38 protein-coding genes and 2 pseudogenes (1 of these 40 only partly in view) are annotated in these 46,154 nt (G+C 42.5%); 10 read left to right on the top strand and 30 right to left on the bottom strand.

Going from position 1 to position 46,154, the window contains the following annotated elements; all coding sequences use genetic code 11:
* Together KO537_RS21125 and KO537_RS21120 are read right to left on the bottom strand one after the other, a co-directional pair.
* Nucleotides 1-427: fibronectin type III domain-containing protein (locus tag KO537_RS21125; RefSeq protein ID WP_219235704.1), on the bottom strand; the 427-nt coding region annotated here is incomplete at its 3' end.
* Nucleotides 428-1,896: 1,469 nt separating this feature from the next.
* Nucleotides 1,897-5,175, bottom strand: coding sequence for a hypothetical protein (locus tag KO537_RS21120; RefSeq protein ID WP_219235702.1), 3,279 nt, complete (start codon nucleotides 5,173-5,175; stop codon nucleotides 1,897-1,899).
* Between the two features lie 516 nt (nucleotides 5,176-5,691).
* Here KO537_RS21120 and KO537_RS21115 point away from each other — a divergent pair.
* Nucleotides 5,692-6,321: a recombinase family protein gene (locus KO537_RS21115; RefSeq protein ID WP_219235700.1), complete on the top strand. Its 630-nt coding sequence runs from the start codon at nucleotides 5,692-5,694 to the stop codon at nucleotides 6,319-6,321.
* Between the two features lie 227 nt (nucleotides 6,322-6,548).
* Nucleotides 6,549-6,742: pseudogene (locus tag KO537_RS21110) on the top strand (IS4 family transposase); the annotation flags it as partial.
* Nucleotides 6,743-8,921: 2,179 nt separating this feature from the next.
* Here KO537_RS21110 and KO537_RS21105 read toward each other — a convergent pair.
* A complete protein-coding gene (locus KO537_RS21105; protein ID WP_219235699.1) occupies nucleotides 8,922-9,086 on the bottom strand; it encodes a hypothetical protein in 165 nt (54 codons plus the stop codon).
* Nucleotides 9,087-9,126: 40 nt separating this feature from the next.
* Between KO537_RS21105 and KO537_RS21100 the strand changes: the two genes are divergently transcribed.
* Nucleotides 9,127-9,624 carry a hypothetical protein gene (locus KO537_RS21100; RefSeq protein WP_219235697.1) on the top strand — a complete coding sequence of 166 codons (498 nt, stop codon included), beginning with the start codon at nucleotides 9,127-9,129 and terminating at the stop codon, nucleotides 9,622-9,624.
* Here KO537_RS21100 and KO537_RS21095 read toward each other — a convergent pair.
* From KO537_RS21095 to KO537_RS20975, 25 genes and pseudogenes are all read right to left on the bottom strand, one after another.
* The gene (locus KO537_RS21095) at nucleotides 9,605-10,486 is read right to left on the bottom strand and encodes a LysR family transcriptional regulator (protein WP_219235695.1); all 882 of its coding nucleotides are present in this window, start codon (nucleotides 10,484-10,486) and stop codon (nucleotides 9,605-9,607) included. The two genes, KO537_RS21100 and KO537_RS21095, sit on opposite strands and share 20 nt — an antisense overlap.
* A 204-nt stretch (nucleotides 10,487-10,690) precedes the next feature.
* The gene (locus tag KO537_RS21090; protein WP_219235693.1) at nucleotides 10,691-11,695 is read right to left on the bottom strand and encodes a hypothetical protein; all 1,005 of its coding nucleotides are present in this window, start codon (nucleotides 11,693-11,695) and stop codon (nucleotides 10,691-10,693) included.
* Nucleotides 11,696-11,759: 64 nt separating this feature from the next.
* Nucleotides 11,760-13,547 (bottom strand): aryl-sulfate sulfotransferase, encoded by a 1,788-nt coding sequence (locus KO537_RS21085; RefSeq protein WP_219235692.1) that lies wholly within the window; start codon nucleotides 13,545-13,547, stop codon nucleotides 11,760-11,762.
* 24 nt (nucleotides 13,548-13,571) lie between these two features.
* Nucleotides 13,572-14,198 (bottom strand): disulfide bond formation protein B, encoded by a 627-nt coding sequence (locus KO537_RS21080; protein WP_219235689.1) that lies wholly within the window; start codon nucleotides 14,196-14,198, stop codon nucleotides 13,572-13,574.
* A gap of 27 nt (nucleotides 14,199-14,225) precedes the next feature.
* Nucleotides 14,226-14,840: a thioredoxin domain-containing protein gene (locus KO537_RS21075; RefSeq protein WP_219235688.1), complete on the bottom strand. Its 615-nt coding sequence runs from the start codon at nucleotides 14,838-14,840 to the stop codon at nucleotides 14,226-14,228.
* Between the two features lie 404 nt (nucleotides 14,841-15,244).
* Nucleotides 15,245-16,804 (bottom strand): annotated as a pseudogene (locus KO537_RS21070) (Tn3 family transposase); the annotation flags it as partial.
* 273 nt (nucleotides 16,805-17,077) lie between these two features.
* On the bottom strand, nucleotides 17,078-18,487 hold the full coding sequence (locus tag KO537_RS21065; protein WP_219235686.1) for a TolC family protein: 1,410 nt from the start codon (nucleotides 18,485-18,487) through the stop codon (nucleotides 17,078-17,080).
* 7 nt (nucleotides 18,488-18,494) lie between these two features.
* A complete protein-coding gene (locus KO537_RS21060) occupies nucleotides 18,495-20,435 on the bottom strand; it encodes a MacB family efflux pump subunit (protein ID WP_219235684.1) in 1,941 nt (646 codons plus the stop codon).
* Between the two features lie 2 nt (nucleotides 20,436-20,437).
* Complete coding sequence (locus KO537_RS21055) at nucleotides 20,438-21,649, bottom strand: efflux RND transporter periplasmic adaptor subunit (RefSeq protein ID WP_219235682.1); 1,212 nt, start codon at nucleotides 21,647-21,649, stop codon at nucleotides 20,438-20,440.
* 111 nt (nucleotides 21,650-21,760) lie between these two features.
* Nucleotides 21,761-22,804, bottom strand: coding sequence for a 2Fe-2S iron-sulfur cluster-binding protein (locus KO537_RS21050; RefSeq protein ID WP_219235679.1), 1,044 nt, complete (start codon nucleotides 22,802-22,804; stop codon nucleotides 21,761-21,763).
* The gene (locus KO537_RS21045) at nucleotides 22,797-23,471 is read right to left on the bottom strand and encodes a PepSY-associated TM helix domain-containing protein (RefSeq protein ID WP_219235677.1); all 675 of its coding nucleotides are present in this window, start codon (nucleotides 23,469-23,471) and stop codon (nucleotides 22,797-22,799) included. The genes KO537_RS21050 and KO537_RS21045 overlap by 8 nt, the downstream gene beginning before the upstream one ends.
* Nucleotides 23,472-23,486: 15 nt before the next feature.
* Nucleotides 23,487-25,589, bottom strand: a complete 2,103-nt coding sequence (locus tag KO537_RS21040; RefSeq protein WP_219235675.1) for a TonB-dependent receptor — start codon at nucleotides 25,587-25,589, stop codon at nucleotides 23,487-23,489.
* A gap of 4 nt (nucleotides 25,590-25,593) precedes the next feature.
* A complete protein-coding gene (locus tag KO537_RS21035) occupies nucleotides 25,594-25,986 on the bottom strand; it encodes a biopolymer transporter ExbD (protein WP_219235673.1) in 393 nt (130 codons plus the stop codon).
* Complete coding sequence (locus KO537_RS21030) at nucleotides 25,983-26,555, bottom strand: MotA/TolQ/ExbB proton channel family protein (protein WP_219235671.1); 573 nt, start codon at nucleotides 26,553-26,555, stop codon at nucleotides 25,983-25,985. The genes KO537_RS21035 and KO537_RS21030 overlap by 4 nt, the downstream gene beginning before the upstream one ends.
* Before the next feature lie 6 nt (nucleotides 26,556-26,561).
* Nucleotides 26,562-27,269: an energy transducer TonB gene (locus KO537_RS21025; protein WP_219235669.1), complete on the bottom strand. Its 708-nt coding sequence runs from the start codon at nucleotides 27,267-27,269 to the stop codon at nucleotides 26,562-26,564.
* Between the two features lie 536 nt (nucleotides 27,270-27,805).
* On the bottom strand, nucleotides 27,806-28,606 hold the full coding sequence (locus KO537_RS21020) for an energy transducer TonB (RefSeq protein ID WP_219235667.1): 801 nt from the start codon (nucleotides 28,604-28,606) through the stop codon (nucleotides 27,806-27,808).
* On the bottom strand, nucleotides 28,603-29,007 hold the full coding sequence (locus KO537_RS21015) for a biopolymer transporter ExbD (RefSeq protein WP_219235665.1): 405 nt from the start codon (nucleotides 29,005-29,007) through the stop codon (nucleotides 28,603-28,605). Before KO537_RS21015 ends, KO537_RS21020 begins: the two co-directional genes overlap by 4 nt.
* Nucleotides 29,007-29,477: a biopolymer transporter ExbD gene (locus KO537_RS21010; protein ID WP_219235664.1), complete on the bottom strand. Its 471-nt coding sequence runs from the start codon at nucleotides 29,475-29,477 to the stop codon at nucleotides 29,007-29,009. Before KO537_RS21010 ends, KO537_RS21015 begins: the two co-directional genes overlap by 1 nt.
* Nucleotides 29,461-30,387: a MotA/TolQ/ExbB proton channel family protein gene (locus KO537_RS21005; protein WP_219235662.1), complete on the bottom strand. Its 927-nt coding sequence runs from the start codon at nucleotides 30,385-30,387 to the stop codon at nucleotides 29,461-29,463. Before KO537_RS21005 ends, KO537_RS21010 begins: the two co-directional genes overlap by 17 nt.
* Before the next feature lie 14 nt (nucleotides 30,388-30,401).
* Complete coding sequence (locus KO537_RS21000) at nucleotides 30,402-30,764, bottom strand: DUF3325 domain-containing protein (RefSeq protein ID WP_219235660.1); 363 nt, start codon at nucleotides 30,762-30,764, stop codon at nucleotides 30,402-30,404.
* Between the two features lie 20 nt (nucleotides 30,765-30,784).
* Nucleotides 30,785-32,464 (bottom strand): PepSY-associated TM helix domain-containing protein, encoded by a 1,680-nt coding sequence (locus tag KO537_RS20995; RefSeq protein WP_219235657.1) that lies wholly within the window; start codon nucleotides 32,462-32,464, stop codon nucleotides 30,785-30,787.
* Nucleotides 32,461-32,823, bottom strand: coding sequence for a hypothetical protein (locus KO537_RS20990; RefSeq protein ID WP_251071178.1), 363 nt, complete (start codon nucleotides 32,821-32,823; stop codon nucleotides 32,461-32,463). Before KO537_RS20990 ends, KO537_RS20995 begins: the two co-directional genes overlap by 4 nt.
* A gap of 2 nt (nucleotides 32,824-32,825) precedes the next feature.
* Complete coding sequence (locus KO537_RS20985; protein ID WP_219235655.1) at nucleotides 32,826-35,225, bottom strand: TonB-dependent receptor; 2,400 nt, start codon at nucleotides 35,223-35,225, stop codon at nucleotides 32,826-32,828.
* A 101-nt stretch (nucleotides 35,226-35,326) separates the two neighbouring features.
* Nucleotides 35,327-36,316 carry a FecR domain-containing protein gene (locus KO537_RS20980; RefSeq protein ID WP_219235653.1) on the bottom strand — a complete coding sequence of 330 codons (990 nt, stop codon included), beginning with the start codon at nucleotides 36,314-36,316 and terminating at the stop codon, nucleotides 35,327-35,329.
* A gap of 2 nt (nucleotides 36,317-36,318) precedes the next feature.
* On the bottom strand, nucleotides 36,319-36,825 hold the full coding sequence (locus KO537_RS20975) for a sigma-70 family RNA polymerase sigma factor (protein WP_012090589.1): 507 nt from the start codon (nucleotides 36,823-36,825) through the stop codon (nucleotides 36,319-36,321).
* Between the two features lie 359 nt (nucleotides 36,826-37,184).
* On the opposite strand from KO537_RS20975, the gene KO537_RS20970 reads away from it, so the two are divergent.
* Together KO537_RS20970 and KO537_RS20965 are read left to right on the top strand one after the other, a co-directional pair.
* A complete protein-coding gene (locus KO537_RS20970; RefSeq protein ID WP_219235651.1) occupies nucleotides 37,185-37,928 on the top strand; it encodes a transporter substrate-binding domain-containing protein in 744 nt (247 codons plus the stop codon).
* 324 nt (nucleotides 37,929-38,252) lie between these two features.
* A complete protein-coding gene (locus KO537_RS20965) occupies nucleotides 38,253-38,906 on the top strand; it encodes a CatB-related O-acetyltransferase (protein WP_219235649.1) in 654 nt (217 codons plus the stop codon).
* A 39-nt stretch (nucleotides 38,907-38,945) separates the two neighbouring features.
* On the opposite strand, the gene KO537_RS20960 is transcribed toward KO537_RS20965, so the two are convergent.
* Nucleotides 38,946-39,866: a LysR family transcriptional regulator gene (locus tag KO537_RS20960; protein ID WP_219235646.1), complete on the bottom strand. Its 921-nt coding sequence runs from the start codon at nucleotides 39,864-39,866 to the stop codon at nucleotides 38,946-38,948.
* A gap of 185 nt (nucleotides 39,867-40,051) precedes the next feature.
* Between KO537_RS20960 and KO537_RS20955 the strand changes: the two genes are divergently transcribed.
* The 5 genes from KO537_RS20955 (at nucleotide 40,052) to KO537_RS20935 (ending at nucleotide 45,750) form a co-directional block, all read left to right on the top strand.
* Nucleotides 40,052-40,801, top strand: coding sequence for a 3-oxoacyl-ACP reductase family protein (locus KO537_RS20955; RefSeq protein WP_219235644.1), 750 nt, complete (start codon nucleotides 40,052-40,054; stop codon nucleotides 40,799-40,801).
* A gap of 414 nt (nucleotides 40,802-41,215) precedes the next feature.
* Nucleotides 41,216-41,644 (top strand): hypothetical protein, encoded by a 429-nt coding sequence (locus KO537_RS20950; RefSeq protein WP_173248345.1) that lies wholly within the window; start codon nucleotides 41,216-41,218, stop codon nucleotides 41,642-41,644.
* Between the two features lie 399 nt (nucleotides 41,645-42,043).
* Nucleotides 42,044-44,155: a protein-disulfide reductase DsbD domain-containing protein gene (locus KO537_RS20945; protein WP_219235642.1), complete on the top strand. Its 2,112-nt coding sequence runs from the start codon at nucleotides 42,044-42,046 to the stop codon at nucleotides 44,153-44,155.
* Between the two features lie 136 nt (nucleotides 44,156-44,291).
* Entirely contained in the window at nucleotides 44,292-45,200 is a 909-nt protein-coding gene (locus KO537_RS20940; RefSeq protein WP_219235640.1) for a thioredoxin domain-containing protein, read from the top strand.
* 25 nt (nucleotides 45,201-45,225) lie between these two features.
* Nucleotides 45,226-45,750 carry a protein disulfide oxidoreductase gene (locus KO537_RS20935; RefSeq protein WP_219235706.1) on the top strand — a complete coding sequence of 175 codons (525 nt, stop codon included), beginning with the start codon at nucleotides 45,226-45,228 and terminating at the stop codon, nucleotides 45,748-45,750.
* Nucleotides 45,751-45,861: 111 nt separating this feature from the next.
* Here the strand turns inward: KO537_RS20935 and cyoE are convergent, their stop codons facing one another.
* On the bottom strand, nucleotides 45,862-46,154 hold the 3' portion of the coding sequence (gene cyoE, locus KO537_RS20930) for a heme o synthase (RefSeq protein WP_219235637.1). It continues 640 nt past the right edge of the window; the window shows 293 of its 933 coding nt (coding positions 641-933); its start codon lies beyond the right edge, outside the window; the stop codon is at nucleotides 45,862-45,864.

The following is a 46,154-nucleotide window of genomic DNA, read 5'->3' as shown; positions in this document are numbered from 1 at the left end:
TGCAACCAGATGCATTGCAGGCCTGCACTTGGTATTTGTAGCTGCCATTTTGACGCCCAGTAACCGTGTAACTCGGGGTGGTCGCTGATGTGATCGTTGTCCACGCCCCATCACTCACGCTTTCTTGCAACGTGTAACTTGTGGCCGTCGACGCCGCGGCCCAGCTTATCGCAATACTGCCGTTCGTCACCGTCGCACTGGGGACATTGATGCTCGCGGGCACCGGAGGTGGCAATAACACACTGACTGTCGTTGAAGTTTTTTCACTTCCCCATCCTGCCTCATTTAGCGCTTTTACTTTGTAATAATAAGTGCCATCTGATAATCCATTTCTAGTATATTGGGTTGAAGTCAGATCATTAGAAAGAAGTACCCAATCTTCATTATTCTTTTTTTCATATATTGCATATCGAATTGCACCAGACACTGCACTCCAAGAAATATTATATGTGCCATCTATATCATTAGATGGCACATATATTGATGAGGGAGCTGGCGGGTAACCAATGGGCCAAGTTTCGACCCATTCACTAGAGCCATAACTATTATGAGCTTTAATTCTTAGTGTAACCAAACTACTCGTGTTCAGTAGATAGCTAGTTTTAGTAGAGTCTATAGTAGCAACTGTTACCCAATTCGGAGTTTGAAACTGTGATATATAATAACCCGTTAAGCCATCGGGGCTATTAGGTCTAGTCCAAGTTATATTTATTCCACTAGTTTGTTGTATGGCTTTGACATTTGTTGGTACGCTTGGGGCAACTCCAGGAGGAGGGATTAAAACTGATAAGTTCTGTACATTAGAATATGAGTCTTGTTGCACATTGACAGGATAGGTTATACACAATCTATTTCTTAGTCGGACGTTGTATTGGCCATTTTCAGAAAAACTAACATTCTGATTATTCCGTATTACCCCCCCTTGCGTCCAGGTAGTGACATTTGAGAGTTTATACTCATATGCTACGTAACCACAGGATCCTACATTAGAGTCTGCGAATGAAATGTTAACACTTCCAGTCGAAGTACTATTTGTTGATAGAGATAAGCTGATTGCCAACACGTAAGTTGGAAACCAACAAATTAAAATAAGCCAGAAATATTTTATAAACTTCATCAATAACATCTCTCATCCATGCATCAGATTGTGAATATGTCAACACAGTCAGTGACAACGTTGTTATTATTTCACAATGTAATGAGCATGAAAATATAAAACCCCGCCTTGTTTCAAATTTAATTATAAAAAGTTAACCACAACCTTGACTGAATACATTTCCATAACCTTCTCCATTTTCATGAACCTATACCCACCACAAGAAAATGATAATGCATGCCCATAAATTGACATGTTATCTAAATCTGCGAGACTTTTCTGGTATTGGGTTGCTCAGCGAGTCAACGGGAAAAATTACAAGACATACTTAATTCAGATAACTTTAAGTAAAGCAATTTCACATCAACCCGAATTAAACTCAGAGTGAAAATGGGACGTTTTTGATTTAAAAATGGCAGCGTACCTATGTGATCGCTGCTATTTCAGTATGATACTTTAATACCTGATATGAATCTTTATTACTTAGTATGAGACTTTATTACTCTCCCACAGCGGTTGTGGGAGAGGAATAAAGTTTCATACTAAACAGCCAAGTAACCCTGATGGTACCGTTTGAGATTAAACGTTATCAAAAATAAAGATTCATACTACTTGCTTCTACCCATTTAGAATCGAGCAACAACGGAGTATTAAAGTATCATACTCGTTGTACCTCACTTCTGGACAGAAATACGCTAGAGTCTTTGCTCTTGTTCACCAAGTTGAGATTAATAAAAGTAGGTCAAAACACCACAAGAAAAATGCAAGGCAGCCTCTTACTCTACTGTGATTTTGCAACATTAACATTCTTCTTCCATGCTTTTTACTTCTGTTTTAATACAAGGCTGCTCTTCTGCTAAAGCAACTTGCATCCAATAATTTATTGATAGTTCACCAATGTTTTCGATTTCAGATGGTTCATAATTAACTTTAACAAACTGTCTTTTCATAAGCTTACCAATTTCGATAGATTCGAATAAACCCTTAGTTGTCAGTAAGCTGAAGTTAACATCCGAAAAATTAATGCTATATACAATAATATTGCCAATATGACAGATATAATTTCGTCCACAACCATCGACAAACGAAATGTCAAATTTATCTGCTAAATCTTGTTTATACTTTGCTTGTCGAAGTAATTGTTTTAACTCCGAGTTTCCTGAGAACAAAACAGGATTTAAAATATTTTTGCTTAACTCTGAAATATCAATGATATTATCTTCTACATTGGCATAGAGTTTTGAATCAGAAGTTTTGTACCGCAGTAGCTTCCTTAATATATTGAGCTTAAGGTTTTTCCCTGTTGATTCTTTTAGCCAATCTTCCTCGTTAATAGCTCTATTGGTATCAATGCTTTTAGCAATTTTCTCTTTTAAATACCCCTGTATGTTTAATTTGCATAAATTATCCTCCACGGGTGTACCATTAAAACTAATAGATTTAAATAGGTTCATAGGGAATTCCAAGTTATGGCCTTCTCCTGTAAAAGCCTCGGAACAAATTAACCCAAACTTTGTTAGAATATCTTCATCAATTTCAGCATCTTTAACTATGTCATTCTGTTGTTTGTCTATTTGCTCAATAATCTGCTGAACTGAAACTTTAAAGTTATCAAGGTTGCTATCAAACTCTTCTCTAGAGATAAGGAATGGCTCTTTGATTTCGTCAGACAATTTAAGCCATTCTTGTAAGTCACGAACAAGGGATTTTTGATCTTGATGGCGAAACGCATCCGAAAAAATGATATCGAACCATTTATGTTCAAGTTGCCATTGGTTATTTGAAAATGAAACGGCAATTTCAACATAAGCACTATTCATACTAAGAGGATCGTTGCGTCCCCAGCCTGAATAGATACGTCCTGATACTCTTCGCTTTTCATTAACTCGCCCAAAGGACTCAAGAACTTTTGAAAGCCATGAGCCGTAGCTACTGCCACCATAATTAGGGTAATCTCTATGCCTAATATATGCTCCAAGGATGTCGCTAGCATTAGATACAGACTTCGTTCTACCACCAATTGAGCCTGTTGAATGGATTGAATCACTAGAAATTAGCGCTCTAATATATTGTCTTATTCTATCGTCATCGTTTAAGTTAGGCTTAAGCAGAATGTAGCAAGCTGTAATAATTCTCAGGTCAAACGCAGCATTCATTAGTGCAATATTAAAAGCAGGTTTAAGCTTAAATTCATTACCATTCAAAGCAGTAATCCATGAAGGCTCATCGAAGCTTTTAAGCAACATGTCATGGGTCACCAATTCTGAATGCCATGCATATTCTTCAAATCCATTACCATAATCTTCTGCAGAAAGCTTGTCGAACCAGTTATTTAACATGTCTACTCCCCAACCAGCAGCTTCAACATTGTTATACCTCAATGCTGATACTGCGGTATGAGCTGTAAATTCTAAGTGTGCAAGGTACAATGGTACTGAATCAGTAAAATTTTCAAGCCGCTTACTTCTTGGTTCAATGTAATCCAGCCAAGACTCCCATGAACCGACAAAATCATAAAGTACGTCTTCATATTTGTTAGCTACACGCATATCTGGTGAAGAAGAGTTATATGAACGCCATTCCATCAATAATGACCAAGTAAAGTAACTACCTTGGATCAATGAAAAACCCTCATGCTTAACTAACTTTTCTCGACCTGAAAATATTCGCTTATGCAAATAAATGATTTCGTCAAAGTATTCAATGTTGTCAGAGATTAATTCAACAGCAGCTTTAGCAATTTGATAATATTCTGTCAAAATCTCATCAAGATAGCTTCTACTGAAAAAGCTGGCCGTTGGCAACAATAACCAGTTGTCGTCTTCTCCATTATCATTTAGGAAGCTTAAAGCTGAAGCTATCTCAATGTGCCATTTCACGATATTTTCTAAAGCATATTTGAATTCTACAGTGTTCTTTTCTCGAATCGAGTCTTTAGCTGAGCCAACCAAGCCTAGCATCATGGATGTCAAGCTCTTATCATGTCCACCTTCGTTTTTCTTAGTTGTAAAACTATTTTTAATCAGTGTTTTAGATAACCAACCTAGTTCAAAATCAGTATATCTAACAACTACGAGACCTTTTTCATTTTCTCTAGTCCAAATAGGTTGTAGTACTAATTCTGGCTTAGCATTAGAATCTAAACGGAGCCTGCTAAAACCTTTTTTCGAAACTAGCCACTTGCCGAAACTCCGGCAATTGAACCAACTTACTACTTTTAACTTCTTAACTTGGTAACGAATTACCGCATTGATGATTGCGAAGTAGACATTAGTAACGTGAATTGGAGAAGCAGACGGAACTATAATTTCGTTGTACTTATCATTAGAGAACTTATAAGTGTTAACTTTTAGCACGTTTTCATCTGGGCTAGCCAGAATATTATTCTGCACAGAGTTTCGTAATAATAGCTCATGAATTCTTTTCCTAATATCGGTCTCACACAGTTGATGAATAGTGAATCGAACAACTAACCCGTCACGTTTCGTTTCATCTAGCATTAAAAATGTGGTAGTAAAAAACCAACTAGTTAATAGAATATTAAGGATCAACCATAGAGCTGTAGTTATACAAATAGCTAAATAAGTTGACTGTTCCATACTTGCACTGAGGAAATAACCTGCAACTATAAAAATAGACAAAAATAAACCACTCAGACCAGCAAACATAAAGCCAGAGTACATCTGATAAATAGGGAACAGTGTTTTCTTGCCTGACTTATTCTGAAAAATCACACCAATCAAACCAATAACAAGGGGATACACAACGCCGACAATGGTTAGCTGTCCTGCAAGAAAACCTCCTTGCCAGTCAATTAATTTTTTCCAGTGAGGGAAATACTCAATAGCAAATGGAGTTAATTCTTCTTTCCAGAGCAATAAATTTGTAACAAGTAAAATAGCTAAGGCGCAGGTGAGAAAAATGTAATAACTATGTCTTTGAGACCAGCGTAATATGTTGTGTTCTAAAAAATTCCACTTGCTAGATAAAAACGCCTTGTTTTGGTAAAGAGTTTCATCAATGTTTTTATTTACATAATACTGAAGTGACTTCAATATTTTCTCAATCTTAACAAACATTTAAGTATCTCAAATAGCTGAAAGGACCATTTCTAAGTACAACCACTTTACTAGAAAACGAATATTAATCAATGGCATACGTACTTTAAAAGATAAATGAGCCACCCATTTAAAATCAACAACATAATGCACTTTCAGTTTGCCTACAACCTGCTCTGGCTAATTCGGCTTGAATGAGAGTCATCAAAAGCCGTATGGGCAGCTTCTGAGGCAAAAAATAGCACTAATTCATTTAAAAATGGTGTATTTCAGACGAGTTATATTGTCCCTTACTGCTTGGGAGATGTTCTGGAAGGGGGGCTTTTGAAGTGATATAAGTAGCAGTCACTTGCAGTTAATACGCCACCCTTAACTAAGTCTGCATTGGTCCAATATGATAATAAGATCGATTTATTTAGGGTATACCCCAAGCAAACTAACCACATCTCATTGCTAATTGGTTCGCTATATATTGATTTTAAACCCTACTCGCACTAGCATCGTAAACCACATCCTAAAAACACCAAATGAGGCAAAATGTTTATTCGGGCCTACCTGCGCGCATCAACAGATGAACAAGATGCCAATCGAGCTAGAAATGAGTTGGTTCAGTTTTCAGAAAGTAAAAATGTTCGCATAGCCAGTTTTTATACTGAGACGCAATCAGGGGCGAAAATTGAACGGCCTGAACTTGGTCGCTTGATCATGGACTCACATCCTGGTGATGTTTTACTCATTGAAAAAGTCGATAGATTATCTCGCCTCCCCTTCGAGCAATGGAAGGTGCTAAAAAGTAAGTTGGTAAAAGCCAATATTCATATTGTTGTCGTTGACCAGCCAATGACACATGGGATCTTAAGTGGCACAGAAGAACATACCATGATCGCAAAGGTACTGACTGAGTTCATGATTGATTTAGCCGCGGCAATGGCCAGAGATGATTACGAGACAAGAAGAAAGCGACAAGCGCAAGGCATCGAAAAAGCCAAAACCTTAGGTAAATACCTAGGGCGTCAACCAGACCATGGATTAAGGCAAAATATTCGTTTACTACTCGATGAAGGGAAAAGCTGGTCACAAGTGCAGAGTCTGCTTAAATGCAGTCGTTCCACCATTGCCAAAGCGGCTAAGTTGAATGAGCTAAAAACCGATGAATCAGTTCTCTAGCGATTTGATTCATTTTAAGGCAAAAAAACCATTGGAAGGTACGGGGCGAATGGGTCTGTTTTATGGCCGGCGTGAATCAGTCTGGTGTAGAGTGATTCACGGACACAATTTATGTTTTGCAAAAAAACAAAGTATCCATTGATATGTTACAAGTTATATTCTGTATTATCTGAAGTTCAATAAATCTGTACCCAATGCCGACCCGCTGTACTTGTAGGAGGTGCAATTTCATGGTCTCTGATAGTGCAATATCGACCATATTAGTGGATTGGGCAGAAATGCGTGAAGGGCGTGAGCTTATTGCGCTACTGGCCTCTATGGCTATCAAAGGTCACTCTATCAAGCTCTACGAACATTTCCGTTAGTGCTACAAGGCACTCAAACTGCCCATAATCAGTTTCTAAATGAACTCCATTATCTTTAAACAATCCCATATCTTCAATCGCCTGTTCTTGGCCGATTTTGCAAGATAAACTACAAAAACGGGAGAAAATACAACTAAAATGATACCAACGTTGTACCCATAATTTATCGCGCTCTTATCTACTAGGTTATTAATCCCTTCTGAGCGATGATTTATAAAACTAATTTGGTAAGAATAACAGATTGCCAATGTTTGCTTCAGATGAGAAGAGAGCATTACTGAAACTATCACTCACTATTAAAAGCAATGTCTAAGCCACTACTACCGCATAAAGCCTCGACTTTATATCTGGTTCCCATATAAGTGTTTGAATTAGAAGACCCTCCAAGACCATTTAACTTAGTTTTCTCAATTACTTTTTTACTACCTAAATTAATCATTATATTTAGATCTACTACATTTGCATTTACACCATTGCATTTTTATGAATGGATTTAGAACGTTCTTACTCCATCATCTGTGTGCGTTATTCCAGATACAACTATATAATTAATGGATTGAGAGTTTTTAAAATGTTTATAATTGGTTTTAAAAAGGTGTATCCACATTTTGACGGATGTATGACTGTAAATGAAAAGTAGCTAAAATAGATAAGTTTCTATTGATTCAAATGATTAACACTGTATATATGTAAATCAAGATAAACAACGTGAAGCATGAAAACTAAGACGTTAGCAGCACAAATCTCAGAGGACATATGAAAGAATATTGGCGATTGTATCTAATAATAGTTATCATTATTTTGATTAATGTGGCATTTGCCTATATTGCTCACTACATATTTAACGGAAAGTTTTTTGGTGATACTTAATATCTAATGTAAATGCTTTATTCACATCGAGATTTTCGCTATTCGTGAAAACTCGCCATCCAATACGCACTATATTATTGGTTAGTGCTACAATGGTATTTTACCTTTCGTTGGTTTAAAGCGCTCGCAATAAATAATTTCCTCAGTCCATCACCCCATTTATTATCTGCACTGTAGATAGGTCAACCTCGAATTTCAAAGCTACAAATTATCGTTATTGGCCCTTGGCGAACCTTTTCACCTAGATTAGCACTAAGCCATACACGTTAATTCTGGACTTTGGCTAACCGCGCAACCGATGGCACACCGAATTGCTTGCAACGGTGACTTTTATAATACTCAGCTTCTGCTTAACATTGTTCCAGCTTCGACCAATCAGCAGAATTTTACCCAAAAAAAGGATATGACTAAATGCCCAAAGAAGAATAAATAAGTGTCGCGTCTTTAATGAACAACCACAAACACTATTTTGTCGGAGCAAGGCATACCAAAAAACTAAAGTGGCAGCAAGGCATCTGAAATGTTCATCATTCACCATGCTGTAAAAGCTCATGTTATATTACAGTTCCAAAACAGTTCAATCATTTATAAGAGGTATAAGTCCTAGCTCAAGAACGAAATCAAATATAGGCTATTATCACAGTCAGTATACACACTATGGGTTAATAGAAATTTTCAATTATGCTTGTAGGAATTGATATGCGGAAATGAATTGGCAAGGCATGCATTTTAAGGAAGTAGCTTCCACACATCCTAGTTATGACCTTACTACTGCAACAATGTAGCAGTATTCATATTAGTGATTTAGCATTACTGCACCAAACTAAAAATCGTCTGAATACGTTTCACTAATATTTAATTCAAAGTTATTATTTAGTTGAAAAGACATCTTTCAAGTACACGCATTAAGCCAATGCGGTAACATATATTTAAATTAATGACTTAGATCACATTGTGGTTAGTTAAAAAATGCTACAATAAACATTTGCACTCTCAATCATAAACTTCCCACAAAGTGTGAAATTTTAAAATGATATTCAAATCAGACTGTATTAATCTTTTTAAAATAATGGCGACATCCATTATTTTTTTAATCTGTGTGATTTATGATTGTCAATATGAATATTCCAACGAAGATTCTCATAACTTTCATAACTTTCATAACTTTTTAGGGAAAATTGCACCGCTAGTATTTTTATTTTGTTTTTTAATAAGCATTTTTCATTATTATATAGACCTGAACGTTGATAGAATTTCTATATTTAGAAACCTTAAACTTGACATTAAAATATTAGGCTTAACTTTGTGCCTTGGGTGTTCAAATTTTTATCTATTTATTAAGAGCGAGAGGATCGAACTAGCTATTCATGAACGGTATATAGCTTGCATTTTAAGTCTCGCATCAGCAGGCGGAATAAGTTGTTTATCATTATCTGGTTTGGGAATTCCGATATCTGAAATTTTTCTAGCTAGTATTTTTCTTCCATTTATATTTTTTTCCGCTTTTAGAGCTTTAAATATCGGAGGCATACTATACCATAATAAATACTCATTTACGTCTAGATTTTCTGTGAAAATAGGTTTTCAAAATTTAGTCATTAATTATTTATTTGCTGCGAGTAAGATGATTATCAATAAGTCAGTAATAATAGTTTTATATGATTTTTTTAAAAACATGTTAAGCGGAATGAATTATGTGTGGGATAGACTAACATATCTACCATTATTTGTATTGAAAAATGCTGGCTTTACTGCAACTCAATCAGAAGCTATTGCTACTGCTTGGGTTACGAAGGTATTTGTTAACAGAGAAGTTGCCCTTATAGATTTGGTTAACAATGGCATATATAACGATATTGAACTTTTCGAAAGGATTTTGGTTTTGACTTTATTTCTTAATATTGCTAGTTTCCCTGCAATTATTATAATTGGGTTAAATATTTTTTCCTTTTTCGGAAAGAATGGCTGGAAGTACATTTCTGCATTACCTTTTGCCTTTGCAATTGTAAACCTTATATCATTACTTCCGTTAATTATCATTTTTTTAATTAAATATAGTTTTTATTGAAATTATCAACAATGCAATCCATTAAGCTTAATGCTTCATCACTTAGACGCTGATGTTGTTTAACTGCTATCTGCACTAAACTTTTACTCTGTATCGTACCGTTAAAAAGGATTTTTAAATTTTTAAATTTATCTGTAGCTAACGTTTTGCTCGGAATTAATCCAATACCATCACCTTTCAATACAAACTCATTAGATACGATCTTTGAATCCACTTCTAAACGGCTATTTATTTTAAAATGACATTTTTTATTATCAAATGTCTCGCAGTATAAAAAATCATCATCTACTGCTTCTAATGGTGTTATTATAACATTGTGATGTGTTAACTCATCCAATGTTTTTGGTTCGCCATATTCATTTAAATAATCTAAACTAGCAACAAAATAACAAATGGTTTCGTTTACAGCATGATAGACGAATTTTGGATTGCACCTAAAGCTTGTTGTGATTGCGAAATCACCGTTAAATCGTTCTATATTTTCCGGAGTTGTAATGGTCGATATTTTCAAGGATAAACGTGGATTCTGATTATAATAATCAGAAATGATTTCTCTAACTAGTCTTACTGCAATACCTTGATTCATGGCAATATGAATTTTTTTATAAGAGAATGGTTCATGAGCTATTAGGGAATTATTGATATCACCAATCTTTTTTATGCCATGAAGTAATGCCTCGCCTTCTGTTGTTAATATTAAACGATTATCAATTTTTTCAAAAAATGAAACTTTATAATATTCTTCAATTTTTCTTAATCGCTTATAGATTGTTGATGGTGACAATTCTAGCATTTCAGCTGTTCTAGTTAGACAGCCTACAGTCGCTATTATCGGTATCATTGATAAATAATCTATATGCATAAATGCGTTCCTTTTTTATTTTTACTCATAATGTTGTGTAAGAAAGTTAAAAGCGCTAGCTTAGACCACTTGAGTATTAATCACTTACAATATTTAGACTTCTCATTGGCACTAGCGCAATTTTAATCAACCAAAAATAGCATAAAATAACTCTACGCAATCACTTTTTTTGAAAATAAATTTTACAATGTGATATTGATAGCGTTATAAATTTACACGAAACCCAACACTGAGCGAGTCCCCTGAATAATTATCATTATAATTAATTGGCTTTTCATTATACAGTGCTCCCTCTATGAAGAAGGATAGAGCATCACTGTATTTATAATTTATGCTACCAACAATTAATGATTGTGACTCCCCCCCCCAGTTACCTTCATAAGTTTTATATTGATATGAAGCACCGAATTTTATATCATTTAACTGATATTTTAGTGCTCCAACATAGGTTTTATTGGCTGCACTTTGAAAGCCATTTTTTACATAAAACGGGTTATCAGTTAATTCGGCTAGTATTGCTATGGTTAAGTTTTCAAGTTTAGTATCAGCACCGAACGAATATCTGCTATAATTTTCAGTTGCATAAGCTTTTTCGGGAGCCATTTCCTTATCAATGACTGTGATGCCGGCACTTAAATTTAACAATTCAGATGTGTATACAATACGCCCTGTTGTGACGTCATTGTCGACCCCGTTATTTTCATTAGGGGTAGTGATTGATGTAATAAGCCGTAGTGTACCACTCCCTAAATCTAATCGAGGGGTTCCGTAGGCAAAGACATTTTTAGCGTATGTCGCTTGCTCCCATAACATGTTATTACTACTAGCAAGTTCTCCATTATTTGACGGATGAATATCTACACGACGATATATATCGTCGTAAATTCCAGAGTATGAACGCCCCAGAACAAAGGAACCATAATCGGAACTTAGAATTATACGACCATGAGTAACTTCTATCTCATCTAAGTCACGTTGGCGGAAATTATCTGAAAATTGAGCTTGGACCTCATACTTAACTTTAAAGTTACTAGCAGTATAAAAACCATATGAGCCTAGACGGATCAATTGCGTTTTTGCTTGAAAATCTTTATCTGATTGTGAAATCAGTTCTCCTTGCCCCTCAGCATAAAATTTAGGCTCAAAAGTGCTCGCATCCGAAATTAAAGGAGTTATTAATAAAATAAATGATAGTGCTATTTTTTTCATCTTGATTCTTCCTTAAAATAATACCATCTGACTGGTTGCAGATGGTATTTATAGATCAAAGAACTTACTGATTAAATGGAGGGGTAACAATTGTTGCTCTGTATCCTGGTGCGCCAGGAGCCATACCATGAACCCAAATTTCAACAGATGGCTTATCTTTTCCATGCTCAAATTCAAGAATCTTACCAATCGTCTTACCTGCATAAAGACCTGTACTCATTGATGCTACAAGGTTTGAATCTTTATCTGGATAATATTCAGTAATAGAGGTGACTGGTGAATAAAACTCATAGCCGCGCTCTTTGCCGTATTGCCATATTTGTTTTACGGTCATATTTTGCTGGTCAATAACATATTCAACTGCACGAGTATATTTGTCTTCTGGCATAATCGGTTGTTCATTAAAACGACCATCACCATTATCTAGTACAAATAGGTTGAAATTGTGTTTTCCAGAACCTTTACCTATGTAAGCAGTGTGTTGTGTCCAAGTGAAGTCAAACTCGTCAGGATTTGGACATTTACCTTTTGCAGTACATTCAATCTTACGGCCCTTATTATCAATAGGCTGTAGCACCTTCTTAGCTAGATCACCTTTCCAACCTTCTCTAGCGCTTAAAATCCATTTAACTTCATTATCTTTTCCAATCTTAATATTGGCTGATTGATGACGTAATGAAAGAATAATTGAATTATCATTTTCATCGTATGTTACTGAATTGACATGTGCCCAGTTACGCCCAGCACCTACACCAGGTAAATCACCATATGGAGAATTTTTTAATTGTTCTAAGGAGGCTGTTTGATTCGCATGGTCAGCATCAACGTTAAGACAAACAGCCCCCATATCTAAGCCTAGTAAGGTTACGTCACGAGTGTTATCTAATATCTTGTTAAGATTCCACTCATGTACCACTTTACCTTGAGGATCAACTTCGATTATATGATCACGAACAGTGGTTACACGATCACCAACTTCATTGATGTAGTCTTTCTTCGCAACACGAATAATCATATTGCCATTAGGACGGTGATGAATATCATGTGAAAAGTCAGCATATTGACCAGGAAGGTCGCGAGAATATACGTGTTCACCCATTAAGCTCATTCTGTGATAAGCTTGACCAGCTCCCCAAACAAGATCTTTACCTACTTGTTTTAATCCCATAACGTAACCTGTTTTACGATAATGGTTAGCATCACGGAATGCTTGATAATCCATATACCAACGTAAATCACCATTTGTATCGTAAATACTTAAGGTTGGAGATCGATCCCATAAACCGGCACCAGAAGCCTGAGGGTTGTTATGACTAACAATCGAACGTTGTGCTCCATCACCAAAACCGTCAACTAGATATAGGCGATCTTTAAATTTCTTAGAAGCTTCCACTTTTACTTCGCCAAGCATGTAAGAAGTTCTAGCTTCTGCTTCCGGGGTAAACTTTACGCCCCCCGTTCTCATATTAAATGTATGACTTCTGTTTTTACCATCTTCTTTCCAGTCAATTTTCACTTTGTTTTGAAAGTCAGCATATAAACCAAATACTGGGATTCCGGAGTGGTGCAATAATTCTGAATTCGCAACATCATAGCTAATATCAATGCCCTTTTCATCTTTGCCTAAAACTGTCACTTTCACATTACTTAAGTGACGATTACTTGGGATATCAATTACTGCTGTTAATGGAGAGTAACCATATTTATTCATAAAAACGGTACCGATTACCTCTGAACCATTTGAATGTACAGCCATACCACGAGCTGATTTTAAAGAGTTTGCTTCGACAACCGTTGTCATTCCAATGCAACTTACCGCAGCAACTAATAACGCTATATTAGTTAATTTCATAATAACTCCTAAATATTTAATGTGTTAAACTAAGTTTTTACTTTTTAAAAACTTATATATCCAACCGATTGTCGCAGCACCTAAACCTATAATAAAAAATACGTAAGCGATGATGCAGTATTCAGCCATATTTAAACCAAGTAGTGACCAATCGTCTTCACCACAAATACCTGATGGCTGAAATTCAAATGGGAGCCAAACATGTAATGGCAATCCTAGAGGAAAGGTGGGTTCTGTAGAACAAGCCGCTGCACCACCTCCAACCGCAAATAGATCGCCACCTGATAACATCACATCGTCAAGAGCATGTGCAGTATGATGCAATTCAGCTAAATCAATTGACCAAGCCATTCCTTGAAGAACTCCATACCAAGCTATATACATACCAATAATCTTGAACCATATATTAGTTGGTTTAATTGCAATAATGAGACCTGCAAATAAAATACAGAACTGACTGTATCTGATATATACGCAGATTTCACATGGGTCCATAGCCAAGAATAATTGAAAATAGCCTATAGCAGATAATATAAGGAATGCCGCAGCACTGCTCATTAAAAACCAAACCCAACGTTGATTTTGCCATTCGCTTAACGTTTGGAACGGTGATGTTTTAAATTCACTCAAAGCTTTTGAAAAAAAACTCATATTCTGTCTATCCGTATTTAGCTAAAGTTATTTTGTTGAGAGTTCTTTAACAAGATCATCAAGCATAGTCATGGAGCTAATCTTTGAAGTTTTAATAAGATATTTTCCATTGACGACCAATGCCGGAATCCCTTGGATTTTCGCTATTTCAACACCAGCATTATCCCACTTATTTAAAAGTGCCTTTACTTCTGGCGTGTCGGCTTTCTGCATGAAATCATCTATACTCATATTCAAAGCTTTCGCGCCGAAGATATAAACTTCATCAGAATTCGCGAATTTTTTTTGTTCATCGTGATAAAGGCTATAAAGTGACATTTTAATTTTTTTGTATTCAGCAGGGCCAATTATTTTTGCAATAGCAATTACAGTTGCTTTTTCTTTTCCAAATGGGGGTTTAGTTGAAATATGGTAAGCGTCGAAAGTCATGCCATTTTGCAAGTTTTTTTCTAGGTTTGGAATTACTGCACTTTCATATTTATAACAAAAAGGACAGTTTGCAGAATAAATTTTTACAACTTGATTATCAGCTTTAAATGAATTTTCTTTTAAATCAATATAATGAACACCCTCAGTATAATCTCCAGCGGTTACTGTTAGTGATAAAAGTAAACCACTTAACGTAAGTATTTTTTTTAGCATGATATTTTTCCTGCTTCCTGTTTTTGATGAACATTACTTTATTGAATTATTCGACATTAGATAACAATGACAAGGAAATGTAATTCGCACCAAATGGAAATAAAAAGCGTGATATTTATCATCTATTCTTGTTTTTTGAGAAGGAAAGCCGGATGTATTAAGGATATATGGTGACATACTTCGCAAATGAGCTTTTATGAATAATTAATTTTGTGAAGATTGTCGCACTTTTAAGGGGCTTTGTTTCCTAATAATGAAACCCAATGTTTGTCGGGTTTAAATCAAAATAATATTCTGATTACAGATAAACGACTGACGATGAAACAAGGGTTTTAAGCGCCATACTGGCGATCAGGAAGCACTCTGTAGTTGGGGTCGTCTCAGAAAACGGAAAATAAAGCACGTTAAGGCGGTAGCAGCGGTTGTAATGACCTGAACTTACCCATACCAATCTTGGCGCCGCTGCGCCAGAGGTAATCGCCGGTCAGATCGATGTGCTCCCAGCCCAGCGGCGACAGGTATTGCAACAGCGCGTCATCGACACCCTTGCCGTGATTGCGCAATACGTTCGCCGCCCTTTCCAGATAGACGGTGTTCCAGAGCACGATGGCCGCCGTCACTAGATTTAGGCCACTGCTCCTATACCGCTGCTGCTCGTGCGGTACTCTTCACCCTTGTTCAATCCAGCGTGGACATGGTGGCGTTGTTCGACGCTTTGTTGCCAGTCGAGGATGAACAACGTGCGCTCGATACGGCCTAACTCGCGCAACGCCACAGCTAGGCCGTTCTGGCGTGGGTAGCGGCTTCCTGAGCATCAGCGAGGCAGTCACCGTGCCCAGCTTGATCGAAGTGGCCAGTCGTAGAATTTCATCCCAATGGGCGCAAATAGCTTTGATGTTCAGCCTGTCGCTGCTAATCATCGGTTTGAGTGCGTCATAGGTGGCATCACCTTTGGGAATGAATAGTTTAGTATCACCCAAGTCACGAATACGCGGCGCGAAACGAAATCCCAGCAAATGCATCAAGCCAAATACGTGATCGCTGAAGCCAGCAGTATCGGTGTAGTACTCCTCGATGCGCAGGTCTGACTCGTGGTACAGCAATCCGTCAAATACGTAAGTTAAATCACAAATACCCACGTTGACCACCTTGGCGCTGAAGGGCGCGTATTGGTCGGAAATATGAGTGTAGAAAGTCCGCCCTGGGCTACTGCCATACTTTGGGTTGATATGGCCTGTGCTTTCTGCTTTGCTGTCGGTTCGGAAGTTCAGGCCGTCCGATGACGAGGTGGTGCCGTCGCCCCAGTGCTCAGCGAAAGGTTGCCGAAACTGAGCATTCACCAATTCGGCCAATGCTGTCGAATAGGTTTCGTCACGGATGTGCCAGACTTGCAACCAAGATAGCTTGGCGTAGGTAGTTCTAGGACAGGATTCGGCCATTTAACTCAGTCCCAGATTGATTCCATCGGCCAGAATGGCCGTCAACAGCAAGGTTTTATCCTTGACGGTGTCGCTGGTTTTCAAGTGTGTGAAATGGCGGGTGAACCCAGTCCATTCATCGACTTCCATCAGTTACTCGGTGATTTTTAGGTGCGGCAGCAACATAGCGGTTTGGTTAATCATGGCTTGCGCGGCATCTGGCACTGCCGCGTCAAGCAGCGTGATCATCAACCCAGAAGAAGTGATGATGGCATTCGGTAAATCGTTGGTCGCCGTCATACGATTGACTGTGACGAGTTGCGCCTCTAGTAATTGCAGTCGGTCATGCAGATATTCGTCGCAGTCGGTGACCACCGCCAGCGGTAATTTACGGGTCAGCTTCAAAGTGGCGAATTTCTCGACCGACACTAGGTATTCGTCAAAGTCCTTGAACTGGCGCGAACCCTGTACCCAAACATCACCAGAACGCAGCGCGTTCTTCAGTTCCGACAGTGCACATAATTCGTAGTAACGCCGGTCGATGCCCTCGCCGGGTGTGGGGTGAAGCCCCACGACTTTGATTTTGATTAATGCATTCAAACTACGAAAAAGATGGGATACATAACTTCTAAGTCAAACCATCAACTTTTCTATAGGCAAAGCTTTTCTTGGCCTATTCCCCTTTTGAACTGCGAAACACACAATGGGGCATAAATATTTTAGAAATGGCAGCTTACCGATGTGATCGCTGCCATTGTAGTATGAGAATTCATTACTCTCCCACATTAAGGAGTAAAGATCGTTCTTTTATCGATAGGCCTAGGAGGCTGAATGAGATGCAAAAATATCACTACCACCTAATGCTTGGTAGAGCATCACTTGAGCTATGAACTGGTTATAGCGGTTTTCGAGCAAGGACGCCTCTGCTTTACGTAGGTTTTCTTGAGCGTTAATCCAATCTTGAATCCCTATTGCACCATGGCGATATTGGCTCTCGTAAATGGCTTCAACCTCTAAGGCTGCTCTGTACTGTTGTTGTAATTTATCTCCTTGGTAGGATAATTGCTCTTTAGCTGAGATAGCATTATCAACATCATCAAAGGCCGAATACAGTGTCTTGCGGTAATTCACCACAGCAGTCTGATAATCAATCTCAGCAATATCGTTGTTAATTTGCATTTGATTCCACTGTAAAAACGGCAATACCAACCCTGCGCCTAAACTACCAACCGGATTGCGTAGTAGCTCTTTTAACTCCGAGGTCGACTCCCCCACACTGCCTGTTAAGCTCAAGCTCGGAAAGTAGCTGGTATAAGTTGCATCTTTACTGGCTAGTGCTGAGCGCAATTGATATAAAGATGCTTTCACATCGGGGCGTCTCACTAATAAATCTGCAGGTACTCCCACGGCAATCTCTGGCACAGCAACATCAGGCAATGCACTAATCTCGACCCAGGTATCTCCCGGTACTTGGTTAAGTAAAATGGCAAGGGCATTTTTCGCCTCCGTCAACTGTTGAATAAGTTGACTATGGGATGCCTCCTGTCCCACAAGGCTACGTTTAGCTTCTAACACGCTCACTTGAGTCACAGCGCCAGAATCATACTGACGTTGGGTTAATGCTAGCGTTTGTCGACTGTGTTCAATACTTTTGTTGCTTATAGCAATTCGTTGATTTAAGTAACCAATTTGCCAGTATAGGGATGCTGTTGTCACGATTAAACTTTGGGCAGTGCTCTCTCTATCTTCAGCACTTGCCAACGCTGCCCACTCAGCGCTATCAATATCAGCAGAAAGTTTTCCCCATAAGTCTACCTCATAACTCACCGACAGTTTTGCCTGATAACTTTTAGTTGATGAACGACTATTTAGGGGCAGATTAACCGAAGTCCCCATACTTGAGGATAACTGCGGATAGCGTTCATCCTGTGCTAATCCCGCTTGCAATCGTGCTTTATGCAGAGTGAAGGTGGCTAGCGCTAAGTCATTGTTGCGGTTCAATACTTGAGTAACGAGCTTATTAAGCTCAGGTTGATGAAACTGCTGCCACCAAGGATCAACGTTGACTGGCCCGCTTACTTGAGTGCTTTGCCAATGTTCAGGAATAGTCAAAGCTGGTCGCTCAAAGTCGGAACGGATATCGCTACTACAGCCACTGAGGCAAGATAATCCGATTGCTATACTTAACGTTCGAAAAGAAAGTATCCTATTTAAAGTATTAAAATTCATCGTGTTATCATTCTCTTGCTAGCGCATCAACAGGATCTAATCGCGCAGCGTTACGAGCGGGTAGAAAGCCAAATAACACGCCAATTAACGTAGAACAGGCAAAAGCGGTAGCGATAGAAGCTGTGGAATAGATCATTTGGAAACTCCCCCCCGCTTGAGCGAATACTGCACCAATTAAATAAGCTAAAGCTATGCCTAAAGTCCCACCACATAAACACACTAATACAGCTTCAATAAGGAACTGGCGCAAAATATCACTTTGACGCGCCCCTACTGCCATGCGTACACCAATTTCACGAGTGCGTTCGGTAACAGACACCAGCATGATGTTCATCACTCCAATTCCTCCCACAATCAAGGATATCACTGCAATTGCCGAGATGAGCAACGTCATAGTTGCAGTGGTTTTTTCAATATTTTGCCTAACAGCATCTGTATTAATCGTGTAAAAATCTTCAACCCCGTGACGCATTTTTAGTAGCGTAATGATGCCCTGCTCGGCGGCATTACTAGGGACTGATTCATTTAATCTTACTGTTATTCCATTAAGGTAGTTTTTGCCAACAATACGCCCTGACAAGGTCGTATAGGGAAGCCACACATTAAGTGAGTCACTCTTACCAAATACACTGTCCTTTGGTTCCGTGACACCGATGATCCGCACTGGTAAATTACCAATGAAAATCACCTCACCAATGGGGGAGCTCTGAGGAAAGAGTTCCTTACGAACTTTGTCATCGATGACAACTTCTTGCGCAAGCGATAACACACTCACCTCATCCCAAAACTGACCCAGTGCAAGCTCATAACCCCTTACTCTAAAAAACTCAGGACCAACGCCATTAACCACACTGGTCACCGCTTTATTGCCGTAACGCAATGTCATACTCGAATCAACGGTCGGTGTTACACTGTCAACATAAGGCAAGTTTCTTAATGCATTGGCATCTTTCACTGTCAGGGTTTTCACTTTTCCAGAGCGACGATCACCAAAACCTGAACCAGGACGAATATCAATAGTATTTGTTCCCATCGAACTAATACTTTTGAGGATCTCTTGCTGCGATCCTTCCCCTAATGCCACCACAGACACAACCGATGCAATGCCAATAATGATACCAAGCATGGTTAAAAAGGTACGTAGTCGATGAGTCATCATGGCAAGCAGAGCCATTTTAAATGCCTCAGTATAACGGTCCCAAGAAGCGACACGAGTACCCGTATCTTTATTGGCAACTGTATTCATTTGTTTTAATGAATTAGGCTTTCGTTCATCACTGATGATAATGCCGTCTTTAATTTCAATAATTCGATCGGCATATTGAGCAACATGCATATCATGGGTCACGATAATAATGGTATGACCATCACGGTGAAGTTCTTGCAATAACTGCATCATTTCTTCACCACTATGACTATCCAATGCACCCGTTGGCTCGTCGGCAAGGATCACATCACCGCCATTCATCAAAGCCCGCGCCACACTGACTCTTTGCTGCTGGCCACCACTGAGTTGGCTCGGTTTGTGATCGAGCCTCTCAGCTAAACCTAACCGACTGAGTAAATGTTCGGCACGCGCATTTCTTACATGGCGGTCTTTCCCTGCATAGATGGCAGGGACCTCCACATTACCTTTGGCGGTAAGATCTCCAAGCAGATGATATCGCTGAAAAATAAAGCCAAAGTGTTCACGGCGCAGCTTAGCTAACTCATTAGCATCCATGATAGAAGTATCTTGGCCATCAATAAAATACGCGCCCTTTGAGGGTTTATCTAAACAACCCAGAATATTCATTAGCGTCGATTTACCCGAGCCCGAGGCACCCACAATGGCAACCATCTCGCCTTGTTCAATGGATAAATTCACATTGTTCAGTACGGTAAGCTGCTGTTCACCCGCTTTAAAGGCACGGTAGCAACCTGATATTTCAAGTAATGCAGCACTCACAATTAGAACCTCACACTAGGCGTTCTACGCAATTTACTGCCATCATCTAAGGCAGGGGAACCCAATACAACTAAGTCGCCCTCTTTCAAGCCTGAGATAATTTCAGCATTAATTTTGTTATTAATACCGATAGTGACATCTACGTATTCAACCTGATTATTCACGAGCAGTGGTACTTGATATTGAGCCGTTGCTACAGCGTCTTGAGCCGTTGTTTTTGCTCGAGCCTTAAGACGCAAAATTTGCGAGGGCACTAACAAAACATTCTCCGCTTTAGCTAGCACGATAGAAATCTGTACTGTCATGCCAATCCGCAATGTACGTTCGGGATTATCCACATCAAATAAACCATAGTAATAAATTGCTTCTGTAGTGCTGGAGTTCGAACTCGCACTGTCACTTTTGCCCATCGAAGTTGGACCGAGCTCAACGCTCCGAACCACACCATGATAAGGTCGACTCGGTTGACCTAGGATGGTGAAATATACTGATTGTCCAGAATGTACGTTTATCACATCAGCTTCAGATATCTCAGCTTTTACCGTCATAGTGCTAAGTTGGGCCATTTCGACTATGGTCGGTGTTGTTTGATTCGCATTAACGGTTTGCCCCACTTCAACCGCAGAATACACAACAGTCCCCGCCATTGGAGCGGTGATTTTGGTGTAACCTAAGTCAATTTTGGCGCTATCGACGTTAATTTCAGCCTGCTGCTTTTGCGCATCTAACTGTTCTAACTCAGCTTGATACACAGTTAACGTTGCCTGGGCAGCCTCATAATCTGCGCGAGAACTCGCCCTATCAGCGAGCATTTGTTGCTGACGTACAAACTCTAACTTTGCTTGATGAATTTGAGCCTGTTTTGCCCGATATTGCGCTTGGATAATTTTCAGGGAGGCTAATGTTTCTTTAATATTATTTTGTTGCCCTAAGCTGTCGATTTGAGCAATTAAATCTCCTTGTTTTACCTCATCTCCTGGCTCAACAAACAAACGTTCAATCTGACCAGAAACTTGCGCACCGACACTGACCTGCTTAAATGCCTGCAATGTACCGTTCGCCAGTACCGTACTTTCGATATCACCAAAGCGAACTGTTTCGGTGACATAGTCAGGTGTCAATTCAGGTTTATATATAAAGGAAAAAATACCGCCACCGAGGAGGATAAAACTGATTAGCACGATAATGAGAGTGTGCTTTGAGGTTTTGTGCATCAATATATTCGCATCCATTAAGCTAAAAACAGCAAGACTCTATCTTGCAAAGAAAGTTAAGTTTTTCGGTGATAAATAGAATAATTGAAAGTACATTGACAAAAAGTGCCGTTAACTGGCCAACTGAATGTGAATGTTACTTTTTGGGGCGACACAACAAGCCAAATACGTATTTGCTGATAGTGTCATTTCTGGTGATTTGAATTGCGTTAATTCGCCCTCAAGCAATGTGATCCTGCACTGGCCACAACTGCCATTACGACAATCCGCTTTAATGGGTTGACGCTGCAATTCTAGCCATGAAAGTAAACTGCCTTTACCATCGTAGTGGAAGGTCGCCCCCGCTAAAGTGATCATCCCAGGTTCACCATCACCCTTTGCCTGATATTGCTCAAACTCAACATCCTTTTCTGCCATACCAATAGACACTAACCATTGACGCAAATTAGACATTAAACTGTCACCCGCACAGAGATAAGCTTTATCTGGCAATGTCGTTACATAGGATTGCAACAGGGTAGAATCGAGACGGCCACTCGCCCCAGTCCAAAGCGGGCAAGGTTGCGACAGTATGGGAAAGTATCGAAGCTGACCAGATAAGGATAACTCTTGTAATTCATCATGATATACAAGCTGCTCCCTATGTCTTGCACTGTAGATCAAGGTCACTTGACGTCCAAGACTTAGGTAATAGTGCAACATGGCGCGCATCGGTGTGATGCCAATTCCTCCAGCAATCAGCAACACCTTCTTAGCAATTAAATTGGCGGTAAAATGCCCTTTAGGCTGGGAAACCTCAAACGTATTACCTAGGCTTACATTTTTAAAAAGATGGTGTGACACCTTACCTTGCGCCTTTATAGCCAACTCATAGTGTAAAAATGTTGGACGCCACGCCGCCAAACTATACGCGCGCTGATAGGTTTGCTCACCTACGGTTGTGGATAACAGCACATGTTGTCCAGCGATGGCTTTAGGTAAACGGCGACCATTTTTACGGGAAAGAGATAGCACTATGCTATCTCCCTGACGGCTAACATCGCTTACCTGTAAACACATCGGTGGCCGACTTCGACCGCGCCACCAACCATGAATAGCCATTGCCTGCATCGCCAAAAGCAATACTGTCAATGCAAACAAAATGACCTCAACCATGTGCTAGCTGCCTTCTGCGCCACCAAAGGATCACACCACTGAACGTCAGAAAGAAAATAGCTAACCCAATCACATCGATCCAAATCCACTCACCTGCCTTACCAAAAATGGCTTTACCTGTGTGTAAATCCATGACGAGTTTAGAGGCAGTGTAATATTGAGTTTCACCATGCAAACTCTCAACCGCAATCGGTAAGGTGATTTTTTGCCATGTCTGATAATCTTCAGAACGATACAATTGATTATCTTTAGCAACCGCCAAAATGGCTAAACCATCAGCACTCAGTTGGTGGATGTCTGCTTTTAAAGTTTGGCTCCATGTTTCACCTTGGCGTAGGTATATCCCTTGGTTACCCGCAGCTAAAATATTGTCCTGTACTGCTAATAATTGTCTGATATCTACACCCGCAAGTTCCATCACCGAAGGCGAAACCATCCCCTCTTTAAGCTGTTGCCGAGCAATACCGAATTTCCCCGCGGCCAGCCAAATATCAGCTTGTAATGGTAATAGGGTTTTTATTTCAGCAGGCTCAGTAACCGGGATCCCAAGTGTAATTTGCTTAAGTCCTAATAATTTATCATGGGCAATAAATACCGCTGTTAACGCCACTATCGCAATAGGGAGTAATAAAATCACTCCCAACCAAATATGCCATTTTCGCAACATTATTCTATCCTCAGTTTAAAAACGGCCTAATAAAGTCAGGCGAAACTCACGGCTTCCCTGCTCCCATTCTTGCTCTGTAAGCGCCCAATTCGTGCCATCATAAACAGACTTATTTTTATCTTTTTCGCTATTAAACAAATCAGATGCACTCAGACGTAACGAGGCTAACTCACTGAATTTATAAGTCGCATAAACATCAACGATCGCTCTACTTTCTTCTCTCGTAAGGGTAATAGTGTTGCCAGAATATTCTTCCGTTTCCGCAGGACCTTTTTGTTGCCAGTTCGCGCCAAACTCCAATGCATCAGTAGCAAAATAGGTTAAACCAAGGTTGAAGGAGTAATCAGGTAACTCTTTAACTGGTCGCTCAATCCCTTCGTAAGTCGTTACTTCGCCACGCATAATGCTAGTATTTGCATTCAGCAACAGGTTATCAGTTAAGCTATATTCAACAGATAATTCAGCACCATAGGTATAAGCATCACCCGAATTTTCAGGTTTACTGACATAACGTCCTGTAGACTCATCCAGTTGAGTATATGTTTCGATGATATCTTTGATATCACGGTAATAAAGATTGAGGTTATAGCTTGAACTTCCAAGAACAAGATCAATCCCCGTATCTAATCCCCATGCGGTTTCTGCATTTAAATCTGGATTACCACCTTTGTCAGGCTTGGATAAAGAACCGTCGGCCGACTCAACATAAGGAATTAATTCATCGAACTTGGGTAAGCGCACTGTTCTTGCGATACTGGCGTAATATTTTTTATTCTCAGCAAATGCAAATTGATAATGCAGTGATGGTGACAAGAAATTTTCATTGCTCGTAAAATCTTCGTTATCAAACTCACTAGAAAAATCTCGTAGATCGAAACGAGTACCCATGTTTAAGCTGTGTTTATCATTGATTTTCCAATCATCCATGACATACAACTGTAATCTTTGCTCATCAAGGGTATAGACATCTTTTACGCCTGTTTTTGATGCGCCATTTTCTTCGCTTTGCTTATTCTTATCTCGTGATTTATCGTTGAAATCCACGCCAGAAGACAATAGGTGAGCATCTGACAATTGCCAAAAATAATCCGCGGCTACATAAAGCTCAGTATCTTCTTTATCTTCGGTTTCTAATTTCAGTTTAGTTTCAGTGCCATCAGCTTTAAAAGTACGAACAACTTTATCTTTATCCTCATCACCTTTACGCACACCCACAGCAAATTTCACCGACTGTCCAGGGAGAACTTCACGTTGATAATCTGTATCCAGTGCTAAGGTTTGACGGATTTTATCTTCCTGTTCGTCGTCATAGGTGTTGACGCTTAAATCAGATTTTAACACCTGTTTTATCTTGTCTTTATTTTCATCTGAACGTAACCACATCGGATTTAAGTTTAATTGGCCGCCTGCAACATCAAACTGGATTGATGGGGCTAAGCTAATATCGTTTGAGGTTAAATGTTCAAATTCACGCTCACCTTTATCAACTTTGCCATTTTTAAGGGTGTGCTTAGTTTTTTCTTTTTCATTGGCACGGCGCTGCACTGACGCATTAAGTAAGTAGTTATCCTTGCCCCAAACGATGCTCGCATCACCAGTATGGTCACCACTGCCACTATTGCCGTAAGCAATATCATACTCAGCTAATACTCGATCGCCTGCTTGTTTTAATACAATATTAACTGTCCCACCAATACCTTGGCTGTCCATTGAAGCATTTGGACTACGAATAAATTCAATTCGCTCAATCATTTTTAGCGGAATTCGATCTATTTGGAACTCACGCTTTTCTCCACCATCCGGCATTCTTCGACCATTGATTAATATCTGGCTGTATTCCTTATCTAGCCCTCTAACACGCAAGTCTTTTTCAGCACCCGTAGGCCCAGTCATAATAACACCGGGTAAACGTCGCAAAACTTCAGCCAGTGACTGATTACCAAAACGGCGTAATTGCTCACTATCGAGCATAATTTTAGGCGTTCCTTTGCCTACCTCGCCATCAGCGCCTGTTACCACATTTACCGCATCAAGTACAATGGCCTCATCCTGCGCCAATACAGGAGATGTAATACCACAAACGAACACAGCAATTAGCGTTTTATTAATATTTTTCATGATGTTAGTTTTTCACTTCAATCTTGACTAGGTTAAGTTGATGCTGCTGTAAGCCTTGCAGGATTTGTAATACCCTTTCAAAAGGGGCATCCCGATCGCTTTGCAATACGAGTGGAGTATCCTTACTCACATTTTTCAGAGCCTCGAGCAATAAAGTCGAGTCTGAATAACGTTGTTCGCCTATATAAAAATTGGCGTCTCCCGCTCCAATACGAATTTCTGTCGGTGATTTTAATGGCTGAGATATACCTGCAACATCAGGTAATTCAATTTCTGTTACCGTTCTGGGTGCCTGCATAGAAAGAAGTAAAAAAACCAACAGAATAAAAAGAATGTCGATTAACGAAGTCAGGTCGATACCAAATTCAGCGGTCTTAGCTACAGGGGACTTAATCATGCTAATTCCAATGAAAGTGACCAGATATTTAGTCGTTCGCTCAAAAGCTCGAGGCTGTTATCCAGCCATAAACGAAAACCTTGTGCCGTCAGCAGCGCAGGTATAGCGATACACAAACCAACTATCGTTGTTAGCATTGCAGATTGGATACCATCGGCCACAAGAGCTGGGGTGACAGGATCCGAAGTGCCAGAAATTACCGAGAAAGCATCAGTAATCCCCATCACAGTCCCCAATAAACCTAATAATGGCGCAATAACACCCATCAAATGCAAATATCCATTATTCGCTAATAATTGGCGACGTAGGCTACCAAGCCATAAGGTTAAATGCTCATCGCGAATAGGTTTTATCACCTTTGCTTGCTCTTGTTGGACTTGCTGTAATTGCAACCAAACTTGAGCACCAGTAGGTACTATTCCGCGTTCAAATAACTGGAATCCTCTCTGATGGATGATAAACAGCACCACACGTTCAATTAGCAGCGCAAGAGTGGTAATAGAGCACAGGGCTAAAGGCCATGCTAAAGGACCGCATTGTTCGAAAAATACAGTAAAAACAGGGGGCATTAGATATTAACCTCGGATAGAAAAATGCACAGGGATCTCAACCCACGCACTGACTTTTTCGCCATTACTTTGGGCTGATTCAAATAACCAGTTTTTGGCAGAATCAATAGCGGCACGATCCAACAAATCAAATCCCGAGCTCGTTAACAAATCTACCTGTTGGCACTCCCCATGCTCAGAAACCTTAACTTTAAGCAATGTGACACCTTGCTGACGTAATCTCTTAGCCATTTTTGGATAGGGTGTGCTATCAGCATCACTCAATAATTGAGGTGGAATAAGCACACTTTTGACACCAGAATTTTGAGCAGATACAGCTTGAACCACAGGCTGACTCGCAGTAGATATAGGCTCTGCAGTAGACATAATATTTTCAGTCACTATTTCAGTGGGTGTTTTCAATTGTGTCTTAGTTTGAGCCTTTGTAGTTGAAGCTTTTGATGCCTTAGGTGTGACAGTAACCAGCTTAGGCTCAAGTGCTTTTGTTTCTACTAGCGTTGGAGTTGATTGAGCAAATTCAGCAGCGGAATTAATTGACATTGGTTGTGCAGGTGATACTACATGTTGCGCAATGACTAACTCAACTTGACGTAATGAAATACCTGATACAGATGAAGGAATAGTCTGGGCATCAACAGACCAAGTCGCACTCGCAAAGATAGCGATAAAGTGCATACCTAAAGAAAGATAAATGCATTTTTTTGCTAAACCCATACAAAGGCGACTCTAAATGATAATTGTTATTATTATATGTTAGGCGCAAGATATCAAACAAGAGGTATTGCTCACACAATTGATGCATATGTAATGAATTTATTGAAACGTACGGTTTGAAATTCGAAGTAAGAAAGTCAGTACAACTCTGATGGGACAATGCTTTAAAACAATAAGAGGCAAAACCAAATATTTCTCCAATGTGATAACAAAGCAAGTTACAGAGTAACGATATGAGAAAAACTAATGATCAATTCATGCAACTTAGGGTTGAGAGAAAAATACTCCAAAATTGCTTTGGGGCAATTGTCAGTTTGCAAAGGTTTAATAGTCATTTGTAGTAAAGTTACATTTTTCCCTTGAGTTATTTTGTGGCTGCTCCTACTTGTCAGACTATGGGTACATTTTATGTCGATGTATGGTTACATTATTTAGCTAAGTAATTGTTTCTATATATGCTGCTATGTCATAGTTTGGTTTCAGCGACAACCATGTCGACAAGTTTGTCCGCTGGATATCCCATTTCACTGCGCAGCTTAACGTAAGAAAAACTGCACTGGCACAACAAGTTCTAACGTCTCGTTTGGCATTGCATCGGGTATGGCAGGTAAGGGCTGGGCTCGCTCCAGCATTTTTAGTGCTTCTGCATCTAATGTTTGATAGCCCGAACTTTGCTCAATTCGACTCGCGCTGACTCTGCCTTGACGATCCAACATAAAATACAGCATTACTGTGCCTTGCTGACGTCGATTACGTGCCATACGTGGATATTCTTTATGCTGTTCTAACCAGGCTAATAAAGTTGCGGTGTAGTCTTGGGAGTCGCCCATCAAACCTCCGCCAGTAAAGCTATCACCACTATTTGTCGTGTTATTTTCTGTAGAATGACCTGCACCGTTTTGACCTACTTCGTTGGCAGACGCAGCTAACGCTGTCGACGATGGGGTTTCGATTGGACTGCTATGCTGCTCATTCACCTTGGACTGAGTTGTTCGCTCATGCTGAGGTGTTGGCGTTATGGGTTTGGGACGTGGTGTGGGAGTGACTTTCTTTGCCACGGGTGGCAATGGTTCTGGTTTGTCGACTTGCTCTGTAATTGGCTCAGATTTTTGCTCAGCAACTGGCGCCGTCGTTTGTGGCAGAGCACTCGCTGCGCTACCTGCAGGCCCTAAGGAAATTTCAATCCCTCCGTTGCCAACCGCTTTAGCCTGACCCATGGGCGTTATTACTGCTGGCGACCAAAACACTGCAGCCGTTAAGGCGATGTGCAAAAAAGCCGCTAACAGCAAAGCTATGCCGCATTGCGCTATGTTCGGCGCGAACTCTTGGTCTGTCATTTGGCCCCCTGCTCAGTTAATAAACGTAGCTTTTTAACGCCTACGCCATACAAGGCTTGGGTAAAATGCACGAGCTGGTTTCCCGATAACTCACCATCAACTTTTAGCGTGACTTGGGTTTCTGGCTCGGCGGACAGCAGCATATCGATGCGTGCTAACAGTTCTGCTTCCGTAGTCGGTTCATTATCGAGTGCGAGTTTGTTGTCACGGCTGATTAGGATAAGCACTGCATCCGGTTCATCTACGCCATCACTTTGCGAGACTGGTGGAGTGACATCAAACGGTGCTGTCACGGAAAGGCTACCTGCGATCATAAAAAAGATTAACAGCAAGAACACCACATTAATCAGCGGCAAAATACGTTCTTCTGTTTGGTCCGGCCGACGTTCAGGAAAATGCATTAGCGGCTATTCTCCATGTTATTGCCGTCCGCTTTAGTCGCAGGTGCGGGTTGCCAATTGGAGTCTTCTACCAGTGTTAGCGGCGCAATCCCTGCGGCATTAAGTGCATCCAATACCTGCACTAACCTTTGTACTGGAGTATCCGCCTGCGGCTGTAGGCTCACGATCTGGCTTGCAGGCTGGCGCCCTTGTGCTTTTTGCTGTAATGCTTCCAGTGTGATTATTTCGCCGTTTAGTTGCAGTTGATCTGCGCTAATTTGCACTAAAAATGGCGCTTGTTCAGCGGGAGCTGGGCTACCCGCTGTGCTGGTATCGAGCGCCACAGTGCGCCAGTCTAGAAAACTGGAAGACAGCATAAAAAACACCAATAGGATAAACACCACATCAATGAGTGGCGTTAAGCTAATCACCGCTTTACGTTTTGAAGAATGAGTCGTGAATTTCAGTGATTGATTATATGGCGCTTGCATTGAGTGCCTGTTTGTTATTGGCGGTGAGTGGTGTAACCACAGTATTTGGCGTTTGATAGCTACTGGTAGCTGATAACTCAGGGGTAAATAGTTGCGTGACTAAGTTATCCATTTCATGTGCAAGATGATCGACGCGCCGCTCCAGATAGTTCAGTAATGCCACCACTGGGATAGCGACACATAAGCCCACCGCTGTGGTGAGCAAGGCTTCCCAGATCCCGTCTGACAGAATCGCTGGATTCACTTTATTACCCGCCGCTTGCAGTTGTTGAAAGGCGGCGATCATACCCATTACCGTGCCCAGTAATCCCAGTAGTGGTGATAATGAACCTATGACCTCTAGTGGGCGCAATCCGCGTCTTAACTGAAATAGCGCATTACAGCCATAACGCAGTACTTCTTCGCGGACTAAAGATTCAGGCAGTTGGCGTGTGATGCCACGAATCGCTTGTGCCATTGCCTGTGCTGTGGGATTGCGGCTTATTGCAGCAAGCTGTAATGCTTCTTCCTGCTTGCCTTGTTGCCATAGGGCTAATGCCTGCCTTGCGGGTTTACGTTGCCACAGTCCGGCGCGCTGAAACTGAATAAGTTTCATCAGCACAATCGTCATAGCAACCAATGACATCAGCATTAATATCACCACTACTGTGCCGCCAGCCTCTAGCAGCGCGATGGCATCGTGCCACCAAGTCGATGTTGCTAACACATCTGTAGCGGAAGCTTCTTCCGTTGGCTGTTGCATACCCGAAACTACCGTTTCAGGTACTGAAGACAATTGCTCAATGGCATGAGTCTCAGTGCTGAGCGGTAACGTAGCTTGGCTGTTATTGGTACTGGCATTTTCCTGCGCCCAACCGGTGAGAGGTAAAGCAAGTAGCGCCAATGAGAGTAAAACGGCTTTGAATATCATGAATTTTATCAACCTTAAACTTGATTCATTTTATGGTTAGCTCGCCCTGTATCTGGGTGAGTGAAGGAGAATAATTTACCCGCAGGACGTAACCAGCGAGGTCGCCAAGCTAAGGTTAAAGCGACGGCGAGTGCAGCCACGCCAATCATTGTTATCCAGAGCAGGCTGCCAAAGCTGGCACCGTCGCGCACCAGCGACAGTGCTAAAGATATGCTTAGCATCAAGATGCCTAGGCTGCGTAGGAGCAACACCTTCCTTTGAGTGGGTAGTGCCTTATCGAAAACAACGCGCCAATGCCGTACTTGGCTCAGGGCGAACAAAGCAAAACTGAGGTAGGCCGTGCTAAATATGGCGACTAACAGCAGGTCTTTAGGCATTAATCCTCTCCTTTTAACATCTAACTCTGACGGATGACTGATAGTTTCCGCGCTGCGTAAATGGCCATCACAGCACTAGTAATAAGCACTAAGTCTAGGGTCGCAACGGGCCAATAGGTATGGGTGAATAGGGTCTTAAGCAGATGGTCGCCTGTGGTTATCCAGTTCAGTCCCACAGCTGCGATAGCAATCAGAGCAATCGTCCAGCATTGTTCTGCCCAAGCCTTTCGGTAACCATGCTGTTTGTTTATAAACACTCTGATTAATGCATGAAGTAGGCACGCCAGCCAGACACCAAAGAAGGCATATACCTCTAAATCGCGGCTGGAAATACCTGCAAATTGTTCCCTATTATTGAGCAAGCGATTGACCACTAAAAAAGCCCCGGTCGCAGAAATAATTCCACTGATAGCAGCGATGTTATGTGCATTCATAAAGGACACATTAAAGCTAGTGCTGCCTTGCCTTTGGTTACGTGCCTGAGTCCAATGCAGTAGGCCAGTGGCGATTAACGCGCAAGCACCCAGCCCTGCGATAAAATAAAGCCAGCGCAGTGGCCAGTGTGTAAATTTGATGTAATGCATACCAGCAATAAAGTTAAATACATTGGTCGTCGAGGATGAGTTGAAATGTGCGAGTTCCTCTCCAGTGGCGGTAGAAAATCTCCTATTATCAATATTCTGAGATACGTTGTTATCGCTATTTAGCCTGAGTGCGACGACACCACCTGCATCTCCAGGATTGCTAACCCGAATCATATAGACAGCCCCTTGACCTAGCTCGCTTTCGGTCGCCGCAATCATAGGATCAATTGCGGCAATATTGGCGGGTTGGCCTATTGCTTGTGGTCTAACACGCCCCTGTGATTCGGCGATAAAACGACTCCGTGCAGGACTATTACGTGAGCCTTCTCTGGCATCGGTAATTTCGTCTTCATTTTCACTGCTAACATCTTGCTCACGTTTGCGTGAAGCTTCTCTTACTTTAGATTTGGGTCGTTCCTGCGTCACGGATGCTGGGTTAAGCTGTGCGAAAACGGCATCGGGCGCCTTGGGGAAATAGATCAAGTGCGCAATCATTAGCCCTGACAAGGTGATGACGATAGTGAAAGGCAGCAGCACAACGCCTGTGAGGTTATGAATATCGAGATTGGCTCTGCCAAAGCCCCGAAGCAGCCTAAGGGTAAAGAAATCGGCAAATATTCTACGGTGTATGACTATGCCGGAAATTAACAGGCAAAGCATACCCATGCTCGCAATGCCAACCAGTAGGGCGCCAATGTTGTTTTGGCGTAAGGTTAAATTGTGATGGAAGGGGTAAATAAAGTTACTCGCTCCTCGGGTGTTTGGAGCCGGAAGCGGTTCGAGTGTGATCGGGTGGAAACTATTTCGCTGTGCTATGTGTGACTTTGCAGAATCATAAGCCAATGTCAAAAAAGGTCTGCGCTCAGCGGGTAGCACTATAGTCCAAGCTTTTGCCCCCTCAGCTCGCTCTGCCAGTAAAGGTATGATCTCGCGGTCTACCGATAATGGCCTTGCAGTATCCATGTGGATTCGAGTGTGTGGCATCATCCAGCGATCGATTTCTTTATCGAATACTGACAGCGTGCCGGTCCAAAAAATGGCGAACAGCAAGCCGCTTAATATCAATCCTGCCCAAGTGTGCAGGAGACTCATCCGAGTACGGAATTCATCTTTCATGCTAATGCTCCAACTATCCAAGCCATGAAGATGGAAAGGCCCGTCAGGCTGCTTACGTTTAGCCAAGTTCGCAGGACGCCGTTACGAGAAAACGCCCACAATAGAATGAGCACTAAGTAGATAAACCCCAGCATACTGGTGACGACCACGGCATCCGTCCATGGCATACCCATGTGGTAAAGCAGAGCCCCTGTTGTATTAACAAGTTGGGCACTGGATAAATAGCACAATAAACAGATGGCGATTGAGTGTGCCACCATCCCAGTGGTAAACAGCCATCTGTTAGCGGCGCTTTGATTGCCGCGTTTCGATTGGTGGGACAATCGTGAGTTTTTTTCGAGCATTATATGTAAGTCCATATTCAGAATTGCGTCTTAACGTTAACGAAATAGCTACGTCCGCGCTCTGAATAGCGATAAGCCCCAGTATCGTTATTGACTTTAAATCGCTTAGCGTCAGTGATGTTGTCTACCCCGGCGATAAAACTAATATAGCGGTTCAGCGAGTAGTTCAGACCTACGTCCAGCGTGATCAAATCTTTATCACTTTTATCGACCGTATTGCGATCGAAGCTGATTCGGGTGATCTCGCCCTCATAATTACCTCGCATGAATGCCGAGAGTGATTCAATTGGGTGGTAGTCGAGCGTGATTGATCCGTTATGATTTGGGATACCAACGAGTGAGTTTCCATCAAGTAATGCCAAGGTGTCACCGAAAGGGCGTGGACCCGCGGGGGTATTGATGATCACGTTGTCAGCATCTATTTGTGAATCGGTATAGGTGTAACTTGCTTTGAGCCCTAAGGTCGTTGCAATATCCCAGCGCCCCTCAAGCTCGACACCGCGGATCTGTGCTCCCTTGGCATTTAGCCAAGTGGCCCAAGCTGGGCAGTCTTTGGTGCCAACGTCACCTGAAATGCAATATGCTGGAATATATCCGCCGTTACCATCGTCGAAATAGAAGGTGTTGGTGTTGAGGATTTTGTTGGAAAAGTCATTGAAAAATAGCGTTGCGCCGATATTTAGTGTGTCATCTTGAGTGTAAAGCGCGCCGATTTCATAATTCGTGCTTTGTTCAGGCTCTAAGTCGGGATTACCCACAATCACAAATTGACTCGTACCGCCGCCACGTTGAGAGCCTGTAGTGTTATCAATCTGGTCAATCTTCGGGCTCTTGTAGCCAGTGGCTATGCCCCCTTTGAAAGTCCAGTGATCGTTATGATTGAAAACAAGATATGCTCTAGGTGAGACATGATGACCAAAAAATTCGTTGTCCGTTAGTCGCGCACCAAGGGTGAGATAAAGTTTATCTGCGAGCAGCTCCCATTCGTCTTCTGCAAAAATACTGAAATCGCTGACAGAGCGGGTGCCAAAGCTTCGGGGAGAGCCATTGCCTAAATCACCGTTAGTTAGTTTGTCGTTAGTCCATTGACCACCGAAAGTCAGAGTATGGCTATCCACACCTGTAATGAAGCGTGCATCGCTGACTTTGTTTGTTGATCCTGTAGTGAAATCAGCTGCAGCAGGATAAGTCAGTCTTTCATAATCTTCTTCATAGTATTTCAGTTCTAGTTCGCCAAGATCGAACAAGGCATTGTAGGTAATGCTCCATGCATCTCGGGTCCATTCGCGGTCAATGCTACCTCTGGCATTAGGCAGTAGCACGCCGCCAGGATTGCCAATGTAGCGCTGACTCGCCTTTGAGTAGTCAAGGATGACTTCGTGGTCACGATGAGGCGTGATCCGTAACTTACTGCCAAGCGTTTTCTTAGTCGACTCCTGATATCCACCGTAATATTTGTCTTCGTCTTGGACGGCTTGATTTCCCCATAGCGAAATCCCAAGCAGATCCTTAACCAGTGGCCCTGTAATATAGAGATCCTGTTGGTTTTGGTTTCCCATTGAGCTGCTGTCCGGAACGCGCAGACCATAGCCCGCGCTGGCGCTCCATTTTTCAGGTGTTTTCTTGGTAATGATATTGATGATGCCGCCCATTGCATCGCTACCATAAAGTGAGCTCATGGGCCCACGAACAACCTCGACCCGATCAATTGACGCAACGGGAGGGATAAAATTGCTATCGAGATCTTCGTTGTTCAATCCTCGTGGATTCCCCGTATCCGAGCGTACCCGCTTACCGTCAACGAGCACTAACGTATAACCCTTCTCCATGCCGCGTATGGATATTCCGCTCTGTGCGCCAGAGCCAATCACATTGACACCGGGAATTTCCCGTGCAATATCTTGCAGCGAATTAAATTGGCGTTGCTCTAGATCATTGCCTGAAAGCACACTGATGCTCGCTGGCGCATTTTTGATATCCTGTTCATAACCCGCAGCGCTGATAACCGTTATGGGTGCCAACACTATTGCGGCGGTCGCCTTGCCGAGAATATATTGCCCCTCAAGGCGCGATGTGACCTGTAAACCCGTCTCTGCCAGTATCTTTTGCAAGCCTGCTTCAATCGAGTATTGTCCCTCTAGCCCTAAGCTGGTTTTACCCCGAGTGAGTGCTGAAGATATCGACAGATCAATATTCGCGGCTAGAGCAAAGCTGTTGAGTACGGCATCGAGCGTGCCCGCCTTAATTTGATAATGTTGTAGCTTGTTGATTTGTCTGGCATCAACATCGACAGTTTGAGCCTGTGATGGCTGTGGTGCTGTAATGCTTAAGATGACGGTGAAACTCAGGCCCATAAGGGACAAGTAGTTAGCGCGGGATTTTTTTGGTCGCGGACGGCCAAATTCAACGGAATGCATAGAGAGTCCCAAGGGGGAAAGTTAATAAGTTCTATCTACTATTCCGAACGAGATCACAAAACCCGTAAAAATTTTTGAAAATAATTTTCAGCGTTAAGGTGTTAGCGGGTAGGGATCACTTTGACCCAGTAAGTGGTGCGATATTGCAGCTCTACTGACAGGCTGCTTGCAAGGCTTTGTAGGGCAAGGTCGGTATCTTGTAGAGAAAATACCCCGCTGATGGTCAAATTGGCCACGGCACTATCGTATAGCGTGAAGCCGGGTCGATAGCGGCCGATCTCCTCGACAAAATCCGCTACCCGCATCCCTTCTGCCACTAGCTTGCCATGGCGCCAACTGATGGCTGAGCTTTTCAGCGGTGTCGGGGGCGCTATCATTGTCTTATCAAATCGAGTTTGTTGGCCTGCATCCACTCGTTGTGGCTTACCACCACTGGCAGTATAAGCTTCTACTGCGCCGTCGATTACGGCTACACGGTCATAGTGTTCGTATTGGCGGACGCAGAACTCAGTACCCAGTGCGATTAGTTGGCCGAAGTGAGTGGTGACCAAGAATTGGCGACGGGGAGATTCATGACCCGTTTTGATCAAGATCTCTCCTTGATGGAGTTGTATTTTCCGCTTCTCTGCGGAGAAATCCACATCCACTGCAGTATCTATGTTTAGTGTTAAGCGGGTGCCATCTTCAAGAGTAAAGGTGCGAGTTTCGTTTGCGCCGGTACGGTATTGAGCCTGCAGACTACGGCCAAGTCGAGTCTGTGACGCGCCAAGCCAAGTCGCGGTGACGCCAATCCCTGCAAGCGCTAAAACATTGAGGAAACGCCGACGTGATACGACGGACTGGCTAACCTTTTCAAGCACTTGGATGCCAGTACCCTTAGGTAAGGAGGCAAACTTGCCTGTGATCTGGCACATGCGTTGCCATGCTTGTTCGTGAAGTGAACTTTGGTCACGCCATTGTTGGCAGTTAATACTATCCTGCTCGGTAGCGTCATCTGCCAACAGGCGGGCCATCCAGCCGGCCGCCGCTTCAATGGCATCGCAGTTGTTTTCCTGCCCGATATTCTCGGCCTCAGATTGATTGGCTGGCATGACTAATAGGATTCCAGCGCGAGGCAGCAGGCCGCTAAGCCTCGCGCAACGTATTTTTCTACCGATGAAACAGAGACGGATAGCTGCTTAGCAATATCGGCATAGCTTAAACCCTCTATCTGGCGCAGCAACAGCGTCAAGCGCACATTATCCGGCAAGTTATCGAGCATAACGGCAATTTCAGCGAGTGTTTCAATGATGACATGATGGATTTCTGGCCCAGGTATGAAGGTTTCTGGCATCAAGCTCAAACTTTCTAGGTAGGCTTCTTCAATCTTCTGCCGACGATAAGCATCAATCATCAATCCTTTGGCAATGCGGGTTAAAAAACGCCGAGATTCGCCTGAAGGCGGCAGATTTCCGGTTTTTAACAAACGTAGAAATGTATCTTGGGCTAGGTCGGCTGCTGTTTCTGAACACCCCACGCGTGAGTATAGCCAGCCGCGTAGCCAAAACTGGTTATCTCTATATAGGTTATTGATAGGAGAAGAAATATTGACCGACGTCATACGGTATAGGCAAGAATATTAATAATGTTGTAATGATATTGATTATCATTTGATGGGTCAAGTTTTGTGTCATTACGCCCATGAGAGTATCTGCTTATACATAGTGAAAATCATGGCGAAAAATAAGCTGTAATCCTGTTTTATGCGACTAATGAACAAAAGGATTCGCCTATCTTTTTGTGTTTTTGACTGGCTCAACTAAACTTGAGCCTTATCTCTATAGGACTACCGATTATCTTTTTGAAAAGTATGGTTATTCATTAATTGATATAAAAACATCTTGTTAGGGTTAGCTTGCTGGTGGTTTGACTTAGTTTCTAAGTGAATAAAAAGAAAGTTGGAATATTTAGGAGAAATTGATGAGTAAGTTTCTGCTGTTCCTGATTTTAACTATGAGTTCCTTTGTTTCGGCTGCAAACCAAGATGTTCTTATCGGTAGCGGAGAATGGTCTCCGTATGCTGGCGCTAAATTGAAAGGATTGGGTTTTTTAAACGATGTGGTCACAATCGCTTTTGAGCAGGAAGGAATTACCGCAAAATTCGAGTTCAAACCTTGGGCTCGTATTGAAGTAGAAACGGGTAATGGATATTTTCTCGCATCACCCGGTTGGTCCATTCAAGAAGATCGTAAAGCCCAATATCTGTTCAGTAAGAAACCGATAATCGTTTCTCGCAGCGTATTTATTGAACGAGTTGATAGTCAGTTTGACTGGAAGATTATGAGTGATCTTAAACAATTTACTATCGGGTGCAACCGAGCCGATTACTATGTCAAAGCACTGACTGAGATAGGAGTTAAAGTTCAAGAATTAAACGAATACCCACAAGGAATCAAGATGCTAATTGCCAAACGCTTTGACGCGTTCATTGTAAATGAAGCCGTGGGTCGGAAACTGATGCGTGATTTATCTGCTGAAGAACAAGCTAAAATTCAAATACACCCTTTAGCGTATGATGAAAATTTCTCCTTCCTCATGTTTTCTAAAAATTACCCTAATGTCGAAGCTCTTGTCGAAAAGTATGATTCTGGCTTTGAAAAAATACAGAAATCAGGGCTATATCAAACAATGGTTCAAGATTTATATAAAGGTAAATATGATTGATTAGATTTTATTGCGCGGCAAAAAAGTTAGATATTTTTACGATTAAAATGTTTTTCACCCTCAAGTCATTGTCTAAACGTGTGACTTAACTAACCATCATAGCTTTGCAGCGGCGGGCTATGGTGGTTAACATGTCGGCAGGTTTAGCTCATGTCGATATTTCAGCTTTATGGGCTATTTTCTTTTTTTATACCCACTTGTGATTTTTTATATGAAACTCATTCCTCTGCTAAAACAACCGCGAATTCACTGACTATTCCAATGTGAAACTTCTCATAACATTATGTTTCGTATTAACTATTTTGTTTATAAAGAGGATTTGCAATGCAGAAAAAGCATTGGTCAAAAGTTCAGTTATTGCACGAGGTGGTCACCAATCCCAATATCATAGTGAAAGGCCAACATAGCTATTACAGTGATTGCTGGGATGCTGGCTTTGAGGGATCAGCAGTGAGATATCTTCATGGTGATGAAGTGAGCCGTGAGTGGGAGCCTAAGTGGCCTATCGATAAACTTTATATCGGTAACTATGTGTGTATCGCTGCCGAAGTTGTGATCTTAATGGGCGGAAATCATACGCATAGAGCAGATTGGTTTTGTTTATACCCTTTTATGGATTTCATCGAGGAGGCCTACGTAGGCAAAGGTGATACTCATATTGGTGATGGGGCTTGGTTAGGCATGAGATGTATGTTGATGCCAGGGGTGACGATAGGTGAAGGTGCGGTTGTTGCCGCAAATAGTGTTGTCACCCAAAATATCGAACCCTACAGTATTGTGGCGGGGTCACCTGCAAAATTAGTCAAGTATCGGTTCGATAAAGAAGTTATTCGTGAGTTACTGGCGTTAAAAATCTACGATTGGCCTGCCGAAAAGTTTGAAAGCTTAAAGCGGTATTTGTGTTCGGCGGATTTTGACGCGCTCAGCAAAGCGATCACTCGCTATGACCAATCGTACATCAAAGCAAGTAACCGTTAGTCCCAAAGTGAAAGGTCGCGCTCAGTCGAGGCCTTTCACTTATTCTGCCTTAAATCTGCTTTTTGGCGTTTTGGCTAATTCGGCCAGTGCTTCGATGATCACCCGTAGCTTGGGTTGGAGGTAAGGGGTTTTAAGCCAAATCAGGTGGATAGGTGTGTCGTCACTGGCGAGTTCGTCTAGTATCGAGATAAGTTCACCAGTTTTAAGATAGTCCTCAACTAACCATATCGGCACTTGCGCTAAACCCACTCCCGCCAGTGTGGCCGCTAAAATGGCTTCGCAATCAGCGATTTCGTGGCGTACTGGAATGTCATAGGCCTCAGTGACCCCATCCTCATTTTTAAGTAACCAGCGATGTTGCTGCCCAAGCGGCCAGCCGACAATGCATTGGTGCTGGCTGAGATCTTCTTTGCCTTGTGGCGTGCCAAGTCGAGCGAAATAGGCGGGAGATGCGCAGATCACTCGGCGTTGTTCTCCTAATCTACGGGCGACTAAATCCACAGTGTCGCCGAGTTGTCCGACACGCACCGCCAAATCAATGCCGTCACTAAACAAATCGGTCGCTCTATCGTTAAAGGTAATGGATAACTCAAGCTTGGGATATTTTTGCGACAGTGCTAATAGGGTTGGCAGTATATATCGCCGCCCAAACGTCACGGGTAAATCCACTCGCACTCGACCTGAGGGAATTTGCTGTTCGCTGCCGAGTCGGCTCTGTGCATTGTCTAGGATTGCCATGGCATTTTGGCAATCTGTGAGATACGAATCGCCATCATTGGTTAAGCTCACACGCCTTGTGGTGCGGTGCAGCAGCTTAGTGCCTAAGCGGGTTTCTAATCGCACTATGCTTTTACTGAGCGCCGAACCTGTCATGCCTAACGCCTGCGCCGCTAAGGTAAAACTGCCGAGCTGGGCAACAGTGACGAAATGGCGTATCTCAACAAATTGATTATTTATCACGGCAATTAATTCCTTGAAGGACTCAGTGATGGTCATTTTAGTGACTTAATCATGGAAAGTGAATCGCGTAAGCTACTACCACAGTATGAAAATGAGCGTTAACGTACAAGCGAACGTCATTTTGTAATTGATTAAAAAGGTTTTTCTATACAATCAACCTTAACCCCCTATTGAGTGAGCTAACTATGAAATCGTCAAATAATCTGCAAGGTAAAGTGGCTTTTGTACAAGGTGGCAGCCGTGGTATCGGTGCTGCCATCGTTAAACGTTTAGCGAGTGACGGCGCAGCGGTTGCCTTTACCTATGTGTCATCTGAGGCCCAATCACAATTGCTAGTTGACGACGTTATCACCCATGGTGGTCAAGCCATTGCCATTAAGGCCGACAGCACAGAGCCGGAGGCGATCCGTCGTGCCATCCGCGAGACCAAAGCGCATTTCGGTCGATTAGATATAGTAGTCAATAATGCGGGCACGCTGATTTGGGATAGCATCGAGAACCTGACGTTAGAGGACTGGGAGCGAACAATTAACACTAATGTGCGCAGTGTGTTTGTGGCCAGTCAAGAAGCTGCGCTGCACATGAATGATGGCGGCCGCATCATCAATATCGGTAGCACGAACGCTGAGCGTATTCCGTTTGTAGGTGGTGCGATTTACGGCATGAGTAAATCGGCATTAGTCGGTTTAGCCAAAGGACTCGCGCGGGATTTAGGCCCACGAGCCATTACGGTGAACAACATTCAGCCAGGCCCTGTGGATACCGATATGAACCCTGATAACGGCGATTCATCTGAGCCCGTTAAAGCGATGGGCGCCCTAGGGCGTTTTGGTAAAGCCGAAGAGATCGCAAGCTTTGTCGCCTTTATTGCGGGTCCAGAAGCGGGCTATATCACTGGTGCGAGTTTGATGATTGATGGTGGGTTTTCTGCATAAGCTTTGTCTGTATTTATCTTTTAGGCAAAAAGTAGGCAAAAAGTTTGATTCCAGTCATTAATAAGCCTGCACAAGAGTCACTCTGGCGGGCTTTGCTTAAGTTGTGGCTAGTTATGTAGAATCAATATGTTAGAGCATAAAAACTTGTTGAGTATGATGGTAAGAACTTAGGTCGTTGTTACTCAAATTATCCGTCAGCAAAGCGCGGTTTTATTGAAATGGTGGACTATGGCTTGACTCAGGCAAGGCAAAATAATTTGCTTGTTGATGAACTATTGTTACAATCCGCCGGTCTTATCTTCAGCTATCTGTTGAAAGACACTCATTTTTTATCTTTATTATCAAAGAATAAGACGAAGGGAAATCCAAATTTCTAAGTTATCGACTAAGCAAACAGGCAACCTATGGGGCGTGATGGTGTTTACCATTCTGACCTTGTTCTGTTTGACTCAAAATAGTGGAATACTTAACTTGTTGCTCAAGGAGTCGAGCGCGCAAGCGATGTCGGCTACGTCTTTTTCTGGTGCTGGTTTTAGCGCCAACTCAGCTTTAAACTCAAGTTCTGCTTTAAACAGCAGTTCAGCTTCAAACAATATGGCTAGCCATGCCGATGCTCAAGCGGCGGGTACTGAGCTGGTCAAAAGTGAACCTAAAAAATGTGAATTGTCTGAGAAATCGATCCGAACCTGTATCGACACTCCGAGTACCATCCCATTTCTTATCCTGCTGTTCCTACTGCCGTTACTTCCCCGCGCCTCCCGCGTGATAACACTGTTACCCATACAAGGTTATCAAGCTAAACCTAGGCGAATACATCTCACACATTGTCGCTTTCAAGAATAAAAACTTATTTATCAATTTGATAGGTGGGTTTGTTTAGGCATGCTTTCTCTCAGTCAATATTTGACTTTTCTCGCCAGTTTGCCGGTAGAAAAGAAAGTTAAGCGGCTGCAGAACATCCAATTTTACACATCACACCTCCCTATCTGACTGCTTGAACTTAAGCCTTCTATCACGCTGATGTTTCTTAAGCCATAACGATATTGGTAACCAGAACATAGCGTTAGCCAATATTTATATGGCCTAGAAGCAAGGTAAGCATGCACGCAGCATCACAGAGTCTTGTTTAACTTAGCTTGGTCTAACAGCGCTTAAGTATTGCAATGGCAAATGCTGACGATATATCGAAGAGATTAATATGCAATTTAATAACAAACAGTTAGTGCATATTTGGGGGACAAAATGAGTACATTAAAATCCATGTTAACCAGATTCTGGATACTCGCCTTGATAGTGACGAGTCCGTCGCTAATGGCGGCATCGACAGGATGGTTAGTTAACGATAATCACCCGCCAGCCAAAGTACGTTTTATGCTGACGGGCGAAGTTGATCCCGCAACGAACACTTTGCCCGCTGTGCTTGAAGTACAACTCGAGGGCGATTGGAAAACCTATTGGCGCAGTCCTGGGGAAGGCGGTATCGCGCCGACGATAAAATGGGATGGCTCACGCAATCTACAGCAAGTGGATTGGAGATGGCCTGCGCCAGAGGAATTCTCATTATTGGGATTACAAACCTTTGGTTATAAAGGCAATACCACCTTTCCATTAACCCTAAAAGTCGATGATATCGCTGCGCCAACTCAGCTGCGTGGCAAAGTGACCTTGTCGACCTGTACCACCATCTGTGTACTGACGGATTATCAGATTAGTCTCGACTTCACGGCTAATGCGCTGCAAGCGGATACCGATGCTATGTTGGCTTACAACAAGGCCGTGTCGCTTGTGCCGCAAAAAGTGTTGACCCAAGAGGGCCAAAATCCTGCGATGACAATGGGTTGGGATACCGCCAAAGGTCAACTTGAAGTCAGACTCAATGATGCCAACTGGCAGCAACCCACTGTGATTATCGATGGTGAGCCAGATACCACATTCAAGCTAGTGAGCTTAAAATCGAGTGAAAGCGATGCTAACGGCAAGCAATGGGTCGGTATTTTCAGCGGTAAAAGTTGGCTGGGCGAGCCTGAAGTTTTAGGTAAATCGCTGAACATGACTGTCGCCGATAGCGAGCGGGCGTTGGAATACAGCGCCGAGGTTAAGCCTGTGGTAATTACCCAAGAAAGCACCTCGATATTTGGCATGATTTTGTTAGCGCTTATCGGTGGTTTGATCTTAAACGTCATGCCCTGCGTGTTACCAGTGCTTGGCATGAAGCTCAGTTCAGTGGTTGCAGCACCTGATCTTAAGCGTAATCAAATCCGCCAACAGTTCATCGCATCAGCGCTGGGGATATTGGCCTCATTCTGGTTACTGGCTGGCTTTATCTTAATGCTTAAGCTCACGGGGCAGGCGATTGGTTGGGGCGTGCAGTTTCAAAACCCTTGGTTTATCGGCTTTATGGCGCTGGTGACCACAGTGTTTGCCTTCAATATGTTAGGTGTATTTGAGATTAACTTACCCTCTAACGTGCAAACCAAGTTGGCGACGACGGGCGGCAATAATAACAGCGGACACTTTTTACAGGGTATGTTTGCGACGCTACTGGCGACGCCGTGCAGTGCACCATTTTTGGGTACCGCGGTCGCCTTCGCTTTGGGCGCCGATGTACTGAGCTTGTTTGCCATCTTCACTGCGTTGGCCGTGGGTATGGCGTTCCCTTGGTTAATTGTGGCGGCATTTCCGCAAGTGGCGGGTTATTTCCCTAAACCCGGTCGCTGGATGAACACAGTCAAAGTGTTTTTCTCTGGCATGTTGCTCCTCACCAGTTTGTGGCTGATTAGCCTGTTGTCCAGCTTTATTGATGTGCTCTACCTGTGGCCGTTAGCGGGTGTCATTGCACTGATATTTATGGTGTTTATGGCTAAAAAATATGGCGCGATTGCCATCGTGAGCTGCTTAGGTATCGGCATTTTACTGTCGGCGATTATCGCATTTATGACGGCGAACCAGTGGGCTAAACCTTTACCTGCGGATCTTGCTTGGACGCCATTGGATCAAGCATTGATTAATCAGCAGGTGGCCCAAGGCAAGACAGTATTTGTCGATGTGACTGCCGATTGGTGTATCACCTGTAAGGCCAATAAAGTTGGCGTGATCCTGCAAGACCCTGTTTATAGCCTGTTGCAACAGCAGCATATTGTGCCGATGAAGGGCGATTGGACCACGCCTTCTGAGCCCATAACTCACTACCTGCAAAGCCATAATCGTTTCGGGGTGCCATTCAACGTGGTTTACGGCCCGGGTGCACCGCAGGGGATTGAATTACCTGAAATTCTATCGACTGACCTTGTGCTCGCTGCGTTTGAGCAGGCCTCAGCGTCCCCTGAAAAGTCATCCGTAGCGGCAGGGGAATAACGCGAACGAACAGCCATTCACTCGGACATGTCATTCGGCAATATCACTGGCGAGTCTCATTCAATAGCGAGTCGAGTGGCACTCAACAAATACTCAGGTCAGGGATAACCCTAACCTAAGGCAATGGAAATCGATTATGAAACAGAAGATTGAAGTACAAAACAACACTGAATCAATGCAGAAAACTCAAGCCATTGGAGGCACCCAAATGTCGAAATTTAGCTCTTTATTTAGTCCTTTATTTAGCTCTTTACGGAAAAATCGCAAGTTACAGATGTTTATTGTCTCGGGTGTCGCCATGACAATGCTGGTGGTTTCCTTGCCTTCGGTGAGCACCATGGCCTATGCCAAGGACAGCAGTTTATCGGCTGCCCAGCAGCAAGAGGTCCGAGCGATTCTTAAAGATGCCTTGATCAATGATCCTGACCTAATGAGAGAAGCAATTATTGCGTGGCAAGCAAGGGAGCAAGAGGGTGCCAATACAGCCATGCAAACGAGCCTAGTAACCCATCATAAAGCCATGTATGAGACCAAAAGCGATCCGTGGAAGGGCTCTGCGGCACCTGAGATTGAGATGGTGTACTTCACCGATTTTAACTGCCCATACTGCAAGAAAATCGAGCCTTCGCTGAACCAGCTGATTGAAGAATTTCCGCAGTTAAAAATCATAGTCAAAATGGTGCCGCTGCAGGGCGAAGGCTCCAAAATAGCGGTCGATTTTGCCCAAACGGTTTGGTTAAACGAGCCTGAAAAGTATCTCAAGGTGAAGGATATGTTGATGTCGAGCCCGCGTGGACTCGATGCCGCCGCTATCGCTAAGGTCGCTAAACTGACGGCAACCGAGCGTTGGGTCGGCAACACAGATGAGCGTGTGGCTAAAATGGTCGATGACAATGTTAATTTAATGAATGAGTTAGGCATAGGTGGCACGCCAAGTATGATAGTGGCCGATACGCTTATTCCCGGATTAGTGCCTTACGAAGTGTTAAAAGAGCAGCTTGAAGCCGCGATTGCCGCTAAAGATAAGACGCAGAAGAGCAGTTAAGATGCCGCCAAAGGAAACTGAAAATATGAGCGCCGAACAGGTTTCGACATCTTTATCTAAACGCATATTGGGCTGGATTAAGCAGCTGGCACTTTGGCTGCTCATTGCTCTTATCGTGACCAGCGTGATGGACATCTGGCGCGGCAAAGATATCCCGCGGGATAATTTGCCGCAGCTCCAAGGGACGACGTTGGCTGGGGAAGCGCTTGATATTGCCAAGTTAAGCCAAGATCAGGCGGTATTGGTATACTTTTGGGGCACTTGGTGCCCTGTGTGTAATTTTGTCAGTCCGGCGGTCAATCAAATGTCGGCATATTACCCCGTGGTGACGGTTGCCATGAATTCGGGGGAGGATGAGAAACTGAGAAAATATCTTCAGCATCAAGGCTATGGCTTTGACACTATTAACGATAATGACAGCAAAATAGCCCGAGATTGGTCATTGCAGGCGACGCCAACCATTATGATCTTTAAAGAGGGTGAGCTAAAACACTATACGACAGGCTTTACTAGCCTACCCGGTATGTGGTGGCGAATGATGTTCACTTAGAAGTGATGCTTCAGGGGCTGTTTTAGGAGAGAAAAAAAGCGCTAATCTTGGTTAGCGCTTTTGTATTATCAACTTATTTCAGGACTAGACAACTAGCTGAAAGCTTAGGGTTTACTTCACTAAAGTGAGTAGTGGTGCCTGACTCACAACTTGGAAGTCGAGCGCCATAGTCACACTGAGCGCCGTAATAGTGATGATTGAAAAACCAAATACTTGGCGAGCCCAGCGGTGCATGTCGACGCCGTGGCGATAACCTTTTAATGCCATGGCAAGCCACCACAGGCTAGTGGCACAGGTGACTGCCATAAAGGCGATACCTGTATAACCTGCGAGTGGCAGCAGCGCACTGACTAAGGCGAACACGGCAATATAAAGCACGATATGCAGTTTTGCCTTGGTCATGC

The organism is Shewanella sp. NKUCC01_JLK, assembly GCF_019345615.1.
Lineage (GTDB): Bacteria > Pseudomonadota > Gammaproteobacteria > Enterobacterales > Shewanellaceae > Shewanella > Shewanella oncorhynchi.
Note: the sequence above shows the minus strand (reverse complement) of the source record. Positions and strands in the feature narration are given on the sequence as shown.

What these genes read in the sequence shown, in the direction of transcription:
- KO537_RS21105 (WP_219235699.1), bottom strand. Translation starts at nt 9,086, where the DNA reads ATGCCTCCGATATTTAAAGCTCTAAAAGCGGAAAAAAATATAAATGGA.
- KO537_RS20965 (WP_219235649.1), top strand. Translation starts at nt 38,253, where the DNA reads ATGCAGAAAAAGCATTGGTCAAAAGTTCAGTTATTGCACGAGGTGGTC.
- KO537_RS21095 (WP_219235695.1), bottom strand. Translation starts at nt 10,486, where the DNA reads ATGCATATAGATTATTTATCAATGATACCGATAATAGCGACTGTAGGC.
- KO537_RS21000 (WP_219235660.1), bottom strand. Translation starts at nt 30,764, where the DNA reads ATGCCTAAAGACCTGCTGTTAGTCGCCATATTTAGCACGGCCTACCTC.
- KO537_RS21030 (WP_219235671.1), bottom strand. Translation starts at nt 26,555, where the DNA reads ATGCCCCCTGTTTTTACTGTATTTTTCGAACAATGCGGTCCTTTAGCA.
- KO537_RS21005 (WP_219235662.1), bottom strand. Translation starts at nt 30,387, where the DNA reads ATGATATTCAAAGCCGTTTTACTCTCATTGGCGCTACTTGCTTTACCT.
- KO537_RS21050 (WP_219235679.1), bottom strand. Translation starts at nt 22,804, where the DNA reads ATGGTTGAGGTCATTTTGTTTGCATTGACAGTATTGCTTTTGGCGATG.
- KO537_RS21120 (WP_219235702.1), bottom strand. Translation starts at nt 5,175, where the DNA reads ATGTTTGTTAAGATTGAGAAAATATTGAAGTCACTTCAGTATTATGTA.
- KO537_RS21065 (WP_219235686.1), bottom strand. Translation starts at nt 18,487, where the DNA reads ATGAATTTTAATACTTTAAATAGGATACTTTCTTTTCGAACGTTAAGT.
- KO537_RS21035 (WP_219235673.1), bottom strand. Translation starts at nt 25,986, where the DNA reads ATGATTAAGTCCCCTGTAGCTAAGACCGCTGAATTTGGTATCGACCTG.
- KO537_RS20970 (WP_219235651.1), top strand. Translation starts at nt 37,185, where the DNA reads ATGAGTAAGTTTCTGCTGTTCCTGATTTTAACTATGAGTTCCTTTGTT.
- KO537_RS21090 (WP_219235693.1), bottom strand. Translation starts at nt 11,695, where the DNA reads ATGAAAAAAATAGCACTATCATTTATTTTATTAATAACTCCTTTAATT.
- KO537_RS21075 (WP_219235688.1), bottom strand. Translation starts at nt 14,840, where the DNA reads ATGCTAAAAAAAATACTTACGTTAAGTGGTTTACTTTTATCACTAACA.
- KO537_RS20985 (WP_219235655.1), bottom strand. Translation starts at nt 35,225, where the DNA reads ATGCATTCCGTTGAATTTGGCCGTCCGCGACCAAAAAAATCCCGCGCT.
- KO537_RS21115 (WP_219235700.1), top strand. Translation starts at nt 5,692, where the DNA reads ATGTTTATTCGGGCCTACCTGCGCGCATCAACAGATGAACAAGATGCC.
- KO537_RS20955 (WP_219235644.1), top strand. Translation starts at nt 40,052, where the DNA reads ATGAAATCGTCAAATAATCTGCAAGGTAAAGTGGCTTTTGTACAAGGT.
- KO537_RS20975 (WP_012090589.1), bottom strand. Translation starts at nt 36,825, where the DNA reads ATGACGTCGGTCAATATTTCTTCTCCTATCAATAACCTATATAGAGAT.
- KO537_RS20935 (WP_219235706.1), top strand. Translation starts at nt 45,226, where the DNA reads ATGAGCGCCGAACAGGTTTCGACATCTTTATCTAAACGCATATTGGGC.
- KO537_RS20990 (WP_251071178.1), bottom strand. Translation starts at nt 32,823, where the DNA reads ATGGACTTACATATAATGCTCGAAAAAAACTCACGATTGTCCCACCAA.
- KO537_RS21055 (WP_219235682.1), bottom strand. Translation starts at nt 21,649, where the DNA reads ATGCACAAAACCTCAAAGCACACTCTCATTATCGTGCTAATCAGTTTT.
- KO537_RS21085 (WP_219235692.1), bottom strand. Translation starts at nt 13,547, where the DNA reads ATGAAATTAACTAATATAGCGTTATTAGTTGCTGCGGTAAGTTGCATT.
- KO537_RS21040 (WP_219235675.1), bottom strand. Translation starts at nt 25,589, where the DNA reads ATGAAAAATATTAATAAAACGCTAATTGCTGTGTTCGTTTGTGGTATT.
- KO537_RS21080 (WP_219235689.1), bottom strand. Translation starts at nt 14,198, where the DNA reads ATGAGTTTTTTTTCAAAAGCTTTGAGTGAATTTAAAACATCACCGTTC.
- KO537_RS20995 (WP_219235657.1), bottom strand. Translation starts at nt 32,464, where the DNA reads ATGAAAGATGAATTCCGTACTCGGATGAGTCTCCTGCACACTTGGGCA.
- KO537_RS21045 (WP_219235677.1), bottom strand. Translation starts at nt 23,471, where the DNA reads ATGTTGCGAAAATGGCATATTTGGTTGGGAGTGATTTTATTACTCCCT.
- KO537_RS20945 (WP_219235642.1), top strand. Translation starts at nt 42,044, where the DNA reads ATGAGTACATTAAAATCCATGTTAACCAGATTCTGGATACTCGCCTTG.
- KO537_RS20940 (WP_219235640.1), top strand. Translation starts at nt 44,292, where the DNA reads ATGAAACAGAAGATTGAAGTACAAAACAACACTGAATCAATGCAGAAA.
- KO537_RS21015 (WP_219235665.1), bottom strand. Translation starts at nt 29,007, where the DNA reads ATGCATTTTCCTGAACGTCGGCCGGACCAAACAGAAGAACGTATTTTG.
- KO537_RS21010 (WP_219235664.1), bottom strand. Translation starts at nt 29,477, where the DNA reads ATGCAAGCGCCATATAATCAATCACTGAAATTCACGACTCATTCTTCA.
- KO537_RS21025 (WP_219235669.1), bottom strand. Translation starts at nt 27,269, where the DNA reads ATGGGTTTAGCAAAAAAATGCATTTATCTTTCTTTAGGTATGCACTTT.
- KO537_RS20980 (WP_219235653.1), bottom strand. Translation starts at nt 36,316, where the DNA reads ATGCCAGCCAATCAATCTGAGGCCGAGAATATCGGGCAGGAAAACAAC.
- KO537_RS21020 (WP_219235667.1), bottom strand. Translation starts at nt 28,606, where the DNA reads ATGACAGACCAAGAGTTCGCGCCGAACATAGCGCAATGCGGCATAGCT.
- KO537_RS20950 (WP_173248345.1), top strand. Translation starts at nt 41,216, where the DNA reads ATGGTGTTTACCATTCTGACCTTGTTCTGTTTGACTCAAAATAGTGGA.